This window comes from Haloechinothrix aidingensis, assembly GCF_013450155.1.
Taxonomy (GTDB): Bacteria; Actinomycetota; Actinomycetes; order Mycobacteriales; family Pseudonocardiaceae; genus Haloechinothrix; species Haloechinothrix aidingensis.
Genome location: NZ_JACCKD010000006.1, coordinates 115,344 through 173,014 on the forward strand (window position 1 = coordinate 115,344; position 57,671 = coordinate 173,014).

A 57,671-nucleotide genomic window follows, 5' to 3' on the forward strand; every position below is an offset into this window, starting at 1 on the left:
GGCGACATCGACGAGCTCATCGATCGGGTGCTGCTCGCGGGCAGGGCCTGTGCACGACGGACAGAGGAGGGCGCGGCATGACGGTGACGACGGATACCGGGCGGGCACCGGCGCCGGGCGCGGGATACGGCGACGCCGCCGCGGACGACCCGCTGCACTCGCGTGACACCAGAAGGGCAGCCGAACACGCGCACCTGGAGGCGCTGCTGCGGTGCTGGCTCACCGAGACCGGTACCCAGGTGGCACCGGGACCGTTGCGGATCCCGTTCCCCGCCACGGGACTCGCGCTGGTCACCGAGGTGCGGCACTGCTCGCCGACCGGGTGGCACCGCTTCGGCCCGGTATTCGTGGACGGGCCGTCCGGGCGGCTGGGCGGTGCCGCCGACCCGGTCGTGGCCATCGCGTTGCTCGCGGCCGAAGCCGCGGCGCGGGGTGGCGGCCGCGACGGTGGTGTGCCCCCGGGCGAGGTCGCCGACCTCGTCGAACGGACCGCCGAGTCGGTGCGCAGGGTGACGACGTTCATCGAACACCGGCGCGGGTACCCCGCGGCGCCGGAGGGCGTCGACGGGTTCCTCGACACCGAACAGGCGCTCGTACTCGGCCATCTGAAGCATCCGGCACCCAAGAGCAGGGACGGCCTGTCCGAACGGGAGTCCGCGCTCTACTCACCCGAGCAGCGCGGGTCGTTCCGGCTGCACTGGTTCGCGGCCGACGAGTCGGTCGTATCGCACGACGCCGTCGCGGGCAGCGCCTGCGTGGCCGGACGGGACACCACCGCGCTGCTCGCCGAGCTCGCCGAGTGCAGGCTCGACGACGGCCGGGTTCTCGTGCCCGCACACCCGTGGCAGGCACGGGACGTGGTACACCGGCCACGGATCGCCGCGCTCATCGACGAGGGGCTGCTCGAACCGCTCGGTGCGCTCGGTCCACAGTGGTGGGCTACGTCGAGCGTGCGCACCCTGTACCGGCCGGACGCGGACGTGATGCTCAAGCTCTCCCTCGGGCTGCGGCTGACCAACTCGAAGCGGGAGTCCACCGGCACCGAGCTCCGCAGGGGTCTGGAGATCAACCGGCTGCTCGACGCCGGGTACGCGGCGAGCACGTTCGCCGCGCACCCGTATTTCGACATCACACGGGACCCGGCGTGGCTGGCCGTCGACGAGCCGGGCCGCCCGCAGGGACCGGAGGTCACCGGGCTGGACGTCGCGGTGCGCGAGGTCCCGGACGGTATCGGCAGCCTGCGCTGCCTCGCGGGCCTTGTGGCGCCGCGGCCGGGCGAGGGGCGCAGCAGGCTGGGTGAGCTGGTCGCGGACTCGGGCGAGGCGCAGCGCTGGGTCGCGGACTACACCGACAAGGTGCTCGTGCCGATGCTGCACCTGTACGCCTCGACCGGTATCGGGCTGGAGGCCCACCAGCAGAACACGCTTGTCCGTCTCGACGCGGACGGCGGCGTAGCGGGAGCCACCTTCCGGGACAACCAGGGCTACTACCTGGCCGCCTCCCACCAGCGGGCGGTCCTGGACGTGCTGGACGCTGGGTCGTCGACGCTGGCGGTGGTCGACGACGAGGTCGTGGACGAGCGCCTGTCCTACTACCTGCTGCGCAACCAGGCACTCGCCGTGGTGGGGTGCCTGGCCGTCGACGGGCTCGCCGGGGAGAACGAGTTGCTCGGCGTGATGTCCGGCAGGCTGCGTGCCGCGCTGCCGGACCTCGCGGAGGCGGGCCGGGACGGCGACCGCCTGGCCCGCCGCTGGCTGGAGGCGGATACGTTGCCCTGTAAGGGGAACCTGCTCACCCGGCTACACGGGATCGACGAGGTACGCGCCCCGCTGGACGCGCAGTCGGTGTACCTCGACGCGCCCAACCCGTTCGCGGCGGTGGGCCGATGAGCGCGCGGCCGGCTAGCGACGGGGAAGCCGGACCACCGCCGGTTCCGCGGCTCCCCGAGCCGTGGTCGGTCCGCGTGGCCTCCGGCGACGCGGACGTGGAGCTGGTCCACCGCTGGATGATCCAGCCGCACGTCGAGAAGTACTGGCAGCAGGCGTGGACGCCGCGGCAATGGCGGGACGAGTTCGACAGGCAGCTCGCCGGGGCGCATTCGCTGCCCTGCCTCGTAGCCCACGACGGGGTCGACATCGCCTACATCGAGGTATACCGGGTCGCCAGGGACGGCCTGGCCGACTATGTCCCGCACGAGCCACACGACCTCGGCGTGCACATCGCCATCGGTGACCGCGACCGGACCGGGCGAGGACTCGGCAGGGCGCTGCTCGCCGCGCTCGCGGACGGTCTGCTCGCCGCGGAGCCCGAGTGCGACCGGGTCGTCGCCGAGCCGGACCGGGAGAACACGGCCTCGGTGATCGCGTTCCGGGTCGCGGGTTTCGTCCAGGGCAGGGAGGTCGCGCTGCCCGACAAGACGGCCGTCGTCATGACCTACGAGCGGAGGGGACCACGGTGACCACCACACAGGACCGAATCGAACACGACGTCGTGGCCATCGGGTGCGGACCGTTCAACCTCGGTCTCGCGGCCCTCGCCGACGGTGTCGACGATGTCGACCTCATGGTCTTCGAGGAACGCCCCGAACTGAACTGGCACCCCGGGTTGATGTTCGACGAGGCACAGTTACAGGTCAGCTTCCTCGCCGACCTGGTAACGCTCGTGGAGCCGACACATCCGCTGTCGTTTCTGGCCTACCTGCGCGACGTGGACCGGATGTACCCGTTCTACGTGCGCGAGCGGTTCCACCCCACCCGACGCGAGTACGAGGACTACCTGCGATGGGCCGCATCCAAACTGGACATCGTGCGCTTCTCGCACCGGGTGCGGACGGTGTCGTGGGAGCCGTCCGCGCAGCGATTCGTGCTCCAGGTCGAGCGGGGCGATGCGGGTGCCCTGACTGTGTACGCGCGCCACCTCGTGCTCGGTATCGGGACCGAACCGGCCGTGCCCGGCGCGCTCGGGGACCTGCCTGCCGACCGGATCCTGCACACCGGCGACTACCTGCACCGGCTCGCCGACGTCACGAGCGCGGGCCGGGTCACGGTCGTCGGTTCCGGCCAGTCGGGCGCCGAGGTGACCCTCGACCTGCTCCGCCGCAACGCATCCGGGGGGCCGGCGGTGAACTGGCTGACCAGGACCGAGTCGTTCGCGCCGCTCGACTACTCCAAGCTGGTGCTCGAGATGACCACACCGGCCTACGTCGAGTACTTCCACGGCCTGCCGGAGGGGACCAGGGATGAGCTGGTCGCCAGGCAGTGGCGGCACTACAAGGGAGTGTCGGAGGATACGCTGGAGGAGATCCACGACGCGCTCTACCGGCGGGAGCTCGACGAGGGGTTGGCACCGGTCGAGCTGCGGTCGGGTGTGGCGGTAGAGGACTCGACGGTCGATACCGGCACAGGGGAGGTCGTACTGGCCTGTCGCCAGCGGGACACGGGTAAGCGGTTCGATCACCGCACCGACATCGTCGTCGCCGCGACCGGGTACCGGCAGCGCGTGCCCGGGTTCCTCGATCCCATGGACTCGTTGGTCGAGCGGGACGAGCGAGGCCGGTACCGCGTGCGGCTGGACCACTCGATCGAGCTCGACCCCGCGGTGACCGGCAGGGTCTTCGTGGCCAACGCGGACCTGCACAGTCACGGTGTCGCGGCGCCGGACCTCGGTATCGGGGCGTACCGCAACGCCACGATCCTCAACGCGATCGCCGGACGTGAGGTGTACCGGCTGCCGAAGAACACCGCCTTCACCAGCTTCGCCGCACCTGCCGGCCGGACGTGACCGGCGTGCTCCCGCCGGTGGTGGTGTCAGCTCGGCTGCGGTTCGCGCCGCCGTCGCGGTGCCTGCGAGGCGGGCTCGGCCGGTGCCCGGTAGGAGTCCGCGATCTCGCGCCGCTCCCGCCACAGGTGGAACAGGGCGATACCGAAGACGACGGTGCCCACGATGTTGGCGATGAAGTGCCACCAGATGCGGTAGGTCCACAGGCCAGGACCGGGGTCGAGCAGACCGAACCAGGTGGACAGCCCGATCGCCTGGCCGGCTCCGAGCGCGACCGACAGGGTCAGTACAAGGTGCTCGACGCCGTGGATGCCCTGCATCCACACGCCCATCCGTGCCCACGTGCGGGACCTGCTGCGCAGTGCCCGGCGTGTGATCAGCATGATCCCGGCGAGTCCGGCCAGGAAGATGACGTTGCCGGTCAGGTGCAGGATCTCCATGCCGAGGGAGGGCTCGGCGGGATCCACCCGGCCCAGCGCGGCGGCCAGCCCGTCACCCCACGGTGTCATCCAGGCGGGTGAGTTCGGGTGTGCCGTCCAGTAGGCGACCTGGGCGATGTGCTCCTGGACGTGCCCGAGCTGACCGAGCACGCCGAGGATGATCACACCCGCCGACGCCCGGTACAGCCAGGGACGTACGGGGCCGCGGTTGGCGCGGGCGAGTATCGCGACGGCTGCCCACATCGCCGCGGCCCACAGCACGAGCAGGGCCGCGGCGACGCTCCACAGCGGGGTGGGAATACCCATCGACGTCCATCTCCTTCGGGCGATAGGCGCGGCGGGCTGCGCCGCGACGGGAACAGCCGGTTCTCCGGGATCCCGTCCCACGGTAGGCAGTCGACGAGTGGTCCTCTGCTCCTGTGTTGGCGTGTTCGGCTTTTTCGTCCGGGCCGGTGATGGTCGTCGGTCGGTGCACGGTGACGCGGTCGCCGTCGCGTCTACGGGTGGCTATGGGCAGCTCGGATAGCTCAGTCCTGGTCCTCAGTCATCGCTTGCAGTACGGAGAACGGTGTGAGTGGTAACTCCTTCATGGTCGTGCCGATAGCGTCGGATACGGCGCACCCGATCACCGCGGCGACCGGAATGATCGGTGGCTCCGCTGCTCCTTTCGCGCCGAGTGGGCCGTAGGAGCAGGGGTTTTCCAGAATGGCGGCATCGATCGGAGGTGCGTCGGCGGCAGTGGGCAGCCGGTAGCTTTCCAGGTCGTCGTCGATCACCTCACCGTTGTCCCCGAGCCGGAGGTTCTCGAACAGGGCGTAACCGATGCCCTGCAGCACACCTCCCTGGATCTGCCCTTCGATCATCTGCGGATTGATCGCTCTGCCGACATCTTGAGCTACTACGTATCGCAGCACAGTCACCCGGCCGGTCTCGGGATCGACCTCCACCTCTGCCATATGTGCCTGATACAGCGGCGCCGCGAAGCTGGTGACCGCGGCGCCTGCCATGCAGCCGGAGTCGAACGGGATCGGCGGGGTGGCGAACTTGCCGGAGGCCCCGATCGGGCCGGAGTCGAACATCGCCGTGGCTACCACGCTGGCCACGGCCACGTGCTGATCGGGGACCCCGGTGACACGAACCGTGCCGTCGGCGATTTCCAGATCGTCGGACCCGGCCTCGAGCATGGTGGCGGCGACGTCGAGGACCTGATCCCGGACCTTGGTCGCGGCATCCAGGGCAGCGTTGCCCATGCCGTACGTTGTTCTACTGCCCTGTGCGCCGCCGTCGTAGCCGCCCGTATCGGTGTCCGTGGGGCTCACGCGCACGTCCTCGAGCCGCAGACCCAGCTGTTCGGCGACGATCTGCAGAACCCCGGTAGTGACGGCCCCTGTGCCGATCTCGGCGCCCGCGCAGGTCACCGTCGCGGTGCCGTCCTCTTCCAGCTTGATCGAGGCGGCTGCCGGTAATGGGTTGGTTATCCACGTCAGTGGCACCACGGCCACACCGCGAAACGGCTTCCGTTCGGTGTGTGCATCCTGCCATGGCCTGATCTCGTCAACCTTGTCCATGGCCTGCGTCAGGAATGCGTCGTCCAGCTGCTGGCCGTTGACCATCGACTCGCCGGCGCGGATCAGATTGTTCATCCGCAGTGTCCTGCGATCCATGCCCAGCTCACGCGCGATGCGGTCCAGGTGCTGTTCCTGGGCATACACGCAGTAGGGCCCGTTGACCCCGCGGAACGCCGCGGTCGGTGGTGTGTTGGTGTAGACGACCTTGCTGGCGTAGCGCGCGTTCGGGATCCGGTAGGTGCCGCCGAGGACGAGCGGCGCCACGTTGGCAACCAAGACGGTCTCGCCGCTGCTGTTCGCGCCGTTATCGGCGATGACCTCCCCGTCCTGCGCCAGGAGCGTGCCGTCCGCTGCCACGGCAGTGCGCAACCGCACGATCGCGTTCTCCCGTGGCCCGCACGTCGCCAGTTCCTCGCTGCGGCTGTTCAGGATCCGCACGGGACGCCCCGTCTTGCGGGTGAGGATGCAGGCGAACGGCTCCACCATGACGTCAAGCTTGCCGCCGAATCCACCGCCGATGGGGGGTACGATCACACGCACATCGGAAATGCGGATACCGAGCAGTTCCGCGATACGGCCGCGCACGTTGAACGGGAACTGTGTCGGTGTGTGTACGACGTACCGTCCCTGCTCGTACCGGGCGACCGCGACGTGCGGTTCGATGGGACTCTGGTGCTGGCGTTGCGTTCGGAACTCGTCCTCGACGACCAGATGCGCTCTGTCGAACGCCGCGTCCACGTCGCCGCGCTCGACCCGCGATTCCCAGGCCAGATTGCCGCCGCGCGTGCCAGGCATAGCGGTCTCGTAGCTCTCCCAATCGGGGTGGATCAAGCGAGATCCCTCCGCGAGGGATTGCTCGAGGTCCAGGACGGGTTCGAGCGGTTCGAGCGAGACGTCGATCGCCGCGAGAGCGGCCTCGGCCTGCTCGGCGGTGTCGGCCGCCACCGCGGCCAACGGCTCGCCGACGTAGCGGATCACATCCGTGGCGAACAGCGACTGGTCCTTCACGATCATCAGGCCGGACAGCCCTGGCGCGTCGGCGGCGGTCGCGACGGCGCGGACACCGGGCATCGAGGCGGCCTTGGAGCAATCCAGTCCGGTGATACGCGCGGCGGGCACGGTGGACCGGAGTACCTTCGCGACGAGCGTGCCGTGTTCGAGATAGTCCATGCCGTATCGCGCAGCACCGCGGACCTTGTCTTCCCCATCCGCCCGGCGTGCCGACGTACCGACGAGAGTCATTGCGGCCCTCCATTCGCGTTCGCAGCCGCTTGCGCCGCATCGATGATCTTCTGATATCCGGTGCAACGACAAATGTTTCCGCTGAGCGACGATCGTACGGTGGAGTCGTCTATACGGGACTCCGTTTCGAGTAGCGCCGTGAGCGTCATAACCACTCCGGGAATGCACGCACCGCACTGCACTCCACCGTGTTCCAACAGGGCATCCTGGATCCGGGTCAGCGGCTCACCGTCCGATTCCAGGCCTTCGACCGTGCGGACCGCCGCTCCTTCGGCGTTGGCGACCGGGTAGATGCACGAGTCGACCGGTTCGCCGTCGACGAGAACCGTACAGGCGCCGCAGCGCCCCTCGCCGCATCCGAGTTTGGCGCCCAGCAGACCGAACTGGTCTCGCAGGACCGACAACAGCGACGTCATGCCGGCTACAGTGACGTCGACGGGTTGTCCGTTCAGGGTGAAGGAATGGGACACGGCCCCTCCTATTCCGGGTCGGTGGTGAGACGCGCGAGGGCACGTCGAATCAGGGCGGGGAGCACGGCCGTTCGATACCAGGCCGGAGCGTCGCGGCCGTGCCGGGGAGTGAGTTCCGCCGCTACAGCCTCCCCTACGGCGTCGGTCACCGACAGTTCGTCGGTGGATCGCCCGACCAGCTCGGTCGCGGCCGAGCAGAGCTTGGCCACAGGCTCCACGCTGCCGACGGCGATCCGCGCCGTGCGCACGACACCATCCGATATATCGGCCGATACGGCCACGTTGACGATGGGATATTCACCTGTGGCACGGACCGTCAGGCGTTCGAAAGCGGATCTACGGTGACTCGGCGCAGGTACCCGCACCCGCGTGATCAGTTCTCCGGCAGGCCGCGCGTCGCGAGAGGTGAGATAATCGGCAAGGCCGACAACCTCGTTGCCTTCGGGTGAGTACAGCTCCAGCTGCGCTTCGGCGGCCAGTAACGCCGGTACCAGATCAGCCTCGGGGAACCCGATCGCGTTGATATTCCCACCGACCGTGGCTACGTTGCGCACCTGCGGAAACGCCGACTGGCGTGCGGCGGAACGCACGCATTCGAATGCCTGCCGTGCGTCGGCGGCGGCCAGCTCGGTGTGGGTGGTCAGTGCCCCTACGTCGACCGGGTCCCCCGGGGCGACACCGTGCAATTCGGGGAGTCGCTTCAGCGCCACGTACGCTCGCCGCGGGACGTCGTGTCGTTGGGACGCACGCATGGTCCATGTCCCGCCCGCGATCGCTTCGCCGTCCTCACCCAGCTCGGCGAGCATCGCTGTGGCCTCGGCCAACGACGTCGCGAGACGGACCTCTCCCGGGGCCAATGTTGTTGACACTCGCTACCTCCAACTCCAGCGAACTGTGCACGCGCATGGCGCGCGTCGTGCCCTCGCAGGATCGCGGTCGACCAGGTTCGCTGGTACGGACGTGCGCAGGCGCCGGGGCTGGGGCTGTGCTGCCGGCGCCGGCCTCGCCGTACCATGATCCGAGTATGAACAAACCACAAGGCATTCAGTGTGTGCAATACGCACAAGACCACCCGGCGTACGTGCCGGTATGCACAGCTGTCGAGTAACTCGATTCGACACCGGCCCGCGGCACTCTCCTCCGGCGCCGCTTGCCGTACTGCGAAGCCATGTGACCGCGGTTGATCCGTGTTCAGCGGTTCAGCCTGCGGTACGGGAAAGACGCTGCCCGGTCGCACCATGGATGCTCCCTGTGGTCTGCGACAGCGGCAGGGCGTCCGCGCCGCCTCGCTTCGCGATGATTTCTGCCGCGATGGAGATGGCGGTTTCCTCAGGGGTATGGGCTCGGAGATTGAGGCCGACAGGCGAGGACAACCGTGCGAGCTCGGCGTCCGACAGCCCCAGCTCGCGCAGTTGATCGAGCCGTTGCTGATGGGTACGGCGCGACCCCAAGGCACCGATATACCCCGCACGGGTGCGCAACGCCAGCTCCAACAAGGGAATATCGAACTTGTGGTCGTGCGTGAGCACACACAGTACTGTCCGGTTATCGATCAGGTCGCCGTGCACGGCGTCGCTGAGAAACTGGTGTGGCCAGGAAACCACGACCTCGTCTGCTTCGGGGAAACGTTTGTTCGTGGCAAATACGCGACGCGCGTCGCACAACGTGACGTGGTACCCGAGAAACTTGCCGACCTTGACGACCGCGGCGGCGAAATCGATGGCTCCGAATACGAACATACGCGGCGGGGGTGCGAATGCGTGGACGAACACGGCGACATCGTCGCGCCTGCGCTCACCGTGTTCGCCGTAGTGGCGAATGCCGTTGGTGCCTTGCTCGAGCATGGCGAGCGTGTCCTCGACTACCGCGGCATCCAGGTGCGGGTCACCGAAGCCGCCGTGTACGCGATCCGGCCGGACGACCATTTCCTCACCCAGGCTCGCTCCTGTGGTCACTACGGTCGCGGTAGCGACCGGTTGACCAGCGTAGATCGAGTCGAACAGCGCACCGAGATCAGTATTGGATGCCGGATCGACCGGTTGGACCAGTATGTCGATGGTTCCACCGCATGTGAGGCCGACAGCGAACGCGTCGTCGTCAGCGACACCGTAGCGTTGCACCGTAGGTTGTGTGGTTTCGAGCGCCTCTTGAGCCAGTTCGTATACCGCACCCTCGATGCAGCCGCCGGAGACGCTGCCCACTACCTCACCGCCGGAAGAGACCGCCATTGCAGCTCCGGGAGGGCGTGGTGCGGAGTGGAAGGTGTCGATCACGGTTGCGAGGGCGAAGCGGTTACGCCCGGCATACCATGGCTGGATCTGTTGAAGGATGTCGCGCATGTGGACCTCTTGACCGATCTGTGTCGAGTTGCTGCGGCCGGCAGCCGGATCGCGCGAACGTCCGGCTCCACTGTCGGAACGGGAACGTGAGCGCAGACGGAGTTCGGCTCGGGATCAACCGCGGGTTCCGCTGCGGGTGACCCGCTCAGGGGTGATTCCAGGTCCGTACCCGACGCCGCGGCCGTCCTGAGTTCCGCCGACACCAGGGCGCTCTTCGTCGTTGGGGGCCATCGGCGATGCGTGGAAATGCCACATCTTCCAGATCGGATTGCCGAGGCCGTCGTCGCGCTGGTAGACCTCCGTGGCACGCAGCCGGAAGTTGTCGTAGTCGCCGTCCGACAGCTCCCAGGTAGCCGAACCCGTGCCGTCCGCACCGATCCGGCGTATCGGGAAGATTCCCTCGCAGGCGAGCCAAGCCATGTCCCCCGATATCGCCAGCCGCATGATCTCGATGTCGGGATACATCACGATGTCGATTTCCTTCTTGTAGTGCTCCCACAATTTGGTCTTCTCGTCGATCCCGAAGTACGGATGCCCGTTCAGATTGAACATCAGGTAGGACATTCCGGCCGGGAACACCGACTGCATGTCCGGAATGACCAGCTTGTGGTTGGACTCCCACCAGATCCGGTGCAGTTCGAGGATCTCGTTCCGGTCCTGCTTTTCGGTAGACATTTCTTCTCCCTTATCGCGTTACGTTCGGCGGACGACGGTTGATTCCGGAACCGTCCGGTCAGCGGTCCGGCTCACTGTGCGGGTCCGGCACAGCCGGTGAGCCGCTCGGCGTGAGCAGCGTGTCGAGGGTGGCTGGATCGCCGGGCCACATCCCGGCACGAGCCAGTCGCCGGACGAGGGACGTCGTGCGGGGTTCGGTACGTATGGCCTGTTGAAACGCGCGCCGTGCCTCGTCCTGATGGCCACTGCGGGCCAGCAGCAGACCCTTCCAGACTGTCGGTTCCACGTTCTTCGCACCGACCACTCTCTGCGCGGTGTCGAGCTCGGCGAGAGCCTGCCTGACGAGCTCCGCGTCGGCAGTGTGTTCTCCGCTGAGCAGCCCCTCGGTCTGCAGCATCCGTAAGAGCCCGCCGAATGCCTCGGCATGGTCGATGAGTCGCTCCAGCTCGTCGAGCGGGTCAGGGGCGTCGTCGACCCGAACATCGATCACCCGATCCTCGGCCAGACGACCGGTCGGCGTGCCGCGTACGATGAGCATGGCGGAGGATTGGCGACCTCGGATATCGCCACCGTGACGCTCCGCGGCCCGAAGTGCGGCCAGCATCCGGTGTGCGAGGCTGCCGTGGGCGGTTCGGAACGCTTCGGACATCGCCGGCCACACAGACCCGGATTCGACCAGGTTGGCGTGGGTGCTGAGGCCGTGGTCGGTGGTGTGGCCGGCCGCGGAGATGCACGCGGAGCCTGTGTGGACGACCGCGGTTCCGTCCGCAGCCATCAGCGCGACTTGCCTGTGCGCGGAGCCGGGATCCTGCTCCAGCAACCGGGCGAGCGCGTCGTGCGGCGCGTGACCTCGTCCCATGAGTTCCAGCCCGTGCGGCCCGTAGGACGGCTCGACCATCGCCTGGGTAGCGACAGCACCGACACCCGCGGTCGCCCACGGGACGAGGCGTCCGACCGCGAAGAAGTGCGACTGGACGGCGACCCCGATGTCTCCGGTAGCAGGGTCACGTGCAAGCAGTGAGTAAGTCATGCGGATCCGGTCCCTGCGAACTGTCGGTCGAGTAGTCGGGCGATGTGCCCGGGACATTCCAGCATCGGCATGTGTCCGATACCGGGCAGGATGACCTGGCTTGTTCGCAGGACTCTGGCCATCTCGAGGCCGAGGGCAGGAGTGCACGTGACGTCGTGCTCACCGCTGACCACAAGGGCCGGGCAATGGGTTCGGCTCGCCTGTTCGGTGGCGTCGCTTTCGATCGTCGCTGCCCATACTCGCTTCACCGTCTCCACATCGTTGGGGTTGGCGAGCTCGAGCGCCTTGCCGATGACCTCTTGTGAGCAGCCGGGGCCAAAGGTCATCGTCGGGAATACCGTCCGGAAGGTGCCTTCGACCCCCAATCGGTCGAACATATCGAGAACACCGGACACCTCGACACCGTCGAAGTTCAGCGAACTGCCGATCGCGGTAACCGACGCGACCCTGCCCGGCAGAGCGGCGGCGACACAGCACGCCAACGTCCCCCCGAGAGATCCGCCGACGACGTGGAACGGTCCGCTCGGCAGTTCCCGCTCGATCACCGCGAGGCAGTCGGCCGTCCATGCGGCTAGGGAGAACTCGCCGGAAGCATCGGAACCACCGTGGGCACGTAAGTCGGGCATAACACAGTGGCCTCTCGGGTCAAGCAGTTCGACCACTTCGGTCCAGATCCGTCCCTGGGTGTTGATGGGGTGGATCAGTAGCACCGCTGGTTCGCCCGGCGCGCGTTCACCAGCCGACCAGCCTGCGATGCGGCCTGCCGGGCCGTTGATGTCGAGTTCCCGCGGCTTCATAGCGCTCCTTCGGGGTGCTGATCCCGAACGGCAGCGGCACCCGGTCCCGTCGTCGTGACCGGGTGTTCGCCCCGCCACCGGTGCGGTAGCCGGATGATCGCGTCACGCATCGCGCATCACGCCGAGAAGTTCCTCCAGGGCTGCCAGCGAATGTCCGGCCACGAAGTGGTCTACGTAGGGCAGCACCGCGACAATTCCGCTCTGGACCGGCTCGTAGTCCGTCGCGCCCTTGTGCGGATTGACCCAGACAACCGTTCTTGCCAGACGACCGAGGCGTGCCACCTGCTCGGCCAGCTCGTCGGCTGATCCCCGCTCCCATCCGTCGGAGAAGATCGCGACGACGCTGCCACGAGCGGTCCCTCTGTGCCCCCATCGGTCGAGGAAGGCATGCAGCACCTCCCCCAATCGCGTCCCACCGGAGTAGTCGGCGATCGTCTCCGCCGCTGCCCTCAGCGCGGAATCCGGGTCACGCATCCGCATGGCGCCGGTGATCCGTGTCAGCCGGGTGCCGATCGTGAACACCTCGCACGCATTGGGCCGGTATCGGGCCAGTACGTGTGCGAAGCGCAGCAGGGCGTCGGCATACGGGGCCATGGAGCCCGAGACGTCGATCAGCAGGACGATCCGGCGTGGGCGAGTATCGGGTCGATGCCGTCTCGGAGCGGCCAGTTCACCGCCGGCGGCAAGCATGGCGCGTACGGTCCGGCGCGGGTCGACCTGTCCGGTAGCACGTGAACGTCTGCGCCGGGACCGTCGCACCGGCAGCCCGGGTCGCAACAGTTGCAACAGGCGCGCCATCTCCTGCCGCTCCGCACGGCTCAGCGAGGCGAGATCACGGTTTCGCAGCACTTCCGCCGCGCTCGCCCTGGCCCGTATCACCGGTGGGAGAACGTCGCTGTCGGCCCCAGCCGGATCCTCGCTCGGGCCGCCGTCCTCCGTGAACGGGACGCTTGCCTGCACGACCGGCGATTGGCCGCGCATCGTGGACTGTTCGTGTTCGGGGTCGAGGGAGAAATACGTCTCGAAGACCGCATCGTAGATCGGCAGGTCGTCCGGTGACGAAGTCAAGGACAGTCTGCCTGCCCAGTAGAGCGCGCCTGGCTGGTCGGATCGCAACACCCGCGCCGCCGCGACGTAGGTGGCTGTACGGGTCGAACAGACCGCGACGCCCGCGGCGGCGAGAGCCCGCGCGAATCCGACGAGAGCGGTGGGTGCATCATCGATCCGCTCAGCTACCACTCCCGCGCCACGGTAGTCTCCGGAATTCGGGCTGGACGTCGTCATCGCTGCCTCGCTTCGATATCAGTACGCCATAACCTGGGAGAGTCCCTCTCGCTCCACTCGCTCGATGTCCTCGCGGTACTTGAGGGCGGCTCCCAAGGTGAGCGCTGCGAAGCCCTGGTCCAGTTGTTCGCATCCCAGCGCCTGTAGCGCACTTGCCCAGTCCAGCGACTCGGCCACACCCGGCGGTTTGATCAGCTCGGCGGTACGCAGGCGGGAGGCCGCGGTCGCGACGTCGTTGGCAAGACGTTCGGTGATTTCCGGGAGCCTGCGCCGCAGGATCGCGACCTCCCGCTCGAGTGAAGGGTGCTGCACCCAGTGGTAGAAGCAGCGTCGTTTGAGCGCGTCGTGCACTTCACGGGTGCGGTTCGAGGTCAGCACCACCAGTGGCGCGGCGTCGGCCCGCACCTGTCCCAGCTCGGGGATGGACACCGTGAAGTCCGAGAGCACCTCGAGCAGGAAGGCCTCGAACTCATCGTCGGCACGGTCGATCTCATCGATCAGCAGAACCGATCGCGGTGTACGCAGCGCGCGCAGGATGGGACGAGCCAGCAGGAAGCGTTCGTCGTACAGCTCCGACTCGGCCGCGGCTACGTCGATATGCCCGTTGCCCATAGCCTCGATCGCACGCAGGTGCAGCAGCTGCCGGGGAAAGTCCCAGTCGTAGAGCGCTTGGGACGCGTCGATGCCTTCGTAGCACTGCAGACGGATGAGCTCGCTGCCACGTGTCTGCGCCAGCGCCGCGGCCAGGGATGTCTTGCCGACACCGGCCTCGCCTTCGAGGAACAATGGCCGCGCCATGTTGTCGGCGAGAAACGCCGCGGCACTGATGCCCGCGTCGGGCAGATACCCGGCACGCGACAACGCGGAGTTCAGGGCGTCGGGTGTCGAACACGTAGCCATGATGCGATTATGCGGAGACGGCGGATCGTTCAGTGTGTGCAGAGCGCACTCGGACCACCTTGACGTCCGGCAGTCTGCACCGCCGGAGCGCCTCGTCTCAGTACTCCGCTGCCTCTCGGCGGGCCTGCCTGACGAACGTCGGGCTGGCCTGTGCGCAACTGGCACAGATCGCCCGATGCTCGTTGCTCGGGTCCCGGTCCATCTCGACGGCGATGTAGGCTTTCTCGCAGCGGTGGCAGCGCACTCGCGCTTCCCACGGGTCGTCCACCTCGTGCCTCGGGTCGTGCGGACGGGACAGTCCCGATGCAGCCGTCTTGCCCGTGGACAGCACGATCAGTTCGGTGATCGCCGACACCACGAACGCGACCGGCAGCGCCAACGTCGCTGACCACGACGTCTGCTCGTCGATGCCGATCATGAGCATGCCGACCCCGGTGCCCAGGCCCCAGGCGAGCAGGGACTGCCAGTTGACGGCGGCCACGCGGCCGGAGCGCCACTCGGGCCGGGTGGCGCGATCGCGCACCCTGTGGCGGAGGACGAACACGAGGGCACAAGCGGTCCAGGTTACGCAGAGGACGGACGTGTACCGCAGCGCGATCAGCAGGTAGCTGAAGACATCACTGAGCATGATCACGTAGACGATCGCCCCGACGATGACCACCCACGACACGCGGGACAGCTTCAGCTTGAATGTCTGTGCGAAGACGTTGGCCAGGTTGCTCGTGGCCAGGTAGAAGTTGGCGGTGTTGATCCGGGTCTGGCTGATCCAGACGAACAGCAGGCCCCAGATGCCCATCAGCTCGACGATCCCGATGACGCTCGATATCTCGGATAGTGGGCCTTCCGTCGGGATCGTCAGCGCGACGAAGATCCCGATCAGGCCGTTGGCCACGATGGTGAACAGGTAGAACCCGGGGCCGAAGGTGAACCATCCGTTGGTCCGGACGTCCCGCCTGCTCGTGCGGCCGAAGCGCGCGAAGTCCCACGTCGCCATCATGAGCACCCAGTCGCCCATGTACACGCCGAATGCGAACAACCAGCCCGGGCCGGCTACAGAGGGCATTTCGGGTTGGTAGGTCAGCCAGCCCGACGAGGCGTCCAGTTCGACGACGGTCCAGACGACGACCGCGACGAGCCCGAGGACGTAGAAGGGGAACAGGAATCTGTTGAACTTGTCCAGGAACGCCCGGATGCCGCCGATCGCCAGCGGGATGCTGTACAGCACGACGACCAGGTACCACAGGCTCAGGTCGAGGCCGCCGAAGTAGTGCTCGAAGGCCACCGCGATCACCGAGCCTTCGAACACCGCGAACCAGATGGCGATGGCAGCGATCGTCAACGGCGCGAGTACCGCACCCGACGAACCGAAGAGGCTGCGGGAGAACAGGCTCACCGTGGTTCCGGTGCGTGCCGCGTAGACAGACAGGACGTAGTTGACCGCGCCGTACACGACGACCGCGAGCACCATGCCGATGATGGCGTCCCGGGTGCCGACGGTGAGCGTGACCAGCGCGGCAAGGATCACCCAGAACATCGCTGTGCCCAGCGCCCACCAGGCGCCGAACAGCGACCGCGGGGGAAGGCGCCATTCGCGTGGCACGACGTGTGCGGTGTAGTCCTCGGTCGCGGCTTCGCGTACGACCTGTGGATCGTCGGCGTGGGTGACCTCGAGTGGGGGAATCCTGGGGACGCTGGTGCTCATCTCGGACAGCTCCTCGCATTCGATAGGGACTTACGCGCCGATGCGAGTATGAGCAGCCCGCGGATGGTTCAGTATGTGCAGCAGGCACACGAACATCCAGCGTTGCGGACAGAATGCACCCGGTTGAGCCGTCCAGGGGAGTCAACCACCGCGCCTGCCCGCAGGGTGCCGTGTGTGGGTTCGTCGCGTCGGCGTGGGTGAGCGTTCTCGTCGTGTCCCGAGCGATCGACGGCACGTCACCGGATGCGTCGTCCGCCGCCGACAGCGGCGTGAAGGTGACGAGGGACCCGGAACCGGCCGGCGGTCGCTTGTGGCTCCGGTGGTCACGAGTGGGACGTGCCGACGATCCGGTGAGCGCGGCACGCCAGGTGCAGGAACAGCCGCTGGTCGGGGTCGTCGATGTCGACTCCGATCAGGTCGATCGCCCGCTGCAGCCGTGCGCGGACGCCGTTGCGATGCAGATGGATCGCCTCGGCTGTGCGGGCAACCGAACCGCCGGAATCGAGGTACGTACCCAGGATCTCGATGGTCTCGTCACGCCGCGCCTGGGACACCTTGTCCAACGGCGCGAACAAGGCATCGACCGATTCCTGCACCGTCGGCGACCCGAACCACTCTACGATCGTGCTCCGGATCCCGACGGCGTCGAAGCTGATCGGATGGTTCGCGCGCCGCAGCGAGCGCGCATGGGTAGCGGCCACCTTCGCCTCGGTTGCGCTGCCGGCGATGCCGGTCATCGCGGCGTGCACTCCGCCGATCCCGACATAGGCCCGCAGGTTCGGCACGGCGTGCTGCAGGGCGGCCAGGACCGAGCCCATCAGCCGATGGACGCGCAGTCCCAGATCGCGCGGCGGGGATGACGAATGGTGGCTGTGCAGCAGCCACAGTGCCGCCGGTTCCTGCGCCGTATGCCAGATACCACCGGAGGTGGATGCGGTCGTCAGCGCGATCCGGGCCAGGCGCTCCCTGGTCTCGTAGGCCAGCAGGCCGTCCGCGATCCCCTCCTGCGGGATGTCCAGCTCGAAACGTCCCACGATGTGCCAGGCATCCACCGGAATACCGAGTTTGCGGGCTTGTGGTGACAAGTCGTCGCGGGTCTCGCGGCTGGCTCCGAGTAGCTGCCTGAGCACCTCATCCACGGACAGCATGTTGGTGCGCTCGGCTTGTTCAGTGATGAACGCCGTGCGGCTGGTCTCGGCTGCGAGGCGCCACAGCACCATCTCCAGCAACGTGTTGGCGTCCGCGTCGGACAGCCGTGCGGAGACGAACTGTTCACCCTCGGGTTGGTTGACGATGGCCGGTACGGCCAACAGCTCGGTGCCCTCCTCGGGCGGCTCTGTCGTGACCCGGATTTCGTAGCCGAGCAGGCTCGAGCCAATCGTCGCGAGGTCCGTAGGTGTGCTGCCCTCGCCTGCGAGCCGGTCGATAGCGTCGATGACCCGCCGCACCCGTTCCATCGTGAGGTGCAGTTCGTCGGCGATCTCTTGCGCGACGACGTTGAGCACGGTGTTCAGGTCACGATCCGGCGACAACCGGACGAGCGCCAGCCCGCTCTTGCGGCACATGCTGCGAGCTGTCAGGGAGACGCCGGCGTCTTCGGGCGCGGTCAGCATCAGGCCGGCTACTTCGCGGCTCACCGCGCGACGCACCGCCACGTCCATCAGGTACCCGTCGGCGATGTGTGACAGCCTGCGATCGAGAACCACCAGCGCCCCGGCACCGACCTCATCGAGTTGATCTGTCGAATCGATCAGTCGAACCTCGGCGATGTCGCGGTCGATGTCGCCGTCGAGCGCGATGGCGTCCTCGGGCCGGTTCAGCTGTAGCTCGGCCAGGATCGCGCGCAGTGACCGGCGGGACGTGCCGGACGGTAGCTCGACCGCCACGTGGGGGCGGTCTTGTGCAACACGCACCGAATGGCTTGGCATGGGTTCACGATGCACCTTCCCTGTTCTGTTCGGCAACCGTAGATTCATCCCGACAAATGGAGGTTTGATTGATGAGCGGATTCGCGGACATTTCAACCATGCGTCCTCCGGACGGTGGCTCGGCCGGCCTGAGCGAGCGGACTCGTGGTGGCCGGATGCTCACCGGTGGAACGGGCGTGGTGCCCGGCCTGCGATACGGGCGACACGCGCGAGATGAGGTTCTGGCCACCGGGGACGCGTCATGAGTCAGGAGTTCGAGACGAGTCTCGGCGAGCACGAACTGGCCGACCTGGCCGTTGGCTGCACGGTGCTCGCAGGCGGAGGGGGAGGCGATCCCCGCGTCGGATTGATGATGGCCATCAACGCGGTGCAACACCACGGCCCCGTTTCGGTGATTCAACTCGACGACGTGGCGGATTCGGACACCGTCTTCGCCGCGGGCATGGTCGGTGCACCCACGGTGATGATGGAGAAGATAGCCAACGGCGGCGAGGGCAGGGTCATCCAAGACACGCTGCAAGCCCGTCTCGGTACGCGGATCTCCGCGATGATGCCCATGGAGATGGGCGGCATCAACGGTGTCCTTCCGGTGGCGTGGGCCGTCAATGCCGGGCTACCGCTCGTCGACGGCGACCTGATGGGTCGCGCGTTTCCCGAGCTTCAGATGTGCACCCCGCACCTGCACGACATCCCATCCCGGCCCAGCGTCCTCGTCGACGAACGGTCACAGGCGATCACGTTCGATACGGCTGGGAACGTATGGCTGGAACGCCTGATGCGCAACACGGTGTCGGTGCTGGGCGGATGCGCATCCGCGGGTCTCTATCCGATGTCCGGTGCCGTAGCGCGGGGTCCCGTGATCCGCGGAACGGTCAGCACCGCGGTCCGGATCGGCCGTGCGATCCGGACCGCGGGAGCCAGCCCGTTCGAGGCCCTGGACTCCGAGGCAGAGGTCTACCCGCTGATCACTGGCAAGGTGATCGACGTCGAGCGCCACACCGCGGGCGGGTTCGTGCGCGGATCGGCCGTGATCGAGGGCACGGAGACCGACTCCGGGCGCCTGGTTCGCGTCGAGTTCCAGAACGAGAATCTGGTCGCGCTGGAGGACGGGGAGCCGATCGCCACGGTGCCCGACATCATCACGCTGCTTGATCGGCACACTGCCCACGGCATCGTCACCGAGCACATCCGTTACGGGCAGCGGGTCGTCCTCTCGGTATTCCGGGGGCCGACCCAGTGGCGCAGTGAGGCAGGGCTGCGGGTGGTAGGCCCGCGGGCCTTCGGTTACGACGTCGAGTTCAAGCCGGTGGAGGAACGCCATGCCCCGACCCATTGACCTGCGACTCGGTATCGACGTCGGTGGTACCAATACCGACGCGGTCGTGGTGGACAACAATCAGCGACTGCTCGCCCAGTTCAAAACCCCGACCACGTTCGATCTCGGCACGGGCATTCACCAGGCGATCGCCGGCGTGAGTTCGGTCCTCGATGCGCCACTCGACAGAGTGACCCATGTGATGCTCGGGACGACGCACGCCACGAACGCCATCCTCGAGGGCCGCGAGCTACTCAAGACCGCGGTCGTGCGGATCGGTGCGCCCGCGACGTTGTCGATTCCGCCGTTGCTGGACTGGCCAAGCGAGTTGCGCGCCGCGGCGTCGGCCGGTGAGGTGATCGTGCCCGGCGGCAGCGAGGTATCCGGAGAGCCGATCGTGCCGTTCGAGAGGCAGGAGCTGGTTCGCTTCCTCGAGGAGCACGCGGGCACGATCGAAGCGGTCGCGATCACCTCGGTCTTCTCGCCGGTATCGGCGGAGCACGAGCTGGAGGCGGAGCAGGTGGTCCATGAGGTACTCGGGGACGTGCCCGTGTCTCTCTCGTACCGGATCGGCTCCCTGGGACTGCTCGAGCGTGAGAACGCCTGCGTGCTCAATTCCTCGCTCGTTGGTGTAGCCCGTAAGGTGGTCAGCGGTCTGAACGACGCCCTCGAGCGCAATGGGATCGACGCGGTCGCCTATCTGACCCAGAACGACGGCACTCTGATGGGTTTGGACTATGTGCTGCGTTTTCCTGTGCTGAGCATCGGTAGTGGACCGGCGAACAGTATGCGCGGGGCCGGTTACCTCACCCAGGAGACCGACGCACTCGTGATCGATGTCGGCGGAACCTCGACCGACATCGGAGTGCTGGTGAACGGATTCCCGCGGGAATCGTCGGCCGCGGTGAACATCGGGGGAGTCCGGACCAATTTCCGGATGCCCGATCTCAACAGTATCGCCGTGGGCGGCGGTACCAAGATCGCCCAGGATGGCGACGGCATCAAGGTCGGCCCCGAAAGCGTCGGCCATCGCCTGGTGACCGACAGTCTCGTATTCGGCGGAGCATCTCCGACCTTGTCCGACGCCGCGGTGAGCGCTGAGCGGGCCGACATGGGCAAGCGTGACCTGCTGGCCGATACGGCAGTCGATCTGACCGGCGCGCTGCGAATCGCCGATGAACGTGTAGCGATCGCGATAGATCAGATGAAGACCACCCGAGGCGACGCGCGCGTCATCGCAGTCGGAGGTGGAAGTGTCGTGCTACCGCCGGAACTCGAGGGAGCCAGTGTCGTGCTCCACCCCGAGCATTACGACGTGGCAAACGCCATCGGAGCGGCCATCGCCTCGGTCTCCGGCCAGGTCGACAAAGTGTTCAAACTATCCGGACGCACCCGCCAAGAGGTTACCGACGAGGCGACGACCGACGCGCGCAATGAGGCGATCAGCGCGGGCGCCGACCCGGCGGCCGTCGAGATCGTCGAGATCGAGGAGGTTCCCATGGCTTATCTGACCGAACCGGTAATCCGGATCCGCGCCAAGGCCGCCGGCCCACTCAGCACGGTTTGAGGCGGGTCGCGATGACGAAGGAAGCACGTCGACTTGTCCGGATCGACCCACATCCGTCTCCGGCTCCGAGCCGCGCCGGCGAACGAGGGCTGATCGCCTACGGCGGTTCAGGACGGATCCGTTCCATGCAGCGAGACGCCCTCTGACGTAGCCGGGCCCGGATCCGGCTCGGCCCACCAAACCGATATCGAGGAGTTGCTGTGATGACCACTACAGAACCCCAGTCGACCAAGTATGCGGGAAAACCACAGCCAGGTATCGATGACCCGAGCCTGCTGACGGGCAGTAGCACATACATGGATGACATCACCGTGCCGAGGATGATCGAGGGCGCGGTGTTGCGTAGCCCTGTAGCGCACGCGCGTATCACCCGCATCGACGTGAGCAAGGCGCGGGAGCTCCCCGGCGTCTTCGACGTGATCACCGGCAACGATCTGGTCGAGATCGCCGGCGAGCAACCCGTCATCTGGTATCCGATACCCGAGCAGCGCATCGCTCGCGCACACGCGCTGGCGACCGACACCGTGCGGTGGGTCGGTCAGGGTGTCGCGGCGGTTGCCGCCGTCGACCGGTACGTGGCCGAGGATGCACTGGAGCTGATCGAGGTCGACTACGAGCCGTTACCCGTCGTCGCCGACCTCGAGCAAGCGCTGGCGCCGGACGCTCCGAAGCTGTACGAAGACTGGCCGGACAACGTCAGTGGATCGATGACGTTGACGGCGGGGGATGCCGACGCCGCCTTCGCCGAGGCCGATGTCGTCGTCGGGGCGAGCTTCCGGCACCACCCGGGTTACGGATGTCCCATCGAGACTCGTGGCTGCATCTCGAACTGGGACGTCTTCTCGGGCCGGCTCGATGTGTGGCTGGGGACCCAGTCGCCGAATCTCGCCAGGGAGCTGTTCGCTCAGGTCCTGTCGCTGCCCGTCAGCAAGATTCGTGTGCGCACACCCGAAATCGGTGGCGGGTTCGGGTTGAAGTTCGACTTCTACCCGGAAGGCGTCATCGCCGCGATCCTGTCCCGGCGCAGCAAGCGGCCCGTGAAACTGCTGGAGGACAGGCAGGAGAGTTTCGTGGCCTCGTCTCGGTCCCGCGATATGCGGCACGACTTCGAGATGGCGCTGCGCTCGGACGGGACGATTCTCGGCCTGCGCGGTACCGCTTACGGCGTTCTCGGCGGAGCCCTGGGCACGGTGGGAGCCGGCCCCCCGTGGGCGTCGGTGCTCACGTCCATGGGGCCGTACAAGATCCCGAACCAGGAGCTGACGCTCAAGGCGGTGATGACGAACCGATCGCCCTACGGTTCCTACCGCGGTTGGGGTGTGCCCAAGGGAAACATCGTGCACGAGCGGCTCATCGAACTCGCCGCACGCAAGCTCGGGATGAGTCGAATCGAGCTACGCAGGATGAACTTCCCCGCGCCGGACGAGTTCCCGTACTTCAGCGGAGCGGCATTCACCTTCGACAGCGGCCGGTACGCCGACTGCCTGGATCTCGCTACGTCCGCCGTCGAGGAGCGTGGCTGGAATGAGCTGCAGCGCGAAGGGCGCGAGGCGGGCCGATCGATCGGAATCGGATACGGCTTCCACATCGAGCCCGGTGCGTACGGACCGAGCCGTGTCCTCAACATGGTCGGTCTCGATCACTCGGGCTTCGACGAGGTGTATGTCCGCATGGACTCCGCAGGCAAGGTGACGGTCCTGTCGGGGCAGATCTCGACAGGACAAGGGACGCACACGACCTACGCGCAGTTGGTCGCCGAGGGGCTCGGCGTCCCGATCGAGGACGTTACGGTCGTGACCGGCGACACCGAATCCTGTCCGTACACCGGCTACGGCACCGGCGGCAGCAGGGCAGCCACGTTGGGTGGCGCGGCTATCGTCAACGCCACCGGACGGCTGAAGGCGAAGATCCTGCGCATCGGCGCCGAGCTTCTCGAGGCGGATCCTGAGGATCTGGAGCTCGACAACGGCCGGGTATCGGTCCGCGGCGCCGCCGATTCCTCTGTTTCGACCGCCGATATCGGCTATTCCGCCTACCGGATGCTGAACGGGCGGCTGCCCGAGTCCGAGACGCCGACACTTGAAGAGGTGGACGTCTTCGACCCGGCGAACATGACGACGTCCTACGCCTGTACCGCACTGCTGGTGGAGGTCGACAGGCAGACCGGAGCCGTCAAGCTGCTGGACTGCCTGCAGGCCCACGATGCGGGTGTGATCATCAACCCGCTGCTTGCCGACGGGCAGCTCGCAGGCGGCTTGGCGCAGGCCTTCGGTGGCGGGTTGTTCGAGGAGTTCGTCTACGACGACGACGGTCAGATCCGCACTGCGAGCTTCATGGACTACCTGATCCCGAGTGCCACGGACATTCCACCGTTTCACTTCTATCACCAGGAAACCCCGGCTCCGCACATCCCGGGAGGCATGAAGGGCCTGGGCGAGGCGGGGACCATTGCCGGGGTATCGGTGGTGGGAAGCGCGATCGACGACGCATTGTCCGATCTCGGGGTGACCGTGTGCGAGTTTCCGATGACACCGCCCCGATTGCTCGAACTCATCCGTGCGGCCCAGTCAGGAGAAGCAACGACATGAAACCACCGCCGTTCGAATACCGCAGCGCCCACGACAGTGCCGAGGCCGTGACTCTGCTGACCGAGTACGGCGACGACGCCAAGATCCTCGCCGGTGGGCAGAGCCTCGTCCCGCTGATGAACTTCCGGATGGCGCGTCCATCGGTGCTCATCGACATCAATCAGACGCAGGACATGACGCATATCCATGCGGAAGACGGCCACCTCGTCGTCGGTGCGATGACCCGTCAGCGTGTCCTCGAACGCGATCAGACAGCGGGCTCCGCCGTTCCGCTCTTGCCGGCCGCGCTGGCCCACAGCGGCCATACGACCAATCGCAACCGGGGTACGTTCGGCGGCAGTTTGGCACACGCCGACCCGGCTGCGGAACTGCCGACCGTGCTGGTGGCACTTGGCGGGGAACTGACCGTGCAAGGTCCGTCCGGAAAGCGGACGGTTCCCGCCGAGGACTTCTTCCTCGCTCCGCTCGTGACCAGCCTGGAATACAATGAGATCCTGCTCTCGGCGCGGCTGCCCCGGTTACCGCGTGGCACCGGTGTCCGAGTCGAAGAACTCGCTCGCCGCCACGGCGATTTCGCCATCGTTTCCGTGATGGCAGCGGTCCATCTCGACTCGAACGGACGTGCGGACCTTGTGCGCATTGCGGCCGGCGGTGTCGATTCAACACCGATCCGGTTGCACGAGGCCGAGGCACAACTCTCGGGAACCACGTTGGACGACGCCGGGATCGACGCGGCTGCCGTAGCCGCGGCGGATTCCGTTCAACCGACCGACGACGTCCATGGTTCGGCCTCGTACCGGCTCGAGATGGTGCGAGTGCTGGTCGCTCGAGCGATCCGTTCGGCAATCACTCACCAGAAGGAAGGCCACCCATGAGCGATAAACACACGATCACCGTCACCGTCAACGGGCATGTATACACCGACGACTGCGAGGCGCGGATGACATTGGCGGACTTCCTGCGCCGCCAGTGCGGACTCACCGGCACCCATCTCGGCTGCGAGCACGGGGTTTGTGGCGCCTGCACGGTATTCCTGGATGACGTCGCTGTCCGTTCGTGCCTGACGTTCGCCGTCCAAGCCGATGGTGCCCGCATCAAGACAGTCGAAGGGCTTGCCGAAGGCGACGAGCTCAATACGCTGCAGAAGTCGTTCCAGGAGAATCACGGGCTGCAGTGCGGATTCTGCACGCCCGGAATGCTCATGTGCGCAACCGAGTTGCTGCGCGAGAACCCGAACCCGACCGAGACCGAGGTGCGCGAAGGAATCTCGGGAGTGCTGTGCCGGTGCACCGGCTATGACGGGATCGTCAGGTCGGTCATGGCGGCTGCTGACAGCCGGCGCGACGGGGTCTCCGAGAGTGGGAGTATCAGTTGAAGATCGAGCAGGAGATAGTGGTACCCGCTCCCAAGGCTGAAGTGTGGAAGTTCTTCCACGACGTTCCGTCCGTCGTGGAGTGCCTGCCGGGTGCCGAGATAACCGAGCAGGACGACGAAGGAAACTACCGTGGTCAACTGGCCACCAAGCTCGGTCCTATCGCGATCAAATTCGAAGGCAAGGCCACCGTCGTGTTCGACGAGAACGCATCACAGGTGACCATTCACGGCACAGGTGTCGATCGCAAGGGCGGTAGCCGCGGGGAAATCACTGTAGTCGGCGACATCAGTGATACGGACGCCGGAACACACGTCGGGATCAAATCCGACGTCACATTGTCCGGGTCCGCTGCCCAGTTCGGGAGAACCGGCCTCATAAACGACATATCACAACGCATGCTGGGCGAGTTCGCCACCTGCGTCGAAACCAAACTCAACGCCACACCCGAAACGGCAGCAAGGACCGTCGCTCCCGAGCCGCAAGGGATAAGCATCATTCTCAGAAGCCTGTGGGCACGGCTGAGGCGCCTCATCGCGCCACGTCGCTCCCGCGCTGCGACGGAGCGAACAGGACAGGATTCGGACCAACGTGAGCGTGAGTAAGCCCATCAGACTCGGACATTGAGTCGAGATCAGCATCAGGAGCAGCCAATGTCGAACGAGCCACCTGTCGGCGTATTCGTCACCACATCGACCCCGCCGGAGAAGATTCCGTCGGTGGCCGCCGCGGCCGAGGAACTCGGATACGGGGAGGTGTGGGTCGCCGAGGATTACTTCTGTTACGGCGGATTCACCGGCGCGGCCCTCGCGCTGCAGGCAACGGAACGAATCAAGGTAGGGCTGGGGGTAGTCGCGTCGACGCCCCGGCATCCTGCCGTCACCGCCATGGAGATCGCCACCCTGGCCCGGACCTATCCTGGCAGGTTCCTGCCGGGCATCGGGCACGGTGTGCCGTTCTGGACGCACCAGATGGGGCTGACCGCGAAGTCACCGTTGACCGCGCTGACCGAGTGCATCGATGGAATCCGTGGTCTGCTCGCGGGAGAGACCCTCGACGCCGAGGGTGACTACTTCACGTTCCGCTCAGTCGCCGCCACGCATTGCCCCGAACAAGAAGTGCCCCTGCTGACCGGGGTCGTGGGACCGAAATCGCTGCGGCTGTCCGGCCGGATCGCCGACGGCACGGTCATGAGCGTCCTGACCGGCACTGCCTATCTGGACGGTGCCACGAAGCACATTCACGAGGGCATGGCCGAGACCGGGCGCACCGATCACCTCACTCCCACGTTGGCGCTGTTCAGTGTCGACAAGGACAGCAAGCGAGCCAGGGACGCGGTGCGTCAGGTGGTCGCTCAGTACATCACCGTTCTCGGTCCGAAGAACCCCCTGACCGGAGCGTTCGGCTACAACGACCACGTCGCGGAGCTGCTCGAGCGGGAACCGGACCGATTCGCCGAGGCAATGCCCGACGAGTGGATCGATACGCTTGCCGTTGCCGGGAATCCGGACGAAGTAGCCGCTCGGATCACCGAGCTGCGCGCCGCAGGGGCCACGAGCGTCGTGCTCGCTCCCGTCAATGGTGACACTGTCCATGACGAGCTGCGGCTCACGGCGTCGGCAGTCTTGCCCCACCTGTGAGCTGCGAAGACCGGGCACGCGCCGGTACGTTGGCCCGCATGCCGACCGGAGGTCTGGTGTGGTCTGCCACGCCACCCGGATTCCGTACTCGACCTGCTACCGGCCGTTCCGCCACCGCACGGTGCCGGTGCGGCGGGCATCGACACCGCACAACGACGTCGACACGCCCCCACCTGCGGTGGCGTGACCATCGGTCCGGCGAAGGAGTTTCTTGATGGCACACACCCCAGCACGGGCGCGGACGGGTGACCGGCCAGAGCTGTCCGTGCATGCCGATAGCGACGAACTGTCGGCGGCAGTGGCCGCACGGCTGCTCATGCGCATCGTGGACGTGCAGGCGACTCGGGGGGCGGCGTCTGTCGTACTCACGGGCGGAAGGACCGGGATCGCCGTCCTGCGACAGGTGTACGGCATGTGCACTGACAGCGCGGTGGACTGGAGTAGAGTGAATGTGTTCTGGAGCGACGAGCGCTTCGTGGATCGCGCCGATCCGGAGCGAAACGAGCAGCAAGCGCGCGAGGCGCTCCTCGATCACGTTCCGGTCGATCCGGAACGGATCTACGCGATGGAGGCGCGCGGCGGCCGGTTCGGTACCGACGTGGAAGCTGCCGCGGCAGGTTATCGCGACATTCTCGCTGCCCACTCGCTGGATGCTGGACGCCCGTTGTTCGACATATGCTTGCTCGGAGTAGGGGAGGAGGGCCACATCGGCTCCCTCTTCCCGCACACCCACGCGGCAGCGGAGTGGGAGTCGGGGGCAGTGGGCGTGCGGGACTGTCCGAAGCCGCCTACGACACGTATCACCCTGACACTCGCCTCGATCTGTCGCGCCGATGAGGTGTGGCTGATCACCGATGGAGCAGCCAAGGCGGGCGCGGTGGCCACGGCGCTGACGACAAGTGACTCGCAGGCACTGCCCGCCGCAGGTGCGCGCGGGCGGACTCGTACTCTCTGGTTCGTCGATGAGCAAGCAGCGAGCCGAGTCGAGTACGTGTGAACCCGTGACGACGATGGGTTCGCTCGTACCCGCGAAACATTCGTGGTCGGGCATGGTCCCGGTACGCGCCGGCGACCGTGGCCGCAGCGATCGGGCAATGGTTGGTATGTCGCGTTGTCGCGGGAGTCCGTGATCGTGCGACTATCCGGCACTGGACTCTGTTTCGATCAGGTAGGGCGTGCGCGTGAGCTGGTCGCCGTACTGTTCCGCTGTGCCGGTCGGCAGCTGAGGATCGGTGATGATCTGGGTTATCTCGTCGAGGGCGGCCACTTTGGCCAGGGTGTGGTGACCGAACTTGGAGCTGTCGGTGACGACGATGGTGGAGACGGCCGCGGCGATCATCGCGCGCTTGATCGGGACTTCGAGGGTGTTGGTGTTGGTGATGCCTGCTGCAGGATGGATGGCATCGGCGCCGAGGAAGGTCCAGTCGGCGGCGTAGTCGGCCAGGAAGGCTTCGGCGCGGTCGCCGACGAGTGTGTATACCGATCCGAGCAGTTCACCGCCGGTGACCAGCAACCGGATGTCGGGGACGGTGGCGACGAACTTGGCGATGCGCAGGTCGTTGGTGATCACGGTCAGACTCTCGTGGGTGCGCAGGGCGGCGGCGACCTCGTAGGTGGTCGAGCCGCTGTCGAGGATGACGGTGTCACCGGGCCGTACGAGGGCTGCGGCGGCAGCCGCGATCGCGGTCTTCTCGCCGCGGCGTTCGGTCTGTTTCATGGCGTAGGGCAGCTCGCCCGCTACGCCGGGGGCCGGGCGAGCGCCGCCGTGGGTGCGTTGCACCTGACCGGCGCGGGCGAGAGCGTCGAGGTCCCGGCGAATGGTCGAGGTGTCGACGCCCATGCGGTTGGCGAGCTCTCTGGCCTCGACGTAGCCGTCGGCGAGGAGCCGGTGCAGGATCTCGCGCCGACGAGTACTAGCGAGCATGGAGTCCCTCCAGCGGACCGTCGTGCATGATTTCGTGCACACTGTATCAGCTTGTGCAGGAGGGAGAAATTCCGGGGATACGTTTGTGCGGGCTGTTTTCCCTGGTTTTCGTGTGCGATATTGACAAGAACCTGATGAGCTGATGCACACTGTAGCTCACATAGATGCACGAAATCGTGCACATCGTGGTCGAGCTGTGCGAGTGTGGAGGGAGTCGCCGGATGGGTGAGGCGTTGCGGGAGCTGGCGTCCAACGGTGTGGCGGTCTGGCTGGACGAGTTGAGCCGGAGGCGTCTACGGTCCGGCAACCTGGAGGCGCTGGTACGGAGTGGCCAGATCACGGGGGTGACGACGAACCCGACGATCTTTCACCGCTCGTTGAGCGAGGATGTCGCCTACGCGGATGAACTCGTCGACCTGGCGCAGCTGGGGTTCTCGGCCGACGAGGTGGTGCGCGTACTGACCACGGCCGATGTGCGGTGGGCGTGCGATGTCCTGCGTGGCGTGCACGACGCCAGTGATGGCCGTGATGGCTGGGTGTCGATCGAGGTGGATCCGCGGCTGGCGCACGATACGGCGCGCACGGTGGCTGAGGCGCGACTGTTGTGGTGGATGGTCGACCGGCCGAATGTGCTGATCAAGATTCCGGCGACGGCGGCGGGACTGCCTGCTGTCGCGGCGTGCCTGGGTCAGGGAATCAACGTGAATGTCACGTTGATCTTCTCGGTGGATCGTTACCAGGCGGTACTGGTGCGGTTCCTGGAGGGCCTGGAGGCCGCGTACGAGTCCGGCCGGGATCTGTCGCGGATCGGGTCCGTGGCGTCGTTCTTCGTCAGCAGGATGGATGCCGAGGTGGATCGGCGGCTGGATGCGGCCGGCACCACGGAGGCCGCGGCGTTGCGGGGACAGGCTGCGATCGCGAACGCGCGGTTGGCCTACGAGCGGTTCGAACATGTCTGCCGCAGTGATCGGTGGCGGCACCTCGAGCGGGCCGGTGCCAGGCCGCAGCGCCCGTTGTGGGCATCGACGGGGGTGAAGGACCCGGCGTATGACGACACACGCTACGTGACCGAGCTGGTTGCGCCGCGGACGGTGAACACGATGCCGGAGGTCACGCGGCGGGCGGTGTCCGATCACGGTGTGATCGGCGGTGATCGCGTCCGGGGCGGCTATGACGAGGCCCGGAGCGTGTTCCGGCGGCTGGCCGCGGCGGGTGTGGACTACGACCTGGTGGTGCGCCGGTTGGAAAGCGAAGGTGTGGCCGCGTTCCAGGAGTCGTGGAACGGGCTGCTGGAGGATGTGGACAAGACGATCGCCCGCGTGCGGTGACGTATCGGCGAGAACGGTAGTTGGGAGATGGCGATGCAGGTGGGCATGGTCGGGGCCGGCCGGATGGGCGCGAACCTGGCGCGGCGGTTGACGCGGGCCGGGCACGGGTGCGTGGTGTATGACTCGGTCCCTGAGGCGGTGGAGCCGTTGCGGGCCGACGGGGCCCGCACGGCGTCGTCGCTTGCCGAGCTGGTGGCCGGTCTGGCCACACCGCGGGTGGTGTGGTTGATGGTTCCGGTCGAGCGCACCGGCAGCGTGCTGGACGAGGTGGCCGGGTTGCTGGATCCGGGTGATGTGGTGATCGATGGCGGCAATTCCTACTATCGCGATTCGGTTGCGCGAGCCCGTGAGCTCGGTGTCGCCGGGATCCGGTTCGTGGATGTGGGCACCAGCGGTGGGGTGTACGGGCTGCAGCGGGGTTTTTGCCTGATGATCGGTGGGGAGACCGTGACGGTGCGGTGGCTGGATCCGGTCTTTCGCGCGCTGGCCCCAGGGGGCATGGACGGGGCAGCCGGGGCGCAGTCGAACGGGCAGGTCGACGGCGTCGATACGGCCGAGTTGGGGTATCTGCATTGCGGGCCCGCGGGGGCGGGGCATTTCGTCAAGATGGTGCACAACGGTATCGAGTACGGTCAGATGGCCGCGCTGGCCGAAGGGCTGGAGATCCTGCAGCGAGCCGGTATCGGCGACGGCGCTACCGGGGGCGGCGCCGGGGTGCGGCCGGACGACGCCGAGGTCGATGGTTCCGAGCTGGATGTCGCGCGTATCGCCGAGGTGTGGCGGCGGGGGAGTGTGATCAGTTCCTGGCTGTTGGATCTGACGGCCGGGGTGCTGCGGGACGACCCGCAGCTGGAGGGGTTCTCCGGGCATGTGGCCGACTCGGGGGAGGGACGCTGGACGGTGCAGACGGCGGTGGAGGAGGGGGTGCCGGCGTACGTGCTGACCGCGGCGTTGTACGAACGGTTCAGCTCGCGGCGCAGCCGGGGTTATGCCGATCGTGTGCTGTCCGGGATGCGGCATGCCTTCGGCGGGCATCAGGAAAGGCAACACTGATGATGCGGCCGGACGCCGGGCCGGCCGCGGCGCGGTTGCAGGTGCATCATCACGCGATGCGCGGCAGGCACCTGCGGGAGTTGTTCGCAGCCGATTCCGGGCGCGGCTCGGAGCTGGTAGCCGAGTACGACGGGTTGTATCTGGACTATGCCAAGACGCACGTCACGGCCGAGACGATCGACCTGCTGGCCGGGATGGCGCGGGAGAGACACCTCGAGCAAGGCATCCAGGACCTGCTGAGCGGGCAGCCCGTCAACTGCACCGAGGCGCGACCGGCGCTGCATACCGCGCTGCGCACGCCCGCGCACACGACGTTGACGGTGGGTGGCTACGACGTGATCTCGCGGGTGCATCGTGTGCTGGATCGCATGGGTGCCTTCGTGGATCGGGTGCGCACCGGGCAGTGGCGCGGCTACACCGGGGGACGGATCACGTCGGTGGTCAACATCGGCATCGGAGGGTCCCATCTCGGCCCGGCGATGGCCTATCAGGCGTTGTCGGCCGATGTCAGCGGCGGGATCGAGGTGCATTTCGTCTCCAACATCGACGGTCACGACCTCGCCGAGACGCTACGGCGGGTGGATCCTGCCCACACCCTGTTCGTGGTCTCCTCCAAGACGTTCACCACCGCCGAGACACTGACCAATGCGCGTACGGCACGAGCGTGGCTTGTCGACGCGCTCGGCGATGCCGACGCGGTCGCGCACCATTTCGTGGCGGTCTCGACCAACCGCGACGAGGTCGCCGCGTTCGGTATCGCTTCCGAGGCGATGTTCGAGTTCTGGGACTGGGTCGGCGGCCGTTGCTCGCTGCATTCGGCGATCGGGCTGTCGCTGATGCTGGCCATCGGGCCCGAGCAGTTCCACCGGCTGCTGGCCGGCGCCCACAGCATGGACGAACATTTCCGTTCCGCACCGCTGCGACGCAACCTGCCGGTGCTGCTGGGGCTGCTCGGGGTGTGGTATCGCAACTATTTCGGTACGACGGCCCACGCGGTGTTGCCCTACGATCAGCGGCTGTCGCGCTTTCCCGCGTACCTGCAACAGCTCGAGATGGAAAGCAACGGCAAGTCCGTCGACCGTACCGGCAGGCCCGTGCAGGGCAATACCGCTCCGGTGGTGTGGGGCGAGCCTGGCACCAACGGTCAGCACGCGTTCTTCCAACTGTTGCATCAGGGAACCTGCCTGGTGCCGTGCGAGTTCATCGGGGTGTGCCGGCCCGCGCATGATCATACCGAGCATCACGACATGCTGGTCGCCAACCTTCTGGCCCAGGGGCAGGCGCTGGCTTTCGGCAGGACCACCGACGAGCTCGCCGCTGCGGGCGTGCCTGCCTGGCAGCGCCCGCACCGCGTGTGTCCCGGCAACCGGCCGAGTGTCACGGTGCTGCTGCCGAGGTTGACGCCCTACACGCTCGGCCAGCTCGTCGCCCTGTACGAGCACAAGGCCTTCACCCAGGGCTGGATCTGGGGCATCAACCCGTTCGACCAGTGGGGTGTGGAGCTCGGCAAGACTCTGGCCGGTGACGTGCTGGCCGATCTGCGTGCCGCGCACCCGCAGCCGCGGCACGACAGCTCCACCCACGGCCTGATGAACCACTACCGCACCCACGCACACCGCACACCGCCCGCTGCCGCAGCGGGCGGTGTCGATGCCAACCTGAAGGGAGCCTGCGATGCCACTCAAGATCGGGTATAAGGCCTCAGCCGAACAGTTCGCACCCCGCGACCTGGTGGAGTATTCGGTGCTTGCCGAGGAGGTGGGGCTGGACAGCGTGGTGGTCTCGGACCATTTCCTGCCGTGGCGCCGCACCGGAGGGCACGCGCCGTTCGCGCTGTCGTGGATGAGTGCGGTGGGCGAGCGCACCCGCCGCGTGCAGCTGGGGACCTCGGTGCTGACGCCGACGTTTCGCTACAACCCCGCGGTGGTGGCCCAGGCCTTCGCGACCATGGGGTGTTTGTATCCCGGCCGGGTCATGCTCGGTGTCGGCACGGGCGAGGCGCTCAACGAGGTGGCCGTCAGTGGCCGCGAGTGGCCGGAGTTCAAGGAACGCTTCGCCCGGTTGCGCGAGTCGGTGCGGTTGATGCGACAGCTGTGGACCGACGAGGACATCACCTTCGACGGCGACTACTACACGCTGGCCCACGCCAGCATCTTCGACCGGCCGGAGACCCCGGTGCCGGTCTACGTCGCCGCGGGCGGGCCGATGGTCGCCCGCTATGCCGGCCGCGCCGCCGACGGGTTCATCTGCACCAGCGGTAAGGGTATGGAGCTCTACACCGACAAGCTGCTGCCCGCCGTGGAGGAAGGCGCGGCAGCGGCCGAGCGGGACGCCGCGGGCATCGACCGCATGATCGAAATCAAGATCTCCTACGACCGCGACTACGAACGGGCCCTGGAGAACTGCCGGTTCTGGGCGCCGCTGTCGCTGACTGCCGAGCAGAAACACTCGGTCACCACCGCCGAGGAGATGGAACGGCTGGCCGACGAACTACCGATCGAGCAGGTGCGGCAGCGCTGGATCGTGGCCGCGGACCCGGACGAGGCCCTGCGCGCGATCGAACCCTACCTCCAGGCGGGGTTCACCCACCTTGTCGTGCACGGACCCGGTCACGACCAGCACCGATTCCTCGAACAATTCTCCGCCGACGTCGCACCCAAACTCCGCCAATGGGAAGGAACGCGAGCATGAACGGCAACACCGGGCTACTGGAACGACCGCTGGATCGGCTCACCGCCACCGCCCGGGAGATCCGCGACCGCAGCGTCGGTTCCCGCGTCACCTACTCGCCCAAGGTGTTCCTCCCACTGACCACGCTGTGCCGGGACCGGTGCGGCTACTGCACGTTCGCCACCGCCCCCGGCGCGGTCGAGTCGCCGTACATGAGTCCGGACCAGGTGGTGGAGCTGGCCGAACGCGGTGCCCGGGCCGGGTGCCACGAGGCGCTGTTCACCCTCGGGGAACGGCCCGAGCTGCGGTATCCGGCCGCACGCGAGTGGCTTGCGGAGCACGGTTACGGCTCGACCGTGGAGTACCTCGCGGCGATGTGCCGGCTGGTGCTGTCCGAGACCGGGCTGCTGCCCCATGCCAACGCGGGCGCGCTGGACGCCGACGAGCTCGCCATGCTCCGTCCGGTCACCGCGAGCCAGGGCATGATGCTGGAGTCACTGCGTGACGATCTGGCAGCGCACCGCGGAGCGCCGGACAAGGACCCCGAGCGGCGGCTGGCCACCCTGGAGGACGCTGGGCAGCTGGCGATTCCGTTCACCACCGGCATCCTGGTCGGCATCGGTGAGACCGCGGCCGACCGGCTGGCCGGGCTGGAGGCGATCGCCGCGGCCCACCGCCGCTACGGGCACGTGCAGGAAGTGATCGTGCAGAATTTCCTGCCCAAAGCCGGTACCGCCATGCGCGACGCCCCGGCCTGCCCGCGGGACGAGTTCCTCCGGACGATCGCGCTGGCTCGGCTCGTGCTGCCGGCCGAGATCCACGTACAAGCGCCCCCCAACCTCTCCGACGAGCTCGGCTCCATGCTGCATGCCGGCATCGACGACTGGGGCGGGGTTTCCCCGGTCACGCGCGATCACGTCAACCCAGAACGCCCCTGGCCCGAACTGGAGCACCTGCGCAGCGTCACCGAGGCCGCCGGCCACACGCTGGCACCCCGGCTGACCATCTACCCCGAGTACGCCAGGGACCCGCAGCGGTGGCTGGACCCGGACCTGCGCTTCCCGGTACTCGATCGCAGCGACGCCGAGGCGCTGGCCCGCGACGATGCCGGTATCCACCTGCCGGAACGCTACACCGAGGCCCGTAACGCCGGCACCGGCGCCGAGGTCGAGCTTTCCGGCCGCCGCTCAACCGCCTGGTACGCCGGTGCGGACCGGGCCACGCCCGTTCTGCTGCCCGGTACCCCCCGCGCCACAGGTGCGGTGGGCGAGGTGCTGGCAGGCGCACGTGCCGGCCAGGAACTGGGCGAGTCCGAGATCGTCACGCTGTTCGCCGCCCGCGGTCCCGAGGTGGCTGCCGTGGCCGAACTCGCGGACGAGCTGCGCGTCGCGGCTGTCGGTGACACCGTGACCTATGTCCGCAACCGCAATATCAACTACACCAATGTATGCACGTTCAAGTGCCGGTTCTGCGGGTTCTCGAAGGGTCCGCTGTCGCTGAACCTGCGTGGCAGTCCCTACCTGCTTTCCCTGGACGACATCGCCGGGCGCGCCAGCGAGGCAGCCGAACTCGGTGCCACCGAAGTATGCCTGCAAGGCGGCATCCATCCCGAGTTCGACGGCGACTTCTACCTCGACGTCATCCGCGCGGTCCGCGAAGCCGCACCCGGGCTCCACATCCACGGGTTCACTGCTCTCGAGGTCACCGAAGGCGCACGGCGCCTCGGCGAACCCCTTGCCGACTACCTCACCCGCCTGCGCGACGCGGGACTGAGCTCGCTTCCCGGTACCGCCGCCGAGATCCTCGATGACGATATTCGCGCGATCATCTGTCCCGACAAGATCACCACCGACCAATGGCTCGACGCCCACCGCACCGCGCACGACGTCGGGCTGGCGTCGAACATCACGATCATGTTCGGCACCGTCGAAGATCCCCGGCACTGGGCCCGTCACCTGCTGCGCACCCGCGCCCTCCAGCGTCAGACCGGCGGGTTCACCGAGTTCGTCCCCCTGCCCTTCGTGCACATGGCCGCCCCCCTCTACCTCAAACAAGCGGCCCGCAGAGGACCCACCTGGCGCGAGGTCATCCTCATGCACGCCATCGCGCGCATCGTCTACCACGGGCACCTCGACAACATCCAAGCATCCTGGGTCAAACTCGGCACGACCGGAGCGGCCCAACTCCTGGCCGCAGGCGTCAACGACATGGGCGGCACACTCATGGACGAGAACATCAGCCGCGCCGCGGGCGCCAGCCACGGACAGACCCTCGACGAGGACCACCTTGCCGCCCTCGTCAGCAACATGGGGCGCACCCTGCACCGGCGCACCACCCTGTATGCCGCTTCCCGGGCGAGCGTCGGGTGAATCGTGGTTCGTCAGCGCCGGGCGGCGACGCCCGGCGCTGACGAACCACGACCGTCACGATCGGTAGCGATCACGCGGCCTGCTTTCTCCTCCGCGCTGTTCGTGCCCCGTGACGTGCCGGCTGTGCCGCGTGCGTAGCCGGCTCCGCACCGACGGCCGGTCCCGTGCTCGATCCCGTCCGGCACCATCCGTGCTCGTGCAGGACGGCGACCGTCGGGATGAATGTCGTAGCCGGCTGACCGCAGACCGCGCAGGGGATCCCGTTCAGCGGGTACTCGGCGAACATGGCCATGATCTCCTCGGATGATTGATGGTGACGATGCCTTCGTAGTCTTCGACGTCGAACGGCAACCCCGCGAACCCGGCGTGGTGGCGATGCCGGGTGCCGAGATGTCGCCGTTGGCGTCCCACCGGGGCGGGACGTGAGTACCGTGGGCCGCAGGCAGTGAGGGCGTGGCCGCGGAACGGAACCGATCGGCATGGCCAATCCTCCCCGAACCGGTCGCTGGTCCGTTGCGTTCAACCGAGTACAGCTTGACGGCGGCAGTATCCCGGCACATCCGGTGAACTACCCAGGTCATACCTACGTAGTCGTGAGCCGCTGGAGGGGGGACGCTGCCGTAACCGGCACGGGTTGGCGCTGTGCACTAGCCGTGTCGGCTCGCTTCTGTCTTTTGGCCAATGACAGGGCGGATACGCGACCTTAGGCTACGGGTAATCGTTACGGAAGCCCGGAAAATCCCGCGATCGTATTCTTCGGAAACCAGATCATTATATGTCTTTTCATGTCTATAAAACGTGCAACGAAGCGTCGGTACTGACATGTTCCTGGGAACGGCCTTCGATGGTCCATTCGGTATCAACAGGCGCGACAGTGTTCAGGGTCAACGGCGGGGTGAGGTGACAGGATGCGCATTGGTATCGACGTCGGTGGCACGAATACGGACGCGGTGCTGCTGGACAGTGCGGCGGTGCTGGCCGAGTCGAAGGCGACGACAAGCGCTGATGTGACGAGCGGGATCGTCGACGCCATCGACGATCTGCAGCGGCAGCACCCGTTCGAACCGTCGCGCGTGCGGGCGGTGATGATCGGGACCACCCATTTCATCAACGCCATCGTCGAGGCCAACCGGCTGTGCTCGACGGCCGTCATCCGGCTCGGACTCCCGGCGACAGCGGCGCTGCCTCCGCTGGTGGACTGGCCGGAACGGTTGGTCACGGCCATGAACGGCACGGCCTACGTCTGCCACGGTGGTCACGAGTTCGACGGCAGCCTGATCGCGCCGCTCGACCGGGCGGAGCTGGATGCCGTCACCCGGCAGCTCGCCGACCATGACGTGCGGTCGGTAGCGATATCCTCCGTTTTCAGTCCGGTCAACGCCGAGATGGAACGCGAAGTGGCCTCACTGGTAGCCGACCGTGTACCGGGTGTCCACGTGAGTATGTCCCATGAGATCGGGCGTATGGGGCTGCTGGAGCGCGAGAACGCGACGATCATCAACGCGTCACTGCGCGAGCTTGCCGACCACGTGTGCACCGGACTTGCCTCGACGCTGGCCGAAGCCGGCTTCCATGCTCCGCTCTATCTCAGCCAGAACGACGGAACACTCATGGATGTCGACTTCGCACGCAAGTACCCCGTGGCGACCTTCGCCTCCGGGCCGACGAACTCCATGCGTGGCGCGGCCTTTCTGTCCGGATTAGATACATGTGCTGTCGTCGATGTCGGAGGGACATCCAGCGACGTCGGCATACTGCAGTCCGGGTTTCCCCGCGAGGCCACATCCGAGGTCGACGTGGGTGGCGTGCGCACCAACTTCCGCATGCCCGACGTGCTGTCCATCGGTATCGGTGGCGGTAGCCGGGTTCGCACGGAGAACGGTCGGGTCACCGTCGGACCGGACAGCGTGGGTTACCGGATCCGCGAGGAGGCGCTGGTCTTCGGTGGACGTACCACGACAGCGACCGACCTCGCTGTCGCGGGCGGCATGGCGACGGTGGGCGATCCGGACGCCGTGCGGCACGTGGACGACGCGACCGTGCGGGAAGGCCTGGCCCTGATGGCCGACGAGGTCGCGGGCCTTGTGGACCGGATGCGAACCAGTCCGGCACCCCTGCCGGTGGTCCTTGTCGGCGGAGGAAGCATCATCCTTCCCGATGAGCTGGGCGACGCTCCGAAGGTACTCCGTCCCGACCACTACTCGGTAGCCAACGCCATCGGGGCGGCGATCGCCCAGATCGGGGGCGAGGTGGACCGGATATTCGCGGTGGATCAGGGGCGCCGTGACGCCGTACTGGACGAAGCCAAACAGGAGGCTGCCGATAGTGCGGTGGCTGCCGGTGCGGAGCCGGGAACCGTCGAGATCGTCGAGGTTGAAGAGTTCCCGATCGCGTACTTGCCGGGCAACGCTACGCGCATCCGTGTCAAGGCTGTAGGCGACCTGAGCCTGCAGGACGACTGACTTCATCGACCGGGAACATGTGACGCCGACGTACCCGGGAAAGGGCACATATCATGGCATTCGAACTCACCCGTGACGACCTTCGGGACCTGGTCCGTGGCGCCGCGCTACTCGGCACGGGCGGTGGTGGCGACCCGTCGATCGGTCGCACTCTGGTGTCCGAGGCGCTTCGCGACGGGCGTAGCGTCACGATCGTCAGCCCAGACGAGCTCGACGACGACGACTACGTCGTCCCGACGGCTTTCATGGGAGCGCCGAGCGTGCTGGTAGAGCGGCTCCCCGGGGGAACCGAAGCGATCGACGCCCTGCGCGCGCTCGAAGCGCACACCGGGCAACGGGCTACCGCCACCATGCCCATCGAGTCCGGTGGTATCAACTCGACCATCCCGCTGTTCGTCGCCGCGCGGCACGGAATCCCCGTTGTGGACGCCGATGGCATGGGACGGGCGTTTCCGGAGCTGCAGATGGAGACCTTCGCGGTGTACGGCGTCGACGGTCCGCCGCTGGCGATAGCCGATGAACGCGGAGACACGGCGATCGTGGATACCGGCAGCGACAACAAGAAGATGGAGAACTGGGCACGCGTGCTCACGGTTCAGATGGGTGGCGTGAGCCATATCGCCGCGTACGGGATGCGCGGCGCGGATATCAGGCGGACCGCCATACCGGGGACGCTGTCGCTTGCCCTTGCCCTCGGACGCACGCTGCGGGAGGCGCGTGAACAACACCGCGACCCGATGGGGGCGCTGAAGGACGCGCTCGCCGATACCCTCTACGAACGCGGGGACGTGATCTTCACCGGCAAGGTCGTCGATGTGGATCGCCGCACAGTCGAGGGTTTCACCCGAGGCAGAGCGACCATCGCGGCGTTCGACGGCGACGCGAGCTGCACGATCGACTTCCAGAACGAGTTCTTACTGGCCAAGGTCGACGGCCGGACGAGGGCCATCGTTCCCGACCTGGTCACGGTGCTCCATATGGAGACGGGAGAACCGATCACCGCGGAGTCGCTCCGCTACGGCAATCGTGTACATGTGTTCGCCATCTCCACACCGGAGATGATGCGGACCCCTGAGGCGTTGCGTGTCTTCGGTCCGTCGGCATTCGGCGTCGACGAGGATTTCGTTCCCTTCGAGCAACTCCCGGTCGGATCGCACAGCTCAGTGGTGCCGGAGAAAGAGGTGGCCGAATGACGAGAACAGTAGCGACCGCGGACGTGCATCGCGCTACGACGTTGCACGAGGCAGCGCGCATGCTGCTGGAGCTTGGTACGGGCGGCGAGGCCCTCGGTGGCGGTACGTGGGTCATGCGGGCCCCCGCGCGCGGCCACTCGTTGCGGGAATCCTACGTTTCGCTCGGCCGGATCCCGGAACTTAGGGAGCTGACCATCGGGGACGAGGTCGTTCTCGGTGCCGGGCTGACGCATGCCCGCCTTGCCGGGCTCACCGGCCCCCCGGCCCTGACCTGCATTCGGGAGGCCGCACGTCAGTCCGCGTTCCCGCAGGTTCGGGCGGTAGCGACGCTCGGCGGGAACATCCGCGCGCTCGGGTTCGCCGAAGCCGACCTCGTCCCGGCGTTGCTGGCCGCCGGTACGGAGGTCGAGCTGTACACGACGGGGGGAACCTCGCGGATGAGCCTGGAGCGGTACCTCCCGGTGCGCGGTCAGCGCCCGCCCGGAGAGGTGATCAGCCGGGTGCACCTACCCGCGCCGCGGAACCGGGTGTCGGCGTTCGAACGCCTGACCGTGCGCTCCTCCGGGGAGTATCCGATCCTCAACGTCGCGCTGTCGGCCGACGTCGACGACGGTGTGGTGCGCGCGGCCCGTCTCGCCGTCGGCAGCATGGAGCCGGTAGCCCGGCTGTGCCATGCGGCAGAAGCGGCCTTGATCGGGCACCGCATCGGTGATGCGACCGCGATCGAGACCGCCGCGACAGAGGCCGCGATGGAGTGCGTGGCACGGGACGGCCTCGACGCGCCCGCGTGGTACCGCCGCGAGGTCTTGCCGTCGCTGATCCGCCGCGTCGCACACCGCCTGTCCCACGATTCGATCTAGGAGCGCCCCATGACCTACGCATTTACCCTGAACGGCCAACCCATCGAGGTCGAGGCGGATGTCGCGGGGATGACATCGTTGCTGTCCGTGCTGCGAGAAAGCTTCGGGCTCACCGGGACCAAGCTCGGCTGCGGGGAGGGTCGCTGCGGAGCGTGTACCGTGCTCGTGGACGGGACACCGGTCGTCTCGTGCTTGTACCCGCTCGCCAACGTCGACTCCAGTGACGTGCGAACAGTGGAAGGGCTCGCCAGGCCGGACGAGCCACTCACCGCGGTGCAGAGCGCATTGCTCGATCACGGGGCGGTGCAATGCGGGGCATGCGTGCCCGGCGTTGCGATGACGCTCACCGCGCTACTCGAATGCGCGGAGCATGTAACCGAGGACGACGTACGCGCCGCGCTGACCGGGAACATCTGCCGTTGCACCGGGTATACCAAGTTCGTCGAGGCTGCGGCGAGTGTCGCCGCGGATTCGGGAGGCCGGCGATGACGGCGGTCGGAAAGAACGTTCGCCGCGCGGACGGCGAGGGAAAGGTTCGCGGTTCCGTACGCTACGGGATGGACTATACGGAGCCGGGTGCGCTGACCGGCAAGGTCTTGCGTTCCTCGCTCCCGGCGGCACGGATCGTCACACTGGACACGTCCACTGCCGCGAGCATGCCGGGCGTGCGCGCCATCGCGACAGCGGTGGACGCGCCCGGACTGTCCGGAATGTTCTTCGTGCTGAAGGACCAGTCGTTGTTCGCCAAGGACGAGGTCCGGTACGCCGGTGAGGCTCTCGCGGCGGTCGCCGCCGACACCGAGGCACAGGCCGAGGCTGCCCTCGCGGCGATCGAGGTGGTCCTCGACCCCCATGAGCCCGTGCTCGATCCCGACCACGCGCTCACCGACGGTGCGCGGTTGATCCATCCCGACTGGGAGAACTACGAGACGATCGTGCCGGGACCACGTTCCGGCAATCTCGCGTGGGAGTCGCGTATCGAACAGGGCGACGTCGACGCCGCGTTCCAGCAGGCCTATCGCGTCGTCGAGGACGAGTTCCGTACGCAGCGGCAGCATCAGAACTCTATCGAGCCGCATGCCGCGGTGGCCCGGTACGAAGAAGGCCGGTACATCGTGCACACGCCGACGCAGTTCCCGTTCAACGTACGCGGCAGAACGGCGGAGCTACTCGGCGTGCGCCCGTCCGACGTGCGGGTGGTCGTACCGGCCATCGGCGGAGGATTCGGTGGCAAGCTCGACATCATGCTCGAGCCGTTCGCGTGTGTTCTCGCGCGCAAGTCCGGGCGTCCCGTGCGCATCGTGAACACGCGGAGCGAGGAGCTGCGGACCTGCGCGCCCCGGGAGGGCGGCATCGTCCGGCTCCGGACGGCGGTAGCAAGGGACGGTTCCATCCTTGCCCAGGAAGGCGAGATCATCGCGGACAACGGGGCGAACAGCAGCGGCGAGACGGTGGCGTGCGCCAATGTCGCATCGCTCGTGCTGGGCAGCACCTACCGGGTTCCCAACGCGCGTTACGTCAGCAAGGTCGTCTACACCAACACCCCGCCCACAGCGGCGTTCCGTGGCGTCAACGGCCCGTACTGTGTCTTCGCCCAGGAGATGCACCTGGACCACATAGCGCGGGAACTCGGTATGGACCGGCGCGACATCCGGCGGCACAACCTCATGGGGTCGGGCGATGTGATGGTGAACGGTCAGGAGGTCGATGGCCCGTTCCTCCAGCAGGCGATGGATGAGCTGGAGAACATGCGACCGTGGCAGCAGCTCGAGACGAGTAAGCGACCGTACCGGGGTCACGCGATCGTGCCCGTTACCTGGTTGACGAACCCCGGGGCCGGTAGCGCGAGCGTGAAGCTGAACGAGGACGGCACCGTTACGGTCGCCAGTGCCGCCACCGAGATCGGTAGCGGGGCCGTCGCGACCGGTGTCCGTCAGCTCGTCGCGGACGAGCTCGGGGTGGACTTCCATGACGTGCTGGTCACATCGCCCGACACCGATACAGGGGGATATGACCTGGGTGCGCAGGGAAGCAGGACCACCTTCGGCGCAGGTAACGCGACGATCGACGCCGGGAAGAAGGTGCGGGAACAGATCCTGGATGTCGCGGCGGACCTGCTCGAGGCGGCGCCGGAGGATCTCGAGCTCGCCGATGGTTCCGTGCATGTGCACGGGGTGCCCGATCGTCAGGTGGGACTCGCGGCCATAGCCGCGACCGCGTCGATGACCAGCGGTCCCATCATCGCGTCGGGCGGGTTCGTCGCCCCTCCCGAGCAGTTCGACGGTGGCTGCATGACCGGAGCGCTGTTCACGCACTTCACCGCCGCGACCTATCACGCGCACCATGCCGAGGTCGAGGTCGACCCGGAGACCGGCCAGGTCACGGTCCTGCGGTACGCGGTCGTGCAAGACGTCGGGCGTGCGATCAACCCGCAGATGATCGAAGGGCAGATTCAGGGCGGTGTCGTACAGGGGCTGGGATACGCGCTGTACGAGGACCTGCGTGTACGTGGCGGCCAGGTCGTCGACGACGACCTCGAGTCCTACCGGTTGCCGATCGCGGCCGACACACCGCCGATCGACATCTCCATCCTCGAGAATCCGTGCCCGTACGGGCCGTTGGGTGCCAAGGGGGCTGCCGAGCCCCCGATCGTCCCGGTCGCGGCGGTGATCGGATGCGCCGTGGCGGATGCGATCGGCGCCCCGGTGAACGAGTTGCCGGTCACTCCGTTCGCCGTGCTGCAGGCACTGCGGAAACAGGATGAAAGCGCGGCGTGAGGCTCGCGATGGGCGCGCCGTCCGGTGCGCCCATCACGGCTCATCCGGTAACAAGCCCGGGGAAGGTGGAGTACCGCCGTCCCCGGGCTTGCCGTCTTTCGGGCCGGATACGCACCGCTCGGTGATTTATCGGTGTACGGGGCAGCCGTTCTCGCGAACCGGTGGAAAGCTAGCCGGTCACGAGTTCGTCGCGGTTCCCGGAAGAGCTGGCAGTGTGCACTAGTTCACGTGCTCCGGTTCTGTGATTTTGCTAATGACGCCGATAGTGGCCCCACCTAGACTACGAACAACATCAGAGAGTGCCGTAGCCAGCATTTGACGGCCCGACCCGGAACGGAGTCCGCGCCTTGTCGACTGTGGCAGCAATGAATGAAGCGCTTTCACTGTGCCGGAGAATTGGATCGACGCAATTCCGGCCGCTGTGCGGTTCCACTCCCGGATCGGAGGACTCGCGCACCGGCGGCGGAGACGGGTACGGGAACGTCCTGATTCGCTGGCACGAGTCAGAATACCGAGGCCCCCATTATGTCTGAACACCGCGGTTCCCCGGCGAATCGTCGAACCGTGCTCGCCGACGACGGCACGCGCGGTGCGGGCGGGAACCGGCTTCGGTCCGTCACGCGGTCGCTTCCCGGCCCGCTACGCAACATCGCGACGGAGGTCGGTGGGCCCCTGGTACTCGCGGGCCAGACGATCCGGACAGCGGTACGCGAACCGCGCGGGTACTGGGGCGATGTCCGTGACGACACGTACGACCTGTTGAAGAAAACCATCGTTCCCGGCATCTTCGCGATGCTCGGCTACGGGATGCTGCTGGCGGTCTTCGCGGTGTCCATCTTCCTGATCCTCGGCGCGCCGAACCGCCTCGGGCCCATCTATGTGGCCATCCTGATCAGGGAGATCGCGCCGTTCATCGCGGGCAGTGTGGTGGCCGGTGTGGTGGGCACCGCGACGACGACCGAGATCGGTGCCAGGAAGATCCGGGAGGAGCTCGACGCGCTGCGGGTTCTCGGACAGGATCCGGTGCGCATGCTCGTGCTTCCACGGGTGATCGGGCTGGCGATCGTGACCTGGGTCGTCAATATTATCGGAATCCTGACCATCGTCGTTCAAGGCTACTTCGTCGCAACGTTGCTCGGTGGAACGTCGCAGGCCGCCTACCTTACCGAGTTCATGATGAACATCTCGGTTCCCGAGATATTCGCCAACGCGGTCAAAATGATCCTGATAGGTCTGATCATCGGATTCGTGTGCGCGAGCAAAGGTCTACGGGCCACGTCCGGAGCGGAAGGTCTGGGACGTGCCGTCAACCAGGCGATCGTCATTTCGGTACTAGCCGTATTCATCGTCAGCGTCCTGTTCAACATGGTGCTGCTCGCAACCGTTCCCGAGATGACCGTATCGCGCTAACAGGAGTGCTTTCATGACAGCAGTCAGCGACCGGTCCGCCGATACTCGAGACGCGCAACCGGCTACGGATGGTGCGCAACAACGGTATCTGGAGGAAATCGCGCTGGTCTCGAAGTGGACCGTACGTACCATCGTCGAGCTTCCCAAGGCACTGCGTTTTCCTACCGAGATCATACGCCAGTGCGCGATCATGATCCTGTCGAGCTCGGTCGTCGTCTGGATGCTGGTGTTCACCGGCGGTGTCATGGTGGCCGAGGTCAGCCATTACTTCCTGGAGACGATCGGCGCGCAGGCCTACATCGGATTCGTCACGGCGGCCGCGACACTCAAGGGTACTTCGTGTGTCTTCTTCGGCTATATCGTCGCGGCCAAGGTGGGTTGCGGGATCGTGGCGGAACTCGGCGCGATGCGGATCAACGAGGAAATCGACGCCATGGAAGTGATGGGCGTACCGTCCAGGACGTTCCTGGTCGGTACGCGTGTGTGGGCCTCCATCATCGCGTTCCCGTTCCTGTTCGTCACCGGCTTCTCGTGGGCCTTCGTCGGCAGTTACATAACGAACGTGATCATACTGAAAACCGTATCCGTAGGCGGCTACAACTCGGTGTTCTGGGCGTTTACGACCCCTGGGGACATGTTCGTTCGGTCGATGCTCTGGGCGATGATTACTGCGCTGCTCGCCATCATCATCGCGTGTTACTACGGTTACACCGCGAGTGGTGGTCCGGTAGGTGTCGGTGAGAATACGGCGCGATCCATGGCGTTCAACTTCGTCATGGTGAACCTGCTCGGAGCGGGAGCCATGTTCCAGTTGTTCTACGGAACAAACGTGGTAATCCCTATCGGGAACTAGAAAGCATCCAGGAATCACTGGGAGGTTGTTATGCCCGATGCGGTGAGCAGTGTCGGAGAGGCGGATCCGCCCGTGCCGTCGGACGCCGGCGAACGGTGGCCGGGGGACGGCGCGTCCGCGCAGGCGAACGGTCACGCGGTCGAGGTCACCGACCTGCACAAGTCGTTCGGCACGTTTGACGTGCTACGTGGCTTGAACATCGATTTCGTCGACAACGCCGTGACGACGATTCTGGGTCCGTCGGGCACGGGTAAGAGCGTGCTTCTCAAGCACATGGTCGGGCTCCTGGAGCCGGACCGCGGCGAGGTCAACGTATTCGGCAACAATATATGGTCACTGAGCGAGAGTGAGCGTTCGGAGATGCGGAAGCGGTTCGGCGTGCTGTTTCAGGACGGCGCGCTGTTCGGCTCCATGGACATATTCGACAACGTCGCTTTCCCGCTTCGGAAAAATACGGAGATGCGGGAGTCGGAGATTCGCGATATCGTGACGGACCGGCTCGCGGAGGTGGGTCTGAGCGGGGCGGCCACGAAGCGGCCGAACGAGATATCCGGCGGTATGAAAAAGCGCGCGGGATTCGCCCGCGCGCTGGTGATGCGCCCGGACATACTTCTCTTCGACGAGCCGGATTCCGGCCTGGATCCGGTGCGAACGAGCTTGTTGTGCGATCTCATCGTCGAGATGCACCGGGAGCACCGTGGCACGTACGTGGTCGTCACGCACGACATCAATACGACACGTCGGGTCAGCGATTACGTAGGCGTGTTGTGGCAGGGCCGGCTCGTGTACTACGGACCGGTGGAAGAGGCCATGGCCTCCGAGGATCCGTTCGTTCGGCAGTTTCTCTCCGGTGATTCGGTCGGCCCGTTGGGAATGGAATGACATGTGGAAGCGATCCCTGCTGATAGGCGGAGTGCTGGTCGGCGTGCTCGGGGGCGTGGCAGCCACGTCGCTGGCGTCCGAGGACGACTACGAGGTCGACTTCGTCGTGCCGTCGGCAGCGCAACTGCTCGAAGGCTCGTTCGTGTGGATCGACGGGCAGGAGGCCGGCGAGGTGCGTGACCTCGAGGTTCGCGACGGCAAGGCCATCGTCACTGCCGCGCTCGACGAGGCGCACGCACCGCTGCACGAGGGGACGTCGGCGCGAGTCGAGTGGCAGTCGGTGCTCGGTGAGCGGATCTTCAGTGTCGATCCGGGTCCGGCCGACAACGCGGAGATCCCCTCCGGTGCCATGTACGAGGGCGAGGTCACGCAGATCGAGGTGGATCAGGTTCTCGCTGCGCTGGACGAGGAGACGCGGGAGGAACTGACGTCGCTGCTGCGCGGGCTGAACCGGACGGTTGACGGCAACGAGGAGGAGCTCAAGGCGACGCTGGCCAGCGCCGGACCGGCCGTTCGGGCACTCGGTGAAGTGCTCGACGCGGTAGGGCAGGACGGGCCCGCGATCCGGCGGCTGGTGCAGCAGCTCGAGGACATGCTCGGTGTGCTGGCCGAGCAACACGGCGATGTCTCCGGCGTGGTGGAGAACCTGACCCGTACCACGGATCGACTGGCAGAACAGCGGGAGAACGTCGCGGAGGGGCTCGGCGAGCTCCCCGGGACTCTCGATGCCGCGCGCGAGACGCTCGACGACGTCCCCGAAGCGGTGGACGCGGCGGTCCCGTTGCTCGAGGACTTCGGCCCGGCGAGCGAGCGGCTCACGTCGGTCTCGCGCAACCTGAGTCCGGTGCTGTCGGAACTGCGGCCGAGCGTCGCGGAACTGCGCCCGACGCTGGAGGCGACGCAGGTACTCCTGGATCACACGCCGGGCCTGCTCGACTCGGCGCACGGCGTACTCCCGCAGGTGACACGCACGATGAACAAGCTGCATCCCGCGGTGGCGCACCTGCGCCCGTACATGCCGGAGGCAGTCGGCTGGGTCAACAACTGGGGACGCGACTACGCCTCCTACGACTCGCAGGGCCACGTGTGGCTGGGCGGGCTGGCCCAGGCGGGGCTCGCCGCGATGAACGACCAGCCGCCAGGGGGAACGCCTCCGATGTCTGTCGAGGAACCCCCACCCGGTGAAGTGGTCGACCAGCCGTGGACCGATGCGCACGGAAGTGAGATGCGATGACGACGATGCGATCACGGGGCGCCCGCATCGCGACGATGGTTGCCGTTGCCGGTCTGGCTGTCGTGCTGGCCACTGCGGGCGTGGCCGATGATACGGACGACGTGACCATCACCGCGTGGTTCGGGGATGCCAGCCCGATGGTGCCCGGTAACGAGATCAAGGCGTCCGGTGTCACGGTGGGTGAGATCGATTCCATCGAGCTGGAAGACGAGCGGGCGAAGGTCGTGATGAGCGTGGACCGCGCCGTCCTGCCGCTCTACCGGGACGCTCGGGCCACCATCACGTTGAAGGACCTGTTCGGTGAGCGCTACATCAAGCTGGAACGTGGTTCGGGCTCGGAACCGCTGGCTGAGGGCTCGCTGGTGCTGTCAGAGGACAACACCGGCCGCGTGGTCGATCTGCAGGACATCCTCAACGAGGTCGACGACCCGACGGGAACGGCGCTCGCCGCCCTTCTGACGACGCTGGGCGAGGCGGCCAACGGTCGTGGCGAGCAGATCGCGGACGGGATCGCGGCGCTGGAACCGGCCATGCGGCAGACGGACGAGCTCGCCGCGATCCTCGGGGAGCACAACAAGCTGCTGACGGACCTCGTCGACAGTGTCCAGCCCGCCGTCTCTGCGCTGGCGGACGGCCGCGGCGAGACACTGGACAGCCTGGTGGACTCGACGGAGCTGACGCTGTCCACGGTCGCGCGGCGGAGTGCGGAGACGCGAGCGGCGCTGCAACGTCTGCCGGGGACGTTGGCGGACGCGCAACGGACGCTGGCACGGGTCGCCGGAGTGTCCGAGGACGCGACACCGACGTTGGCTGATCTGCGCCCGGTGACCGGTGACCTCAACGACGTCGCCGGCGAGCTGCACCGCTTCGCCGACGCCGTCGATCCCGCGCTGGCGTCGCTGACGCCGGTTCTCGAGCGGGCCGAGCGGATGCTTGACGAGGCCGAGCCGTTGCTCGACTCCCTCCAGCCCGCGGGCGAGGACCTGCGCGGAGTCGCCGCGCACGGCAGGACGCTCATGGATGAGGCGCTCAGCAAGCGGCTCGACAACCTCATGGAGTTCGTCCGGGGCTGGTCGCTGAGCACCTCGGGCTACGACGGGCTCAGTCACTACTTCCGCGCCGCCGTGGTCTCCTCGCCCCGGGGCCTGGGAACCACGGGGCTGGGCGCGATCCCGGGTGCGCCGGAGGCCGAGGAGGTGGTGCCGGACACGCCGCTTCCCGGAGCGACGCTGCCACCTCCGATCGGTCCCGAAGACAGTGACGGAGGCGAGGACGACGGGGCGGACGCGTCGCCGGACGGCGAGGCGACCGGTCTGACGGAGGAACAGGAACAGTCCATGCTCGGCCAGCTGCTCGGAGGTCAGTAGCGATGGGTCCACGAGAGTCGAGAAGTGTCGCGGCGACGGTGATCACCGGCGTCGCCGGGCTGGCAGGGATCGTGCTCGTCCTCTACCTCGCCGGTACGGCCCACACGGGGTTGCCGTGGCAGAGCAGCACCATGGTGCAGGCCGAGTTCACCGATACCGACAGCCTGTCGGAAGGCAACGAGGTCCGGCGTAACAGCGTGCGGATCGGCAAGGTCGCCGACATCGAGTACGAGGACGGCATCGCCGTGGTGACGATGCGGTTGGACGGGGATGTCGACATCTACGCGGACGCTACGGCCGAGGTGTGGGATTTCTCGGTTCTCGCGGCCAAGTTCGTCGAGCTCTCGCCAGGAAGCCCGGAAGCCGGTGAGCTCAACGGCGACCGCATCGCGGCGGAGCAGACGACGGACTCCGCCGATCTCTACGAGCTCTTCGAGGTGCTCGACGAGCCCAGCCGGGAAGGAGCCACCAGCGCGATCCGCGAGCTGGGCAGCGGCGCGGCGGGTCGGAGTCGCGACCTGCAGCACTTCGTACAGTCCTTCCCGGGACTGCTGGCCGATGCCGGGGAGATCTCCAGCGCGCTGGCTGCCGACGCCGCCGACCTGCCTGCACTGCTTCGCAGCGCCGAGCGGGTGGCGTCGCGGTTCGCGGGGCGTGAGGAGCAGATCGCAGGAGCCCTGGAACAGACGGATGCCACGCTGCGGGCGCTCGCGGCCGATGGTGGCGAGCCCTTGGCGGAGTCGCTGCAGCGCCTTCCGGGCACGTTGGATAGTGCGAGGACGGCATTTCAGGAGCTCGACGCGCCACTCGGTGATACCCAGGCGGCGTTCGACGAGCTCCGGACCGGTGCTCGGGCATTGTCCGAGTCCGAGGAGGACCTGCGTGGTGTGCTGCGGGAGTCTGTCGAACCGTTCGGCAAGGTGCCGGATGTGGCGGAAAAGGCCACACCGGCCGTGGGTGAGCTGTCCGGGACGTTCGCCGACGCCCGGCCCCTCGCGCCACAGGTTCGGCGTGCGCTCGACGACCTGGAAACGCCGATGAGTGTGCTGGCGCCCTACGCCCCCGAGATGGGTACGTTCTTCGTGCGCGGGCACAGCTGGACGTCGGAGAACGTCGACGGTGTGCACTACGCGCGGCTGGGGATCGCCTCCCCGGTTATCCGTACGGTGGGCGGCTTGCTCGGCCCGGGCGCCGTCGAGCAGGAGGTCTACCCGGAACCGGGCGAGGCCGATCATCACCGGGCCGAGAACCTCGTGGGAGGTGTGCGATGAAGACTCTGGGACGCGTTGCCGCGCGCCTGCCCAGGCCGGTGAACGGGGTGTCGCGCTCGACTGCCGGCCTGCTGGTCCTCGTGCTGTTCTTCGCGTTCGTGGCCGCCCTGTACAACAAGGAGCGCATCACGAACACGGTCGCCGGAATGTTCGCGGACACCACGCGGGTTCAAGCGGAGTTCTCCCGTGACTACCAGCTGCGCGACCACAAGAGCGACGTGAAGATGGGTGGGGTGATCGTCGGCTCGGCGATCGGTGGTGAGCCCTCTGACAGCGGGTCGTGGATCGTCACGATGCAGATCGACAGCGAGGCGGCGGAGAAGCTCGGAAGCAGCCCGTCCGCGAGCGTCCGCCCCACGTTGCTGCTCGGCGGGAACTACTATGTCGAGCTCCGGCCGGGCGGCGGCGGCGAGTTCGACGGCGAGACGATCCCGCGGGAGCGGACGAGCGTGCCGGTCGAGCTCGAACACGTGCTGGCCGCGGTCGGCAGCGAGGAGGCCAAGGACGGCATCCGGGCCTCGGTGGGCCAGCTCGACGGGGTGCTGCGCCAGGGAGGTTCCGGTGCGCTGGAGAACCTGCTCGAGACGGCCCCGGACGTGCTGCCGCCCACCGGCGACGTACTGGAGGCCACCCGTGGCACCAGACCGGCACGCGACCTTCCCGAACTGGTCGCGGGCTTCCAGTCGGCAGCGGATGCCCTGACACACCGGGAGGGTCAGCTCGGCGAGATCCTGTCCTCACTCGAGGCCAGCACGGCAGCGCTCGCCGAGGGAAGTGCCCCGCTCGCCGAGGCCGCGTCCACCCTTCCCGAGACGCTGCGCACCACCCGCGCCGGCCTCCGCGACCTGCAACCTACCGTGGACCAGCTGATCTCGACGGCCGAGAGCGCCCGGCCCACGGTCCGGGAACTGGACGGCCTGCTCGCCGAGCTGGATCCCGTACTGGAACGCACCCGGCCGTTCCTCGAGAACCTGCGTCCCTTGCTCGACCAGGCCCGCCCGGTCGTCGAGCAGCTGGTCCCGGTATCGGACGAGTCGACCCGGGTACTGCGGGATGTCGAGGGGCCGGTGCTGGATCGGCTCGAGGGGCCGATATCCGACACCGTGCTGTCGCCGTGGGAAGGCAGCGGGCATTATGCCGGCGGCGGGTCGAGCGGGAACCCACTGTACGTGGAGCTCGGCTACCTGGCCAGCCGTGGCGCCGACGCACTGTCCTGGAACGACGGGTCCGGCGGGCACTCGCGCCTGTCCGCGGGAATCGCGGCGAACTCGGTGGGCGGTAGTGGCACGCCGAAGAGCCTGCAGCAGTACCTGGAGACGCTCGGGCTGGCCTCGCCCGGCCCGCATCACAACGACGGTGACGCGCCGGCGACACCGTCCCTGCCAACGGAGGGAGGAGGTTCACGGTGAGGAGAAAGCACCTCTCCCTGCGCCGTAGCTGGGAGCGCATGCGGACGGTTCCCGGCCTCGGGCGCAACACACTGGTCGTCGCCGCGCTTGTCCTGCTCGGCCTGACCGCGGCGACGGTGAACCTCTACAAGGCCCATTTCGTCCCGCCCTGGGAGGAGCGGTACACTTTCGCGGCCGAGTTCGAGAACGTCACCGGGGTCAACCCGGAAACCAAACATCAGGTGACGATCGCCGGCGTCGAGGTCGGCCAGATCGTCGACTGGGAGGTGACCGGGAACGGCACCGCCTTGCTCGAGTTCAGCATCGAGCAAGGGCACGTGATCCACGACGACGCCCGGGCGGTCATGCGCACGGTGAACCCGCTCAACCAGATGTATGTCGAGATCGACCCCGGCGGTTCGCCCGCGGAACCACTACCCGAGGGTGGCAAGCTACCGAGTAGCCAGACGGAACGGGCGATACAGCCCGACGAGGTACTGGACAATCTGGACGAACGATCCCAGAGGGCGATCAACGCGTTGCTCCGCGAGTCCGATGTGGCCCTGGCACGGGCCCCCGAGCAGCTACCCGGCGGCCTGGAAGCCACCGAGAGCACCTTCACCGGGCTCCGGCCAGTGATGGAGGCGCTGCAAACGCGGAGCGACAAGCTCAGCGAGCTCATGACGGGGCTGTCCCGGATCGCCTCGGCCGCAGGTGACAATCACGAGCGGGCCACGAGTCTCGCCGACTCCGCCCAGGAGACGCTGGGGATCCTGGAAGACAATGACGCTGATCTCCGAGCGACGCTCGAGGAGCTGCCGGGACTCAACGACGAGCTCCGGAGCGCCCTGTCCGGGACCCAGGACCTGACCGAACAGCTGGACCCCGTGCTGGCCGATGTCGATGCCGCAGCGGAGTCACTGCCGGACGCGCTGAGCAGACTCGGCGCGACGACGAAGCAGATCGGGAGGACCGTCGACGAGGCGAGCCCGGTCGTGGAGAAGGCCAGGCCCGTGGTGGCGAGCCTGAGTCCTCTTGTCGACGACGTCGACCACGCGCTGGACGACGCCCGGCCGATTTCGGAGGGGCTCGACCACGACACGGAACTGGTCACCTCGTACCTGACGGACCTGCAGGCATTCGTCTACAACACCTCGTCGGTGTTCAGCACGACCGACGCGCGGGGCACGATCATCCGCGGACACGCGGTGGCCCCGCTGCCCGATGGCGGCTCGCTTCCCGGTAGCCGGGGTGGATACGCCCCGGATCCCGAAGAGAGCGGAACCGGTGGAGCCGACGAGACATCCGAGGGAGGCCGATGATGAGTATCCGGATGCGGTCCACTCCGGCCATTCGCCTGATGACCGTTCTCGGTTTCGTGGTGGCGGGGATCATCATCGCGCTGTACCTGCTTTCCGGGTCGCACCTGCGTATTCCGCTGCTCAACGAACCACACGTCTACGAGGTCTCCGCGCAGCTGGAAGACGCGGACAATCTCGTCCAGGGCGGCCAGGTACGTATCGCGGGTGTTCAGGTGGGCGATGTGCAAGCCATCGAGCATCACGACGACCACGTCGAGGCGGTGATGTCGCTGTACTCCGAACACGTACCGCTGCACGAGGGAGCGACCGTCCGTGTCGGCGCGCGGTCGCTGGTGGAGGAGACCTACCTCGAGGTGCGCGACGGGGACGGCGAGCCCATCGAGTCGGGTACGACGCTGCCGCGCGATGCGACCCGACACAGCACTCAGCTGCGGGACGTGCTGGAGAGCCTGGACCCCGAGACCCGCGATGCCATGAGCAGCCTGATGCAGTCGGTAGGCGAAGGCACAGCGGGAACGAGCGAGGATTTCGCGGATACCCTGGCAGGGCTCGGCGATCTGGGGCGTGACGGGCACACGGCTCTGGATGCGATCGCCGCCCAGTCCGAGGATCTGACCGCGCTCGCGGGGCACACCGAATCGCTACTGTCGGCGCTGGATACGAGTGAGGGCGCGATCGCGAGGATGGTCGAGAACACCGACCGTCTCACCGCGGCCACGTCGGCGCAGCGCGAGGCGATCTCCGGGACGATGCGAAAGCTTCCCGGTGTGCTGGCGAGCGCGGATAGTGCGGGTGACAGCCTCACCGAGCTGTCGGGGTCGCTGGCCCCGGTGGCGGCCAACCTGAGCGAGGCGGCACCACACCTCAGCGACGCGCTCGCCGAGCTGCCCGCCACCAGCGCGGACCTTCGCGGGCTGCTGCCCTCGCTGTCCGGCACCCTCGACAAGGCACCGCCGACGCTGGACCGCCTGCCGCGATTCTCCGGCGACATGGCCGAACTGATTCCCGAATCCATCGCGATGTTGCGCGACGTGAACCCGATGCTGGCCTATCTCGAGCCGTACGGTCCGGAGATCGCCGCATGGTTCGCCAACTTCAACGCCATCTCGCGCTACACCGACGAAGCAGGCGTCCACTACTTCCGGCTCATGCCCATCCTGAACGACATGTCGGTGGTGTCGCCGCTGGAGACCGGGGAGGTGCTTTCGTACAAGAACCCGATACCCGAGCCCGGCGCCGGCGCGGACCCGGGTTCGTTCGACCGGGAGTACCCGAAGGTGGAACGCGACCCCGACCCGCGTGAGGAACCGGATTCGGAATGAGACGGCTCCGGTCCGGTTTCGGTGCCGTGCGGCGGGCCGGTACAGCGTGCCGCGTCGCCGCCGCACGGTTCCGCCCGGCGGGCCGACCTGGGACGTTACGCCGGACGGTGTCCAGGGGCTGGCGATCCTGCCGTGCGTGGCTCTCAATCCGGCGCGTGCTTGCGGTCGGGCTCGCGGCCGGCATCGTACTTGCCACCGTAGCGGGCCTGTCCCGGCTGACGACCGAGACAGGACCGGACTCGTTCGTCCCTGCCGATGACCGATCGCTCGAACTGCTCGACGAGGCCGCCGGCTCGTTCGGGGGCGACCCGATCGTGGTGATAGCCGAATCGGACGGGCCTCGCGAGCTACTCTCCGCCGGGCAGCTGCCCGTGCTCATGAGACTCGAAGGCGCGCTCGCCGAACTCGATGACGTGTCCGTTGTGTACGGACCGGCGACGATCCTGAACCAGATAGCGGCCTCGGCACAGAACATGCTGGCATCGCTGTCCGGAAACCGTGACGCCCTGCGGCAGGATGCTCGGGAGGAGGCGTTGAGCGAGGGACTGTCCGAGGACGCGGCCACCGAGCGGGCCGAGGAGGCGGTCGCCGAGTTCGACCAGCGGTACGGTGGGCTGCTGGTGCAGGGCTTGCCTGCCGGGCTACCCACGGTACACAACCCTGACTTCGTCGAACAGGTCATCTTCGGCGACGGTGACACACCGAAACCGCGATGGGACTTCGTGGTGCCCCGGCCGGACGCCGTAAGCGTCCTCGTACGCCCGAGGGAGGGGCTCGATCAGGCCGGAACCGAGGAGCTTCTCCGCCGCGTGCGTGCCGAGGTGGACGCCGCCGAGCTGGCGACCGAACGTGTCACGGTCACGGGTGTACCCGCCGTGACGGGCGGACTCGGGGAACGGATCCGGCGAGAGGTCCCCTTGCTCGGCGCGGCCGCGATCCTGACCATCGGTGCGAGCTACCTACTCGTGCCATGGCTCCCCGGACGGCGCAGGCGCCTCGTACCGATCGCCGTGACACTCAGCGCCACGGCCATGGTGCTAGCCGGGTTCGGCTGGCTCAACCGGCCGCTCTCGTTGGGGGTCATCGCGTTCCTGCCGATCCTGGTCGGTATCGCGAGCGACTTTCCCGCGTACCTGGAACGGCGGACGGACAGGCGGCGGGCCGTCGTCGTGGCGCTGTCGAGCGCGGCGGCGTTCGGTTCCCTGGCCGCCACCCCGCTACCGTTCGTCCGCGAGCTGGGTGTGGCGCTGGCCGCAGGGCAGCTGGTCGCCCTCGCCCTGGCACTGGCCATCCAGCGAACCCGCAGCGCGCGACACGGGCGAAGCGCCGTGCCGGGCGCTGCCGGCGCCGTCGAGGCCGCGGCACGTGACGAACGTGGCGCCGCTGGTGATGACGGTCCCGCCGGTATTCCGGCCGGCGGGAACACCGGCGGCAGGGGAGCGGGGAGCCGGCTGGGGTTGCCGCTGCGAGTGAGCGTGTTCGTGCTGCTCGCGGTGCTGGCCGCGGCGGGGTGGTCGGCGCTGCGAAGCCTCGATGTCGAGGCGCGACCGGACGCGCTCGCCGAAGGACTGCCTGCCATGGAGCACGCCGGTCACGCGGAAGAGGTGCTGGGAGCCTCCGGGGAGGTTCAGGTGCTGGTCCGGGGGGACAACGTGCTGGACCCGGAGGTGCTCGCCTGGATGCGCGCGGCACAGGACGCGATCGTGCTGCAGCATGGTGGGGAGCTCACACCGATCCTGACGCCACCGGGCCTGCTCGAGTTCCTGGGGCCGGAACCGACAGCCGAACAGGTGCGGTCCGGGATGCGCCTCATGCCGGAGTACCTCACGCGCGCGGTCGTACGCAGCGATGAACGTTTCGCCGCCATGAGTTTCCAGCTGGGGCTGCAAGACCTGGCAACGCAACAGGAGCTGCTCGAGGACGTCCGTGCGGGCATTCCCGAGCCGCCGGACGGTGTCGAAGCGGACCTCGTGGGACTGCCGGTAACCGCGGCACGGGCGTATGAGCTGATGACGGACAACCGGTACGTGACCAACGGGCTCGGCGTGCTCGGTGCGGGTACCGTACTGCTGGTGGGCCTGCGCCGCCGCGGCGACGCGATCCGCGCCGTCGCCGCGGCGATGCTGGCAACCGGTTGGGGGCTGGCTGGGCTCTGGGCGCTCGACATCGACATGACCCCGCTGACCATGGTGCTCGGCTCGCTCACGACGGCCGTGGCGTGCGAGTACACGGTCATGCTTGGCGACCGGGCCGGTAGCGGCACACGCTCCCTGGCGCGCACGGTCGCGGTGGCGGCCTTGTCTGCGTCCCTGGGCTACCTGGCGCTGACCCTGTCGGGGCTGGCGGTACTGCGCGAGTTCGGGATGGTACTGGCCGGGGCCGTCGTGCTGTCCTTCGTCGCAGCGCAGGTGGTACGAGGCACGTTCAGGGCGCGCCGGCGGCAGGACAGTCACCTCGCCGACGCCTCCCCACCGACAGCTGAGCGCGTCCGCGTGTGACGCGCGGGAAGGAGTCGAGGGTATGAAGCGGGTCATTCGTAGTGTCCTCACCGGCGGGACGGCCGCTGCCAAGGGGGTGACGGCCGCGCTGGGCAGACTCGTGTCCGGCACCACGCGAGCACGTGCCATCGCCGCGACCGCCGTGGCGATCGTCGTGGCGGGTGGCGCCACTCCCTTCGCGATCGACCGCCTGACCGGCCTTCCCGATGACGCCGCGTTGCGGATCGGCGACGTCGTGGTGACCGAGAGTGAATTCGACGAGCGTGTCGACGTCCTCGAGGCCCTGTACGGAATCCGGCGTCCGGCCGACGGCGACGAACAGGCGGAGACGTTCCGGCGGGACTCGGCGAAGGCGATGGCCGTCGGCATGATCCTGGAGAACGCCGCGCGTGAGCGCGGTATCGAGGTTTCCGACAAGACGGCACGCGATCACCTCGATGACATGATCGAGAAGCGGATGGGCGAGGGCGGCCGGGCGGCGTTCATCGACCTGCTCGGTAACGCGGGGGCCTCCGAAGAGGACGTTCTCGACGAGATCAAACGCCAGGAGACCACCTCGCGCCTCATGGACGAGGTTACCGCTGACGCCGACGAGATCACCGAGGACGACGTCCGTACGGCATTCGCGGAGCGCCAGGACGAGATGGTCGCACCGGAACAACGGCGGTTGCGCAATATCGTGGTCGCTTCCGAGAGCGAGGCGCGAGAGCTGCTGGACCGACTCGCGGACGGAGCGGACTTCGCCACCCTGGCACGCCGCCACTCCCTCGATGCGAGTACCCGCGAACAGGATGGTGACCTCGGCCTCGTGCGGGAGCGGCAGCTCGACGAGCGCTACGGTGAAGCCGCATTCA

The 57,671-nt window shown here is 67.2% G+C and carries 47 protein-coding genes (2 of these 47 cut by a window edge); 34 read left to right on the forward strand and 13 right to left on the reverse strand.

The window, feature by feature from the left end; translation table 11 throughout:
• The 4 genes in view from H0B56_RS16545 to H0B56_RS16560 are tightly spaced (each overlapping or abutting the next) and all read left to right on the forward strand, a layout consistent with a single transcriptional unit that may run on beyond the window.
• A protein-coding gene (locus tag H0B56_RS16545; protein ID WP_246361254.1) for a pyridoxal phosphate-dependent decarboxylase family protein crosses the window boundary here: on the forward strand, positions 1 to 81 show its final stretch. Its footprint begins 1,491 nt before the window's first position; only the last 81 of its 1,572 coding nucleotides appear in the window; its start codon lies off the left edge, out of view; its stop codon occupies positions 79 to 81.
• Entirely contained in the window at positions 78 to 1,889 is a 1,812-nt protein-coding gene (locus tag H0B56_RS16550) for an IucA/IucC family protein (RefSeq protein ID WP_180893993.1), read from the forward strand. The genes H0B56_RS16545 and H0B56_RS16550 overlap by 4 nt, the downstream gene beginning before the upstream one ends.
• Positions 1,886 to 2,458, forward strand: coding sequence for a GNAT family N-acetyltransferase (locus tag H0B56_RS16555; protein WP_180893994.1), 573 nt, complete (start codon positions 1,886 to 1,888; stop codon positions 2,456 to 2,458). Before H0B56_RS16550 ends, H0B56_RS16555 begins: the two co-directional genes overlap by 4 nt.
• Positions 2,455 to 3,780: a SidA/IucD/PvdA family monooxygenase gene (locus tag H0B56_RS16560; RefSeq protein ID WP_180893995.1), complete on the forward strand. Its 1,326-nt coding sequence runs from the start codon at positions 2,455 to 2,457 to the stop codon at positions 3,778 to 3,780. Before H0B56_RS16555 ends, H0B56_RS16560 begins: the two co-directional genes overlap by 4 nt.
• Before the next feature lie 26 nt (positions 3,781 to 3,806).
• On the opposite strand, the gene H0B56_RS16565 is transcribed toward H0B56_RS16560, so the two are convergent.
• From H0B56_RS16565 to H0B56_RS23525, 12 genes are all read right to left on the reverse strand, one after another.
• Positions 3,807 to 4,523 carry a DUF6008 family protein gene (locus H0B56_RS16565; RefSeq protein WP_180893996.1) on the reverse strand — a complete coding sequence of 239 codons (717 nt, stop codon included), beginning with the start codon at positions 4,521 to 4,523 and terminating at the stop codon, positions 3,807 to 3,809.
• 221 nt (positions 4,524 to 4,744) lie between these two features.
• Complete coding sequence (locus H0B56_RS16570) at positions 4,745 to 7,027, reverse strand: xanthine dehydrogenase family protein molybdopterin-binding subunit (protein ID WP_180893997.1); 2,283 nt, start codon at positions 7,025 to 7,027, stop codon at positions 4,745 to 4,747.
• Positions 7,024 to 7,497 (reverse strand): 2Fe-2S iron-sulfur cluster-binding protein, encoded by a 474-nt coding sequence (locus H0B56_RS16575; protein ID WP_180893998.1) that lies wholly within the window; start codon positions 7,495 to 7,497, stop codon positions 7,024 to 7,026. Before H0B56_RS16575 ends, H0B56_RS16570 begins: the two co-directional genes overlap by 4 nt.
• Before the next feature lie 8 nt (positions 7,498 to 7,505).
• Positions 7,506 to 8,366: an FAD binding domain-containing protein gene (locus H0B56_RS16580; protein ID WP_180893999.1), complete on the reverse strand. Its 861-nt coding sequence runs from the start codon at positions 8,364 to 8,366 to the stop codon at positions 7,506 to 7,508.
• Between the two features lie 330 nt (positions 8,367 to 8,696).
• Complete coding sequence (locus H0B56_RS16585) at positions 8,697 to 9,836, reverse strand: XdhC family protein (protein ID WP_180894000.1); 1,140 nt, start codon at positions 9,834 to 9,836, stop codon at positions 8,697 to 8,699.
• 114 nt (positions 9,837 to 9,950) lie between these two features.
• A complete protein-coding gene (locus H0B56_RS16590; RefSeq protein WP_180894001.1) occupies positions 9,951 to 10,511 on the reverse strand; it encodes a YybH family protein in 561 nt (186 codons plus the stop codon).
• Positions 10,512 to 10,569: 58 nt separating this feature from the next.
• Complete coding sequence (locus H0B56_RS16595) at positions 10,570 to 11,541, reverse strand: DUF1028 domain-containing protein (RefSeq protein WP_180894002.1); 972 nt, start codon at positions 11,539 to 11,541, stop codon at positions 10,570 to 10,572.
• On the reverse strand, positions 11,538 to 12,338 hold the full coding sequence (locus tag H0B56_RS16600) for an alpha/beta fold hydrolase (RefSeq protein WP_180894003.1): 801 nt from the start codon (positions 12,336 to 12,338) through the stop codon (positions 11,538 to 11,540). Before H0B56_RS16600 ends, H0B56_RS16595 begins: the two co-directional genes overlap by 4 nt.
• 102 nt (positions 12,339 to 12,440) lie before the next feature.
• Positions 12,441 to 13,622, reverse strand: coding sequence for a vWA domain-containing protein (locus tag H0B56_RS16605; protein WP_180894004.1), 1,182 nt, complete (start codon positions 13,620 to 13,622; stop codon positions 12,441 to 12,443).
• Positions 13,623 to 13,640: 18 nt separating this feature from the next.
• On the reverse strand, positions 13,641 to 14,522 hold the full coding sequence (locus H0B56_RS16610; RefSeq protein WP_180894005.1) for an AAA family ATPase: 882 nt from the start codon (positions 14,520 to 14,522) through the stop codon (positions 13,641 to 13,643).
• Between the two features lie 97 nt (positions 14,523 to 14,619).
• Complete coding sequence (locus H0B56_RS16615; RefSeq protein WP_180894006.1) at positions 14,620 to 16,224, reverse strand: purine-cytosine permease family protein; 1,605 nt, start codon at positions 16,222 to 16,224, stop codon at positions 14,620 to 14,622.
• A gap of 323 nt (positions 16,225 to 16,547) precedes the next feature.
• On the reverse strand, positions 16,548 to 18,110 hold the full coding sequence (locus tag H0B56_RS23525; RefSeq protein WP_180894007.1) for a helix-turn-helix domain-containing protein: 1,563 nt from the start codon (positions 18,108 to 18,110) through the stop codon (positions 16,548 to 16,550).
• A gap of 283 nt (positions 18,111 to 18,393) precedes the next feature.
• Here H0B56_RS23525 and H0B56_RS16625 point away from each other — a divergent pair, with 283 nt between their 5' ends.
• The 8 genes from H0B56_RS16625 (at position 18,394) to pgl (ending at position 27,631) form a co-directional block, all read left to right on the forward strand.
• On the forward strand, positions 18,394 to 19,488 hold the full coding sequence (locus H0B56_RS16625; RefSeq protein ID WP_180894008.1) for an S-methyl thiohydantoin desulfurase family protein: 1,095 nt from the start codon (positions 18,394 to 18,396) through the stop codon (positions 19,486 to 19,488).
• Positions 19,472 to 21,034, forward strand: a complete 1,563-nt coding sequence (locus H0B56_RS16630; RefSeq protein ID WP_219632833.1) for a hydantoinase/oxoprolinase N-terminal domain-containing protein — start codon at positions 19,472 to 19,474, stop codon at positions 21,032 to 21,034. The genes H0B56_RS16625 and H0B56_RS16630 overlap by 17 nt, the downstream gene beginning before the upstream one ends.
• Before the next feature lie 203 nt (positions 21,035 to 21,237).
• The gene (locus H0B56_RS16635) at positions 21,238 to 23,622 is read left to right on the forward strand and encodes a xanthine dehydrogenase family protein molybdopterin-binding subunit (RefSeq protein ID WP_180894009.1); all 2,385 of its coding nucleotides are present in this window, start codon (positions 21,238 to 21,240) and stop codon (positions 23,620 to 23,622) included.
• The gene (locus tag H0B56_RS16640) at positions 23,619 to 24,497 is read left to right on the forward strand and encodes an FAD binding domain-containing protein (protein ID WP_180894010.1); all 879 of its coding nucleotides are present in this window, start codon (positions 23,619 to 23,621) and stop codon (positions 24,495 to 24,497) included. The genes H0B56_RS16635 and H0B56_RS16640 overlap by 4 nt, the downstream gene beginning before the upstream one ends.
• Complete coding sequence (locus H0B56_RS16645) at positions 24,494 to 24,997, forward strand: (2Fe-2S)-binding protein (RefSeq protein WP_180894011.1); 504 nt, start codon at positions 24,494 to 24,496, stop codon at positions 24,995 to 24,997. The genes H0B56_RS16640 and H0B56_RS16645 overlap by 4 nt, the downstream gene beginning before the upstream one ends.
• Positions 24,994 to 25,599, forward strand: coding sequence for an SRPBCC family protein (locus H0B56_RS16650; protein ID WP_180894012.1), 606 nt, complete (start codon positions 24,994 to 24,996; stop codon positions 25,597 to 25,599). Before H0B56_RS16645 ends, H0B56_RS16650 begins: the two co-directional genes overlap by 4 nt.
• 48 nt (positions 25,600 to 25,647) lie before the next feature.
• Positions 25,648 to 26,634, forward strand: a complete 987-nt coding sequence (locus tag H0B56_RS16655; RefSeq protein ID WP_180894013.1) for an LLM class flavin-dependent oxidoreductase — start codon at positions 25,648 to 25,650, stop codon at positions 26,632 to 26,634.
• A 214-nt stretch (positions 26,635 to 26,848) separates the two neighbouring features.
• On the forward strand, positions 26,849 to 27,631 hold the full coding sequence (gene pgl / locus H0B56_RS16660; RefSeq protein WP_180894014.1) for a 6-phosphogluconolactonase: 783 nt from the start codon (positions 26,849 to 26,851) through the stop codon (positions 27,629 to 27,631).
• Between the two features lie 141 nt (positions 27,632 to 27,772).
• On the opposite strand, the gene H0B56_RS16665 is transcribed toward pgl, so the two are convergent.
• Positions 27,773 to 28,558: a DeoR/GlpR family DNA-binding transcription regulator gene (locus H0B56_RS16665; RefSeq protein ID WP_180894015.1), complete on the reverse strand. Its 786-nt coding sequence runs from the start codon at positions 28,556 to 28,558 to the stop codon at positions 27,773 to 27,775.
• 221 nt (positions 28,559 to 28,779) lie between these two features.
• Here H0B56_RS16665 and tal point away from each other — a divergent pair, with 221 nt between their 5' ends.
• The 22 genes from tal to H0B56_RS16770 all read left to right on the forward strand — a co-directional run.
• Positions 28,780 to 29,886 carry a transaldolase gene (tal, locus tag H0B56_RS16670; RefSeq protein WP_180894178.1) on the forward strand — a complete coding sequence of 369 codons (1,107 nt, stop codon included), beginning with the start codon at positions 28,780 to 28,782 and terminating at the stop codon, positions 29,884 to 29,886.
• A 27-nt stretch (positions 29,887 to 29,913) separates the two neighbouring features.
• A complete protein-coding gene (gene gnd, locus H0B56_RS16675; RefSeq protein WP_343063927.1) occupies positions 29,914 to 30,939 on the forward strand; it encodes a phosphogluconate dehydrogenase (NAD(+)-dependent, decarboxylating) in 1,026 nt (341 codons plus the stop codon).
• Entirely contained in the window at positions 30,939 to 32,636 is a 1,698-nt protein-coding gene (gene pgi / locus H0B56_RS16680; protein WP_219632834.1) for a glucose-6-phosphate isomerase, read from the forward strand. The genes gnd and pgi overlap by 1 nt, the downstream gene beginning before the upstream one ends.
• Positions 32,614 to 33,630, forward strand: a complete 1,017-nt coding sequence (gene fgd, locus H0B56_RS16685) for a glucose-6-phosphate dehydrogenase (coenzyme-F420) (RefSeq protein ID WP_180894016.1) — start codon at positions 32,614 to 32,616, stop codon at positions 33,628 to 33,630. The genes pgi and fgd overlap by 23 nt, the downstream gene beginning before the upstream one ends.
• Positions 33,627 to 35,978, forward strand: a complete 2,352-nt coding sequence (locus H0B56_RS16690) for a bifunctional FO biosynthesis protein CofGH (protein ID WP_219632835.1) — start codon at positions 33,627 to 33,629, stop codon at positions 35,976 to 35,978. The genes fgd and H0B56_RS16690 overlap by 4 nt, the downstream gene beginning before the upstream one ends.
• A gap of 303 nt (positions 35,979 to 36,281) precedes the next feature.
• Positions 36,282 to 36,404 (forward strand): hypothetical protein, encoded by a 123-nt coding sequence (locus H0B56_RS23285; RefSeq protein ID WP_281373673.1) that lies wholly within the window; start codon positions 36,282 to 36,284, stop codon positions 36,402 to 36,404.
• A gap of 482 nt (positions 36,405 to 36,886) precedes the next feature.
• Complete coding sequence (locus H0B56_RS16695) at positions 36,887 to 38,440, forward strand: hydantoinase/oxoprolinase N-terminal domain-containing protein (protein ID WP_180894018.1); 1,554 nt, start codon at positions 36,887 to 36,889, stop codon at positions 38,438 to 38,440.
• 53 nt (positions 38,441 to 38,493) lie between these two features.
• Positions 38,494 to 39,633: an S-methyl thiohydantoin desulfurase family protein gene (locus H0B56_RS16700; protein ID WP_180894019.1), complete on the forward strand. Its 1,140-nt coding sequence runs from the start codon at positions 38,494 to 38,496 to the stop codon at positions 39,631 to 39,633.
• Entirely contained in the window at positions 39,630 to 40,493 is an 864-nt protein-coding gene (locus H0B56_RS16705) for an FAD binding domain-containing protein (RefSeq protein ID WP_180894020.1), read from the forward strand. Before H0B56_RS16700 ends, H0B56_RS16705 begins: the two co-directional genes overlap by 4 nt.
• A gap of 9 nt (positions 40,494 to 40,502) precedes the next feature.
• On the forward strand, positions 40,503 to 40,982 hold the full coding sequence (locus H0B56_RS16710) for a (2Fe-2S)-binding protein (protein ID WP_180894021.1): 480 nt from the start codon (positions 40,503 to 40,505) through the stop codon (positions 40,980 to 40,982).
• Entirely contained in the window at positions 40,979 to 43,270 is a 2,292-nt protein-coding gene (locus tag H0B56_RS16715) for a xanthine dehydrogenase family protein molybdopterin-binding subunit (RefSeq protein ID WP_180894022.1), read from the forward strand. The genes H0B56_RS16710 and H0B56_RS16715 overlap by 4 nt, the downstream gene beginning before the upstream one ends.
• 564 nt (positions 43,271 to 43,834) lie before the next feature.
• The gene (locus tag H0B56_RS16720; RefSeq protein ID WP_180894023.1) at positions 43,835 to 44,680 is read left to right on the forward strand and encodes an ABC transporter permease; all 846 of its coding nucleotides are present in this window, start codon (positions 43,835 to 43,837) and stop codon (positions 44,678 to 44,680) included.
• Positions 44,681 to 44,693: 13 nt separating this feature from the next.
• Positions 44,694 to 45,533, forward strand: coding sequence for an ABC transporter permease (locus H0B56_RS16725; protein ID WP_180894024.1), 840 nt, complete (start codon positions 44,694 to 44,696; stop codon positions 45,531 to 45,533).
• 30 nt (positions 45,534 to 45,563) lie between these two features.
• The gene (locus tag H0B56_RS16730; RefSeq protein ID WP_180894025.1) at positions 45,564 to 46,415 is read left to right on the forward strand and encodes an ABC transporter ATP-binding protein; all 852 of its coding nucleotides are present in this window, start codon (positions 45,564 to 45,566) and stop codon (positions 46,413 to 46,415) included.
• A gap of 1 nt (position 46,416) precedes the next feature.
• Positions 46,417 to 47,649: an MlaD family protein gene (locus H0B56_RS16735; protein WP_180894026.1), complete on the forward strand. Its 1,233-nt coding sequence runs from the start codon at positions 46,417 to 46,419 to the stop codon at positions 47,647 to 47,649.
• Positions 47,646 to 49,016, forward strand: coding sequence for an MlaD family protein (locus H0B56_RS16740; protein ID WP_180894027.1), 1,371 nt, complete (start codon positions 47,646 to 47,648; stop codon positions 49,014 to 49,016). Before H0B56_RS16735 ends, H0B56_RS16740 begins: the two co-directional genes overlap by 4 nt.
• A 2-nt stretch (positions 49,017 to 49,018) precedes the next feature.
• Positions 49,019 to 50,287, forward strand: coding sequence for an MlaD family protein (locus H0B56_RS16745; RefSeq protein ID WP_180894028.1), 1,269 nt, complete (start codon positions 49,019 to 49,021; stop codon positions 50,285 to 50,287).
• Positions 50,284 to 51,696 (forward strand): MCE family protein, encoded by a 1,413-nt coding sequence (locus tag H0B56_RS16750; protein ID WP_180894029.1) that lies wholly within the window; start codon positions 50,284 to 50,286, stop codon positions 51,694 to 51,696. Before H0B56_RS16745 ends, H0B56_RS16750 begins: the two co-directional genes overlap by 4 nt.
• A complete protein-coding gene (locus H0B56_RS16755) occupies positions 51,693 to 52,997 on the forward strand; it encodes an MlaD family protein (protein ID WP_180894030.1) in 1,305 nt (434 codons plus the stop codon). Before H0B56_RS16750 ends, H0B56_RS16755 begins: the two co-directional genes overlap by 4 nt.
• The gene (locus H0B56_RS16760; RefSeq protein WP_219632836.1) at positions 52,997 to 54,319 is read left to right on the forward strand and encodes an MlaD family protein; all 1,323 of its coding nucleotides are present in this window, start codon (positions 52,997 to 52,999) and stop codon (positions 54,317 to 54,319) included. Before H0B56_RS16755 ends, H0B56_RS16760 begins: the two co-directional genes overlap by 1 nt.
• 155 nt (positions 54,320 to 54,474) lie before the next feature.
• Positions 54,475 to 56,817, forward strand: a complete 2,343-nt coding sequence (locus tag H0B56_RS16765) for an RND transporter family protein (protein WP_180894031.1) — start codon at positions 54,475 to 54,477, stop codon at positions 56,815 to 56,817.
• Positions 56,818 to 56,839: 22 nt separating this feature from the next.
• On the forward strand, positions 56,840 to 57,671 hold the 5' portion of the coding sequence (locus H0B56_RS16770; RefSeq protein ID WP_180894032.1) for a peptidylprolyl isomerase. It continues 305 nt past the right edge of the window; only the first 832 of its 1,137 coding nucleotides appear in the window; the start codon lies at positions 56,840 to 56,842; its stop codon lies beyond the right edge, outside the window.

Excerpts from the sequence above, each read along its gene's own strand:
- H0B56_RS16550 (WP_180893993.1), top strand. The coding sequence starts at position 78 with ATGACGGTGACGACGGATACCGGGCGGGCACCGGCGCCGGGCGCGGGA.
- H0B56_RS16555 (WP_180893994.1), top strand. The coding sequence starts at position 1,886 with ATGAGCGCGCGGCCGGCTAGCGACGGGGAAGCCGGACCACCGCCGGTT.
- H0B56_RS16565 (WP_180893996.1), bottom strand. The coding sequence starts at position 4,523 with ATGGGTATTCCCACCCCGCTGTGGAGCGTCGCCGCGGCCCTGCTCGTG.
- H0B56_RS16570 (WP_180893997.1), bottom strand. The coding sequence starts at position 7,027 with ATGACTCTCGTCGGTACGTCGGCACGCCGGGCGGATGGGGAAGACAAG.
- H0B56_RS16585 (WP_180894000.1), bottom strand. The coding sequence starts at position 9,836 with ATGCGCGACATCCTTCAACAGATCCAGCCATGGTATGCCGGGCGTAAC.
- H0B56_RS16590 (WP_180894001.1), bottom strand. The coding sequence starts at position 10,511 with ATGTCTACCGAAAAGCAGGACCGGAACGAGATCCTCGAACTGCACCGG.
- H0B56_RS16595 (WP_180894002.1), bottom strand. The coding sequence starts at position 11,541 with ATGACTTACTCACTGCTTGCACGTGACCCTGCTACCGGAGACATCGGG.
- H0B56_RS16600 (WP_180894003.1), bottom strand. The coding sequence starts at position 12,338 with ATGAAGCCGCGGGAACTCGACATCAACGGCCCGGCAGGCCGCATCGCA.
- H0B56_RS16605 (WP_180894004.1), bottom strand. The coding sequence starts at position 13,622 with ATGACGACGTCCAGCCCGAATTCCGGAGACTACCGTGGCGCGGGAGTG.
- H0B56_RS16610 (WP_180894005.1), bottom strand. The coding sequence starts at position 14,522 with ATGGCTACGTGTTCGACACCCGACGCCCTGAACTCCGCGTTGTCGCGT.
- H0B56_RS16615 (WP_180894006.1), bottom strand. The coding sequence starts at position 16,224 with ATGAGCACCAGCGTCCCCAGGATTCCCCCACTCGAGGTCACCCACGCC.
- H0B56_RS16625 (WP_180894008.1), top strand. The coding sequence starts at position 18,394 with ATGAGTCAGGAGTTCGAGACGAGTCTCGGCGAGCACGAACTGGCCGAC.
- H0B56_RS16630 (WP_219632833.1), top strand. The coding sequence starts at position 19,472 with ATGCCCCGACCCATTGACCTGCGACTCGGTATCGACGTCGGTGGTACC.
- H0B56_RS16635 (WP_180894009.1), top strand. The coding sequence starts at position 21,238 with ATGACCACTACAGAACCCCAGTCGACCAAGTATGCGGGAAAACCACAG.
- H0B56_RS16640 (WP_180894010.1), top strand. The coding sequence starts at position 23,619 with ATGAAACCACCGCCGTTCGAATACCGCAGCGCCCACGACAGTGCCGAG.
- H0B56_RS16645 (WP_180894011.1), top strand. The coding sequence starts at position 24,494 with ATGAGCGATAAACACACGATCACCGTCACCGTCAACGGGCATGTATAC.
- H0B56_RS16655 (WP_180894013.1), top strand. The coding sequence starts at position 25,648 with ATGTCGAACGAGCCACCTGTCGGCGTATTCGTCACCACATCGACCCCG.
- pgl (WP_180894014.1), top strand. The coding sequence starts at position 26,849 with ATGGCACACACCCCAGCACGGGCGCGGACGGGTGACCGGCCAGAGCTG.
- H0B56_RS16665 (WP_180894015.1), bottom strand. The coding sequence starts at position 28,558 with ATGCTCGCTAGTACTCGTCGGCGCGAGATCCTGCACCGGCTCCTCGCC.
- tal (WP_180894178.1), top strand. The coding sequence starts at position 28,780 with ATGGGTGAGGCGTTGCGGGAGCTGGCGTCCAACGGTGTGGCGGTCTGG.
- gnd (WP_343063927.1), top strand. The coding sequence starts at position 29,914 with ATGGCGATGCAGGTGGGCATGGTCGGGGCCGGCCGGATGGGCGCGAAC.
- pgi (WP_219632834.1), top strand. The coding sequence starts at position 30,939 with ATGATGCGGCCGGACGCCGGGCCGGCCGCGGCGCGGTTGCAGGTGCAT.
- fgd (WP_180894016.1), top strand. The coding sequence starts at position 32,614 with ATGCCACTCAAGATCGGGTATAAGGCCTCAGCCGAACAGTTCGCACCC.
- H0B56_RS16690 (WP_219632835.1), top strand. The coding sequence starts at position 33,627 with ATGAACGGCAACACCGGGCTACTGGAACGACCGCTGGATCGGCTCACC.
- H0B56_RS23285 (WP_281373673.1), top strand. The coding sequence starts at position 36,282 with ATGATTGATGGTGACGATGCCTTCGTAGTCTTCGACGTCGAACGGCAA.
- H0B56_RS16695 (WP_180894018.1), top strand. The coding sequence starts at position 36,887 with ATGCGCATTGGTATCGACGTCGGTGGCACGAATACGGACGCGGTGCTG.
- H0B56_RS16700 (WP_180894019.1), top strand. The coding sequence starts at position 38,494 with ATGGCATTCGAACTCACCCGTGACGACCTTCGGGACCTGGTCCGTGGC.
- H0B56_RS16705 (WP_180894020.1), top strand. The coding sequence starts at position 39,630 with ATGACGAGAACAGTAGCGACCGCGGACGTGCATCGCGCTACGACGTTG.
- H0B56_RS16710 (WP_180894021.1), top strand. The coding sequence starts at position 40,503 with ATGACCTACGCATTTACCCTGAACGGCCAACCCATCGAGGTCGAGGCG.
- H0B56_RS16715 (WP_180894022.1), top strand. The coding sequence starts at position 40,979 with ATGACGGCGGTCGGAAAGAACGTTCGCCGCGCGGACGGCGAGGGAAAG.
- H0B56_RS16725 (WP_180894024.1), top strand. The coding sequence starts at position 44,694 with ATGACAGCAGTCAGCGACCGGTCCGCCGATACTCGAGACGCGCAACCG.
- H0B56_RS16730 (WP_180894025.1), top strand. The coding sequence starts at position 45,564 with ATGCCCGATGCGGTGAGCAGTGTCGGAGAGGCGGATCCGCCCGTGCCG.
- H0B56_RS16735 (WP_180894026.1), top strand. The coding sequence starts at position 46,417 with ATGTGGAAGCGATCCCTGCTGATAGGCGGAGTGCTGGTCGGCGTGCTC.
- H0B56_RS16740 (WP_180894027.1), top strand. The coding sequence starts at position 47,646 with ATGACGACGATGCGATCACGGGGCGCCCGCATCGCGACGATGGTTGCC.
- H0B56_RS16745 (WP_180894028.1), top strand. The coding sequence starts at position 49,019 with ATGGGTCCACGAGAGTCGAGAAGTGTCGCGGCGACGGTGATCACCGGC.
- H0B56_RS16750 (WP_180894029.1), top strand. The coding sequence starts at position 50,284 with ATGAAGACTCTGGGACGCGTTGCCGCGCGCCTGCCCAGGCCGGTGAAC.
- H0B56_RS16760 (WP_219632836.1), top strand. The coding sequence starts at position 52,997 with ATGAGTATCCGGATGCGGTCCACTCCGGCCATTCGCCTGATGACCGTT.